The sequence below is a fragment of the Polaromonas sp. CG_9.5 genome, from assembly GCF_035984465.1.
Lineage (GTDB): Bacteria > Pseudomonadota > Gammaproteobacteria > Burkholderiales > Burkholderiaceae_C > Polaromonas.
Genome location: NZ_JAXCHR010000012.1, coordinates 57,010 through 112,576 on the forward strand (window position 1 = coordinate 57,010; position 55,567 = coordinate 112,576).

Annotated in this window: 51 protein-coding genes and 1 tRNA gene (1 of these 52 cut by a window edge); 20 read left to right on the forward strand and 32 right to left on the reverse strand. The window is 61.8% G+C overall.

The features are described from left to right. The 4 genes in view from RCH06_RS11100 to RCH06_RS11115 are tightly spaced (at most 53 nt apart) and all read right to left on the reverse strand, a layout consistent with a single transcriptional unit that may run on beyond the window. Window positions 1-156, reverse strand: partial view of a hypothetical protein gene (locus RCH06_RS11100; RefSeq protein ID WP_327081525.1) — the beginning only. 1,167 nt of this gene lie to the left of the window's left edge; 156 of the gene's 1,323 nt are visible here — the first part of the coding sequence; the start codon lies at window positions 154-156; its stop codon lies off the left edge, out of view. Window positions 157-197: 41 nt separating this feature from the next. After that, window positions 198-950, reverse strand: a complete 753-nt coding sequence (locus tag RCH06_RS11105; RefSeq protein ID WP_327081526.1) for a hypothetical protein — start codon at window positions 948-950, stop codon at window positions 198-200. A gap of 53 nt (window positions 951-1,003) precedes the next feature. Beyond that, window positions 1,004-1,585 (reverse strand): hypothetical protein, encoded by a 582-nt coding sequence (locus RCH06_RS11110; RefSeq protein WP_327081527.1) that lies wholly within the window; start codon window positions 1,583-1,585, stop codon window positions 1,004-1,006. A 45-nt stretch (window positions 1,586-1,630) separates the two neighbouring features. Further along, window positions 1,631-1,906 (reverse strand): DnaJ domain-containing protein, encoded by a 276-nt coding sequence (locus RCH06_RS11115; protein ID WP_327081528.1) that lies wholly within the window; start codon window positions 1,904-1,906, stop codon window positions 1,631-1,633. Between the two features lie 339 nt (window positions 1,907-2,245). Between RCH06_RS11115 and RCH06_RS11120 the strand changes: the two genes are divergently transcribed. Further along, window positions 2,246-2,731, forward strand: coding sequence for a hypothetical protein (locus RCH06_RS11120; RefSeq protein ID WP_327081529.1), 486 nt, complete (start codon window positions 2,246-2,248; stop codon window positions 2,729-2,731). 200 nt (window positions 2,732-2,931) lie between these two features. Here RCH06_RS11120 and RCH06_RS11125 read toward each other — a convergent pair whose 3' ends face one another. The 5 genes from RCH06_RS11125 to RCH06_RS11145 all read right to left on the reverse strand — a co-directional run bounded on the left by RCH06_RS11125 (window position 2,932) and on the right by RCH06_RS11145 (window position 10,628). After that, complete coding sequence (locus RCH06_RS11125; RefSeq protein WP_327081530.1) at window positions 2,932-4,536, reverse strand: sensor histidine kinase; 1,605 nt, start codon at window positions 4,534-4,536, stop codon at window positions 2,932-2,934. After that, window positions 4,533-4,910, reverse strand: a complete 378-nt coding sequence (locus RCH06_RS11130) for a response regulator (protein WP_442799641.1) — start codon at window positions 4,908-4,910, stop codon at window positions 4,533-4,535. Before RCH06_RS11130 ends, RCH06_RS11125 begins: the two co-directional genes overlap by 4 nt. A gap of 38 nt (window positions 4,911-4,948) precedes the next feature. Then, window positions 4,949-8,338: a PAS domain S-box protein gene (locus RCH06_RS11135; RefSeq protein WP_442799642.1), complete on the reverse strand. Its 3,390-nt coding sequence runs from the start codon at window positions 8,336-8,338 to the stop codon at window positions 4,949-4,951. Between the two features lie 66 nt (window positions 8,339-8,404). Further along, the gene (gene lolD / locus RCH06_RS11140) at window positions 8,405-9,100 is read right to left on the reverse strand and encodes a lipoprotein-releasing ABC transporter ATP-binding protein LolD (RefSeq protein WP_327081532.1); all 696 of its coding nucleotides are present in this window, start codon (window positions 9,098-9,100) and stop codon (window positions 8,405-8,407) included. Between the two features lie 274 nt (window positions 9,101-9,374). Continuing rightward, window positions 9,375-10,628: a lipoprotein-releasing ABC transporter permease subunit gene (locus RCH06_RS11145; RefSeq protein WP_327081533.1), complete on the reverse strand. Its 1,254-nt coding sequence runs from the start codon at window positions 10,626-10,628 to the stop codon at window positions 9,375-9,377. A 33-nt stretch (window positions 10,629-10,661) separates the two neighbouring features. On the opposite strand from RCH06_RS11145, the gene RCH06_RS11150 reads away from it, so the two are divergent. The 9 genes from RCH06_RS11150 to RCH06_RS11190 all read left to right on the forward strand — a co-directional run bounded on the left by RCH06_RS11150 (window position 10,662) and on the right by RCH06_RS11190 (window position 19,359). After that, on the forward strand, window positions 10,662-11,654 hold the full coding sequence (locus RCH06_RS11150; RefSeq protein WP_327081534.1) for a hypothetical protein: 993 nt from the start codon (window positions 10,662-10,664) through the stop codon (window positions 11,652-11,654). Window positions 11,655-11,694: 40 nt separating this feature from the next. Continuing rightward, complete coding sequence (recJ, locus tag RCH06_RS11155; protein WP_327081535.1) at window positions 11,695-13,446, forward strand: single-stranded-DNA-specific exonuclease RecJ; 1,752 nt, start codon at window positions 11,695-11,697, stop codon at window positions 13,444-13,446. A 60-nt stretch (window positions 13,447-13,506) separates the two neighbouring features. After that, window positions 13,507-13,638: a hypothetical protein gene (locus RCH06_RS11160; RefSeq protein WP_327081536.1), complete on the forward strand. Its 132-nt coding sequence runs from the start codon at window positions 13,507-13,509 to the stop codon at window positions 13,636-13,638. 976 nt (window positions 13,639-14,614) lie between these two features. Beyond that, the gene (locus RCH06_RS11165; RefSeq protein WP_327081574.1) at window positions 14,615-14,872 is read left to right on the forward strand and encodes a YgaP family membrane protein; all 258 of its coding nucleotides are present in this window, start codon (window positions 14,615-14,617) and stop codon (window positions 14,870-14,872) included. 9 nt (window positions 14,873-14,881) lie between these two features. After that, window positions 14,882-15,745 carry a 3',5'-nucleoside bisphosphate phosphatase gene (locus tag RCH06_RS11170; RefSeq protein ID WP_327081537.1) on the forward strand — a complete coding sequence of 288 codons (864 nt, stop codon included), beginning with the start codon at window positions 14,882-14,884 and terminating at the stop codon, window positions 15,743-15,745. Then, complete coding sequence (locus RCH06_RS11175; RefSeq protein ID WP_327081538.1) at window positions 15,742-16,647, forward strand: DMT family transporter; 906 nt, start codon at window positions 15,742-15,744, stop codon at window positions 16,645-16,647. Before RCH06_RS11170 ends, RCH06_RS11175 begins: the two co-directional genes overlap by 4 nt. A gap of 10 nt (window positions 16,648-16,657) precedes the next feature. Continuing rightward, entirely contained in the window at window positions 16,658-17,293 is a 636-nt protein-coding gene (locus tag RCH06_RS11180) for an L-threonylcarbamoyladenylate synthase (RefSeq protein ID WP_327081539.1), read from the forward strand. Window positions 17,294-17,335: 42 nt separating this feature from the next. After that, window positions 17,336-18,007: a site-2 protease family protein gene (locus RCH06_RS11185; protein WP_327081540.1), complete on the forward strand. Its 672-nt coding sequence runs from the start codon at window positions 17,336-17,338 to the stop codon at window positions 18,005-18,007. A 38-nt stretch (window positions 18,008-18,045) separates the two neighbouring features. Continuing rightward, window positions 18,046-19,359 carry a tryptophan--tRNA ligase gene (locus RCH06_RS11190; RefSeq protein WP_327081541.1) on the forward strand — a complete coding sequence of 438 codons (1,314 nt, stop codon included), beginning with the start codon at window positions 18,046-18,048 and terminating at the stop codon, window positions 19,357-19,359. 83 nt (window positions 19,360-19,442) lie between these two features. Here the strand turns inward: RCH06_RS11190 and RCH06_RS11195 are convergent, their stop codons facing one another. The 3 genes from RCH06_RS11195 to RCH06_RS11205 form a co-directional block, all read right to left on the reverse strand. Beyond that, on the reverse strand, window positions 19,443-19,628 hold the full coding sequence (locus RCH06_RS11195) for a CsbD family protein (RefSeq protein ID WP_327081542.1): 186 nt from the start codon (window positions 19,626-19,628) through the stop codon (window positions 19,443-19,445). Between the two features lie 161 nt (window positions 19,629-19,789). Beyond that, window positions 19,790-20,530, reverse strand: coding sequence for a response regulator transcription factor (locus RCH06_RS11200; protein WP_327081543.1), 741 nt, complete (start codon window positions 20,528-20,530; stop codon window positions 19,790-19,792). Beyond that, on the reverse strand, window positions 20,527-22,572 hold the full coding sequence (locus RCH06_RS11205) for a PAS-domain containing protein (protein ID WP_327081544.1): 2,046 nt from the start codon (window positions 22,570-22,572) through the stop codon (window positions 20,527-20,529). Before RCH06_RS11205 ends, RCH06_RS11200 begins: the two co-directional genes overlap by 4 nt. 183 nt (window positions 22,573-22,755) lie before the next feature. Between RCH06_RS11205 and RCH06_RS11210 the strand changes: the two genes are divergently transcribed. The 6 genes from RCH06_RS11210 to RCH06_RS11235 all read left to right on the forward strand — a co-directional run bounded on the left by RCH06_RS11210 (window position 22,756) and on the right by RCH06_RS11235 (window position 30,602). Beyond that, window positions 22,756-24,396, forward strand: coding sequence for an acyl-CoA synthetase (locus RCH06_RS11210; RefSeq protein ID WP_327081545.1), 1,641 nt, complete (start codon window positions 22,756-22,758; stop codon window positions 24,394-24,396). Window positions 24,397-24,515: 119 nt separating this feature from the next. After that, window positions 24,516-26,201: an electron transfer flavoprotein-ubiquinone oxidoreductase gene (locus RCH06_RS11215; RefSeq protein WP_327081546.1), complete on the forward strand. Its 1,686-nt coding sequence runs from the start codon at window positions 24,516-24,518 to the stop codon at window positions 26,199-26,201. 49 nt (window positions 26,202-26,250) lie between these two features. Beyond that, window positions 26,251-26,727, forward strand: a complete 477-nt coding sequence (locus tag RCH06_RS11220; protein WP_196870294.1) for a MaoC family dehydratase — start codon at window positions 26,251-26,253, stop codon at window positions 26,725-26,727. A 39-nt stretch (window positions 26,728-26,766) separates the two neighbouring features. Beyond that, window positions 26,767-28,548 (forward strand): acyl-CoA dehydrogenase, encoded by a 1,782-nt coding sequence (locus RCH06_RS11225; RefSeq protein WP_327081547.1) that lies wholly within the window; start codon window positions 26,767-26,769, stop codon window positions 28,546-28,548. Window positions 28,549-28,614: 66 nt separating this feature from the next. Beyond that, entirely contained in the window at window positions 28,615-28,932 is a 318-nt protein-coding gene (locus RCH06_RS11230) for a DUF485 domain-containing protein (RefSeq protein ID WP_327081548.1), read from the forward strand. Continuing rightward, entirely contained in the window at window positions 28,929-30,602 is a 1,674-nt protein-coding gene (locus tag RCH06_RS11235) for a cation acetate symporter (protein WP_327081549.1), read from the forward strand. Before RCH06_RS11230 ends, RCH06_RS11235 begins: the two co-directional genes overlap by 4 nt. Window positions 30,603-30,912: 310 nt before the next feature. Here the strand turns inward: RCH06_RS11235 and RCH06_RS11240 are convergent. From RCH06_RS11240 to RCH06_RS11260, 5 genes are all read right to left on the reverse strand, one after another. Further along, window positions 30,913-31,000: transfer RNA gene (locus tag RCH06_RS11240), tRNA-Ser, on the reverse strand. A 38-nt stretch (window positions 31,001-31,038) separates the two neighbouring features. Then, entirely contained in the window at window positions 31,039-32,373 is a 1,335-nt protein-coding gene (gene serS / locus RCH06_RS11245) for a serine--tRNA ligase (protein WP_327081550.1), read from the reverse strand. 52 nt (window positions 32,374-32,425) lie between these two features. After that, a complete protein-coding gene (locus RCH06_RS11250) occupies window positions 32,426-33,376 on the reverse strand; it encodes a threonine/serine dehydratase (RefSeq protein WP_327081551.1) in 951 nt (316 codons plus the stop codon). Window positions 33,377-33,379: 3 nt separating this feature from the next. Continuing rightward, complete coding sequence (gene ispH, locus RCH06_RS11255; RefSeq protein ID WP_327081552.1) at window positions 33,380-34,381, reverse strand: 4-hydroxy-3-methylbut-2-enyl diphosphate reductase; 1,002 nt, start codon at window positions 34,379-34,381, stop codon at window positions 33,380-33,382. Further along, window positions 34,378-34,863 (reverse strand): FKBP-type peptidyl-prolyl cis-trans isomerase, encoded by a 486-nt coding sequence (locus tag RCH06_RS11260; protein ID WP_327081553.1) that lies wholly within the window; start codon window positions 34,861-34,863, stop codon window positions 34,378-34,380. Before RCH06_RS11260 ends, ispH begins: the two co-directional genes overlap by 4 nt. A gap of 189 nt (window positions 34,864-35,052) precedes the next feature. Between RCH06_RS11260 and radC the strand changes: the two genes are divergently transcribed. Together radC and RCH06_RS11270 are read left to right on the forward strand one after the other, a co-directional pair. Next, the gene (gene radC / locus RCH06_RS11265; RefSeq protein WP_327081554.1) at window positions 35,053-35,727 is read left to right on the forward strand and encodes a RadC family protein; all 675 of its coding nucleotides are present in this window, start codon (window positions 35,053-35,055) and stop codon (window positions 35,725-35,727) included. A gap of 38 nt (window positions 35,728-35,765) precedes the next feature. Further along, on the forward strand, window positions 35,766-36,440 hold the full coding sequence (locus tag RCH06_RS11270; RefSeq protein WP_327081555.1) for a Smr/MutS family protein: 675 nt from the start codon (window positions 35,766-35,768) through the stop codon (window positions 36,438-36,440). Between the two features lie 277 nt (window positions 36,441-36,717). Here RCH06_RS11270 and RCH06_RS11275 read toward each other — a convergent pair whose 3' ends face one another. The 13 genes from RCH06_RS11275 to RCH06_RS11335 all read right to left on the reverse strand — a co-directional run bounded on the left by RCH06_RS11275 (window position 36,718) and on the right by RCH06_RS11335 (window position 51,025). Beyond that, on the reverse strand, window positions 36,718-37,149 hold the full coding sequence (locus RCH06_RS11275) for a group II truncated hemoglobin (RefSeq protein ID WP_327081556.1): 432 nt from the start codon (window positions 37,147-37,149) through the stop codon (window positions 36,718-36,720). 18 nt (window positions 37,150-37,167) lie between these two features. Next, window positions 37,168-39,729, reverse strand: coding sequence for an ABC transporter permease (locus tag RCH06_RS11280; RefSeq protein WP_327081557.1), 2,562 nt, complete (start codon window positions 39,727-39,729; stop codon window positions 37,168-37,170). A 209-nt stretch (window positions 39,730-39,938) separates the two neighbouring features. Continuing rightward, window positions 39,939-41,018: a formate dehydrogenase accessory sulfurtransferase FdhD gene (locus RCH06_RS11285; protein WP_327081558.1), complete on the reverse strand. Its 1,080-nt coding sequence runs from the start codon at window positions 41,016-41,018 to the stop codon at window positions 39,939-39,941. A 71-nt stretch (window positions 41,019-41,089) separates the two neighbouring features. Continuing rightward, window positions 41,090-41,479, reverse strand: a complete 390-nt coding sequence (locus tag RCH06_RS11290; RefSeq protein WP_327081559.1) for a hypothetical protein — start codon at window positions 41,477-41,479, stop codon at window positions 41,090-41,092. Window positions 41,480-41,500: 21 nt separating this feature from the next. Beyond that, on the reverse strand, window positions 41,501-42,709 hold the full coding sequence (locus RCH06_RS11295) for a formate dehydrogenase subunit gamma (protein ID WP_327081560.1): 1,209 nt from the start codon (window positions 42,707-42,709) through the stop codon (window positions 41,501-41,503). An 11-nt stretch (window positions 42,710-42,720) separates the two neighbouring features. After that, complete coding sequence (locus RCH06_RS11300) at window positions 42,721-42,951, reverse strand: hypothetical protein (protein WP_327081561.1); 231 nt, start codon at window positions 42,949-42,951, stop codon at window positions 42,721-42,723. Beyond that, window positions 42,948-43,568 (reverse strand): formate dehydrogenase FDH3 subunit beta, encoded by a 621-nt coding sequence (gene fdh3B / locus RCH06_RS11305; RefSeq protein ID WP_327081562.1) that lies wholly within the window; start codon window positions 43,566-43,568, stop codon window positions 42,948-42,950. The genes RCH06_RS11300 and fdh3B overlap by 4 nt, the downstream gene beginning before the upstream one ends. Window positions 43,569-43,580: 12 nt before the next feature. Then, window positions 43,581-46,556: a formate dehydrogenase subunit alpha gene (locus RCH06_RS11310; RefSeq protein WP_327081563.1), complete on the reverse strand. Its 2,976-nt coding sequence runs from the start codon at window positions 46,554-46,556 to the stop codon at window positions 43,581-43,583. Window positions 46,557-46,601: 45 nt separating this feature from the next. Beyond that, the gene (locus RCH06_RS11315) at window positions 46,602-46,850 is read right to left on the reverse strand and encodes a formate dehydrogenase (RefSeq protein ID WP_442799643.1); all 249 of its coding nucleotides are present in this window, start codon (window positions 46,848-46,850) and stop codon (window positions 46,602-46,604) included. 161 nt (window positions 46,851-47,011) lie between these two features. Beyond that, window positions 47,012-47,626, reverse strand: a complete 615-nt coding sequence (locus RCH06_RS11320) for a TorD/DmsD family molecular chaperone (RefSeq protein ID WP_327081564.1) — start codon at window positions 47,624-47,626, stop codon at window positions 47,012-47,014. 43 nt (window positions 47,627-47,669) lie between these two features. Beyond that, window positions 47,670-49,748, reverse strand: a complete 2,079-nt coding sequence (locus tag RCH06_RS11325) for a 4Fe-4S binding protein (RefSeq protein WP_036805517.1) — start codon at window positions 49,746-49,748, stop codon at window positions 47,670-47,672. Then, entirely contained in the window at window positions 49,711-50,442 is a 732-nt protein-coding gene (locus RCH06_RS11330; RefSeq protein ID WP_327081565.1) for a DUF3306 domain-containing protein, read from the reverse strand. The genes RCH06_RS11325 and RCH06_RS11330 overlap by 38 nt, the downstream gene beginning before the upstream one ends. After that, window positions 50,435-51,025 carry a DUF3305 domain-containing protein gene (locus RCH06_RS11335; RefSeq protein WP_327081566.1) on the reverse strand — a complete coding sequence of 197 codons (591 nt, stop codon included), beginning with the start codon at window positions 51,023-51,025 and terminating at the stop codon, window positions 50,435-50,437. The genes RCH06_RS11330 and RCH06_RS11335 overlap by 8 nt, the downstream gene beginning before the upstream one ends. 147 nt (window positions 51,026-51,172) lie before the next feature. On the opposite strand from RCH06_RS11335, the gene RCH06_RS11340 reads away from it, so the two are divergent. Then, window positions 51,173-51,670 carry a C40 family peptidase gene (locus RCH06_RS11340; RefSeq protein ID WP_327081567.1) on the forward strand — a complete coding sequence of 166 codons (498 nt, stop codon included), beginning with the start codon at window positions 51,173-51,175 and terminating at the stop codon, window positions 51,668-51,670. Between the two features lie 317 nt (window positions 51,671-51,987). Here RCH06_RS11340 and RCH06_RS11345 read toward each other — a convergent pair whose 3' ends face one another. Next, window positions 51,988-52,983, reverse strand: coding sequence for a L,D-transpeptidase (locus RCH06_RS11345; protein ID WP_327081568.1), 996 nt, complete (start codon window positions 52,981-52,983; stop codon window positions 51,988-51,990). A 98-nt stretch (window positions 52,984-53,081) separates the two neighbouring features. Then, window positions 53,082-53,954 carry a hypothetical protein gene (locus RCH06_RS11350; protein WP_327081569.1) on the reverse strand — a complete coding sequence of 291 codons (873 nt, stop codon included), beginning with the start codon at window positions 53,952-53,954 and terminating at the stop codon, window positions 53,082-53,084. A 759-nt stretch (window positions 53,955-54,713) separates the two neighbouring features. Between RCH06_RS11350 and RCH06_RS11355 the strand changes: the two genes are divergently transcribed. Beyond that, a complete protein-coding gene (locus RCH06_RS11355; protein WP_327081570.1) occupies window positions 54,714-55,511 on the forward strand; it encodes a transporter substrate-binding domain-containing protein in 798 nt (265 codons plus the stop codon). Window positions 55,512-55,567: the final 56 nt, after the last annotated feature.

A 55,567-nucleotide genomic window follows, 5' to 3' on the forward strand; every position in this document is an offset into this window, starting at 1 on the left:
CACCATGCCCTTGGGCGCATCGGTGTAGATGGCTTCCAGTTTCTGGCGGTCGATGATGCCGTTTTGCAGGCCGAACTGCAGCGCTTTTTCAAAAAACGGACGCGCATCGTAAAGAGAAATTGAAGCCGGCGAAGCAGGCGCGATGGTGGGTTGCATGGGCATCGTGAAATAGGTGGGCTGTCCGGGCTGGGCGCCCTTCAGATGGCCGATTCTTCGTCAGAGTCGCGGGCGACCGGCGTGGCCTTGCCCCGGTCGGTGTCGCCGGTTTCGACCTTGCCATCGTCCTCTTCGGTGTCGTCGCCCTCTTCTTCGTCCAGTCCGGCATCGTGCGCGCGGGCCTTGGCGCGCAGCACCGTGAGCATTTCAATGAACAGGTCCGGAATTTCGTAGCGCAGCAGCCAAGCCAGCTCCATCCAGTCATGGTCAGCGATTTCGTCTTGCTCCAGCGTCGGTTTTTCATAGGCGCGGGCTTGCAGCTCGGCCTTTGACAGCAATTCGCCGGTGTCCTTCATGGCATCAAAACTGCCATGAAAGGCAAACGCTTCGATGCGATCCCACTTCTCGGTGAAATAGTCGGCCAGCGCTTCGCTGCCGCCTTCGAGGTCGCCAATCGCATTCAAAAATTCAAGCGGGTCGGCGTCTTCCCGAAAAATAATTGAATTGACCATGCCGCGCAGGTGCGTGCGGGTCAAGTCCTTGTACTGCTTTTCAATCACCACGGCCCGCGCAAACTGCTCGGGCGTGACCAGCAGGTTGACCACCGACTCTTTGGAGTTGTCGTATTCGCGGATCACCGCCAGGATGTCCTTGGGCGGCAACTGGGCCAGCACGACCATCAGCGCCGCGTCGCCCTCGGCGTCGGCCAGCTCGACCAGCGCGCCTTCAGCGCCCACGATGTCACCGGCGGCAATCAGAAGCTGGGTTTTTTCAATCAAGGCAAGGTGGTTCATAAAGGCTCCGCGTTTCTTTCAAATCTGTCTCTAGAGATAGCGCCCGTTGCGGCTCAGTCCTTGCGGTCAAAGCCCTGGCCCGACATCCACTCGGCGCCCGCCTCGGCGCGGGTGCGGGCATCGCCGCGCAGCTCGTCTTGTTCATGGGTGTTGAACTCGTCCTGGTAGTCATCGGTGTCTTCAGACTCGCCCTCTTCATCCTCGTCTTGGGAAGCATCGCTGGCGCCTTGCCCGCCGAATGCGGCATCGGGCTTGCCCGCCATGTACTGCAGACCGGCGGCCAGCGTCAAAAACCATTCGCCCTGGGGCGATTGCAAAATCACCTGCACCAGCTCGCGCGTCCACGGTGCCAAGTCAATGCCGCCCGACAGGCTGCTCCATTCGGGAAACTCATCGGCGTCATGGCTCAGCAGGTGCTCCATCAGCGCAGGCTCCCTGAAGGCAAAGCCCTGATGAAAAACGACCGCCACCATCTCGGGGCTGAGTTCCATCATTTGCACCAGAAAGCCGATCTGTTTGCGCTTGTCAGCCAGGCGCTGGCGCAACACATCGCGCCCGTCAGAGTCAAACGTCAGGTCGTCCATTTCGGACTGGTAGGCCGAGCGCAGGTTGCGAAAAAAAGGGGAAATGTTCATGCTGCCGGGGTTTTCATGTTTTGCATCTTTGCCGTCACACAGGCATCAAAGCAGTGGGTTTAAATAATTGCGCCAAATCTCTTGCGCCGTCTCGATAGGACTGTCGAGCAGGTTGCGGCGGCGGTTGTCGTCATAAGCCTGACGCCGGTCGGCATCCGACAGCACTTCGTAAGCCGCCTGCACCGCCCGAAAACGTGCCGCCGCATCAGGAGCCGGGTTTTTGTCGGGATGCCAGAAGGACGCTTTCTGGCGAAACGCTTTTTTGACGTCAGCCAGCGTCGCGGCACTGCTGAGCCCCAGGGTGGTGTAGTGGTCTGTCATGCGTGTTGTGGTTTTTGCTGAAACCGCAAGCGAATCGCTAACACGGCGTGCTGAAAAGTCCCGCCGGGCTGCAAAGCGCCGTCCGGGGTGCGCAGTGCGCGGGACGGTGATTATGCTTGACCAACACCTGCCGCACGACCGGCAGGGATTCAGTGGAAACCATGAAACTGCAGCGGCCATGGCTGCACACGGCCATGCAGTTCGCCCCTTTTGTCGCCTGCATTGCAGCGCTGAGGTTGCAACGCGATGTAAACGAAGTCAACGACGGGTAGCCGGCCATCGTTAATAGCCTGGTTGCAATGATTTCATTGCGGCAATTAATTTATCCTAAGGCTTACCATGAACAAGTTACTCGCTACCCTGATCGCCGGCCTGTTTGTTTCGGGCGCATTCGCCCAGGCACCTGCTGCAACTGTCGTTGCGCCCGCCACCCCGGCCGTCGTGAAAGCAGAAGCCAAGGCCGACAAAGCCACCGTCAAGGCCGTTGCATCCGAAGCCAAAGTCGATGCCAAGGCAGACGCCAAGGTCGCCAAATCGGCCATGAAATCCAGCAAAACCAAAGCCAAGGCACACGCCAAGGCCAAAACCAAAGCCCACGCCAAGGCAGCTGCAGCTGCACCTAAAAATAAAGTAGCTGCCGATGCCAAGGCCGACAAGATTGACGCCAAGGCCGATGCCAAAGCCGACAAGGCAATGGTCAACGCCAACGCCAAGACCGACAAAGTCAAGGTTGATGCCAAAGCCGACAAGACGAATGCCGCTGCTGTTACCGCTGCAGTGAAAGCCGACGGCAAGGCCGATATGAAAGCTGCCACCGTCAAGTAATTGATTTTTGCTCTCTTAAAAAGACAGGCCTGGCCTGTCTTTTTTTATGGACGCCTGCTTTTTCAGCACCTGCAGAGTGCAGCCTGACCGGATGAAACCCCTATGAATTTGATAGCTTCTTGCGCTCATCCTGATTGCGCTTGAGGCTTAAAAAGCACGGATCGGCGGCTGTGCAAGCTGGCTGTCCATGCCGCTTAATTTCACTTTTTAGCTTTAGACAGGCGCAGCTCCTGAGCCTGACAGTTCCCCAGCGTGAAGTGTAACGTCGCCCCTTCATTCGGGGCGGATGTGGCCCAAACCCTGCCGCCGTGGCGCGCGATGATTCTATGCACAGTGACCAGGCCAATGCCGGTTCCTGCAAATTCCGTCACACTGTGAAGCCGCTGAAAAGCGCCGAAAAGCTTGTCCGAATAAGCCATATCAAAACCCGCGCCATTGTCCTGCACTACATACACGGCCTCGCCATCCGGACCGGTCTCGCGCCGGAAAGTAATGCAGGCCTGCGGCTGCAGGCCGCTGAACTTCCAGGCATTTCCCAGCAGATTGTCAAGTACCTGGCGCAACAGATGCGGATCACCCTGGACGATCAGCGCGGGCTGGACCTCCACTTGCACCAGCCGGCCGGGCTCGCGTTCGCGGTAACCGTCCAGCACACTGTGGGCGATGGCACTCAGATCGACGCTGTCCCAGCTCAGCCTGCTGCGAGAAACCTGCGCCAGCGACAGCATGGCATCAATCAGCGTACCCATCTGCAGCACCCCTGCACGAATGCGGGCGAGGTGGTGTTGGATGCGCACACTTGCCGCACTGGCAGCGATTTCCTTGCCCAGCAAGCGGCTGAAGCCGTCAATGCTGCTCAACGGCGTGCGCAAGTCGTGGGAGACGGAATAGGAAAAAGCCTCCAGTTCCTGGTTGGCTAACTGCAGCTGCGCCGTGCGCTGCAGCACGCGCTCTTCCAGGCTGGCATTGAGGAGCAGTATTTCTTCCTGGGCCTGCTTGCGTTCGGTGATGTCGCGCAGCACGCTGACAATGAACCAGTTTGCGTCGAAGAGGTGGATCTGCTGATGCACTTCTACATCCAACGAGGAACCATCCTTGCGAAGTATTTGGGTTTGCGTCAACTCGTTTGTACCGTGACCGGCAATGAGGGCATCGTAGGCACTGTCCATCTGCTCAAGTGTGGCTATGCTGAGCGACGCTGGGCCCATCTGGAATAATTCTTCGCGCGTGTAGCCCAGCATGTTGCAGGCTGTCGCATTGACCTCGACAAAGTTCATGGTGTTGCGGTCGGTCAGTAAAATCGCATCGGCGGTGGCGTCCATGGCCGAGCGGAAGCATTGCAACTCGGCTGTACGCGCCTGCAACTGTTCCTCAAGGATGCGGGCATGGTTGCGGAGAAAATTACCAAACTCTTTCAGGCGCAGCAGGTTGCGCACCCTTAACCACAACTCAGCCTGCTCCACGGGTTTCGTCAAGAACTCTTCCGCCCCGGCACGCAGACCCGCCAAGCGCGCGCTGCGGTCGCTGAGCGCTGTCACCATGATGATCGGAATATTCGAGCTTACGGGGTCGGCCTTGAGCTGCGCGGCTACCCGGTAGCCATCCATCCCCGGCATCATGATGTCCAGCAAAATCAGGTCTGGTGCTTGCTGCGCAACCGCGGCCAGCGCCTCTTCACCGCTGGCGGCGCAGACGGTAAGATAGCCTTCGGGCCGCAACAGCGCTACAAGCAGCTTGCGGTTCAGGATTTCATCATCGACGATGAGTATGGTTGCGGGGGGGAGGGTCTCCACGGTGCTGGTCATGACGCCGGACCAATGGAATTTTCACTGGCCGCTTGCGGCTTCGCCTTGAGCAAGAGGGTGTCGATGGCTGCATACAATTCCTGGTAGCGCAGCGGTTTGGCGATATACCCGTCGCAGCCGGCTATCTGGCTCTTTTCCTGATCCGCTTTCATCGCCATCGCGGTCAGCGCAATGATGGGAATGGCGGCGGTGACCGGATTTGTTTTCAGCAGGGCCGTCGCCGCCAAGCCGTCCATGCCGGGCAGCTGGATATCCATGAGGATCAGGTCCGGCTGATCGTGGTCGTTGCGCGCCAGCGTCAAACCGGTTTCGGCATCGACTGCGCACAGCACCGTATGGCCGGCGTTGCGTAGCAGAAGAATGGCCAGTTTCATGTTCGCTGGATTGTCTTCAATAATTAATATTCTGGCCATCAGGTGTCCTCTCTATTTTTCTCTAACCTTGGCAAGAAGGTGCGCTTTACCTCAGTGATAAAGCTGGCCGGATTGAACCCGGCTTTTTCTATAACATGGATAACCTTGCCCGGATTGCTATCGAGCTCAGCACGGTCTTGCGCCGTGATCTCTTTGGCGGTCACCATCAGAATCGGGATACGCGCCGTTTCGGGATTGCGCTGAAGCACTTTAATCACCTCAAAGCCGTTCACTTGCGGCATCATCAAGTCGAGCAAAATCAAGTCCGGCCGTAGTCGCTGCGCCAGGGTGATCGCCTCGCTACCGCCATACGCGCGCACTACCGTGTAGGCCGGTGGCGGCAAAAAGGCGGCAATGACTTCGACTGCTTTGGGGTCATCATCCACGACCAATACCGTGTGGGTAAGTCCATGGCCCGAAAGCAGGCCCAGATTGGCGAGTGAGGCTTTCAGCAGGGCGCGGCTGATTGGCTTTTGCAGCACGGCGGCGGCTCCGCCAATCAGTGCCATCTTGCTGTCGGTCAGCCCGGAGATAATCACCACCGGCACCTGGGCCGAGGTGCCGCTTTCGCGTATCCGCAGAAGAAATTCCCAGCCATCGATGCCCGGCAACTTAATATCCAGCGTGATCAAGCTGAGGGTCTGCTGCGACGCCACCACGAGGGCGGCCTCCGCACTGGCAGCGTGTAAGACGGTAAATCCTTCGGCTTCGAGCATCAGGCGAATCAGGTCAGCGGCCAGGTCGTCATCCTCGACGACCAGCGCAATGCGTTCCAGAGGCGCGGCTGCCGGCATGGTTACTGTGTCGACGATGTCGGGCTGAGTGGGTGTAGTTTGAGCCGCCGTGCGCAGGGGTAACCACGCCGCGAAGCGCGCACCCTCACCCTCTGCACTGGCCACGGCCACAGTCCCCCCATGCAGTTCGGCCAGTTTTTTGACCATCGCCAGGCCGAGGCCGGTACCCTCGAATTTGCGCGCCAGGCTGCTGTCGATTTGACCGAAGGCCTGAAACAACTTCGCCATATTTTCCTGGGAAATTCCGATGCCGCTGTCACTGACGCAGAGCTCGATAAATTCGCTGTACGCATTGTTGACCAAGGGGAAACTGTGCACTGGCCAGGCACCGGGCAGTGTGCCAACGGAATCGCATGAGACCCGCCGTGCGCTCAAGGTCACGCGAGCGCCGGCGGTGCTGAATTTGACGGCATTCGACAGCAGGTTGTAGACAATTTGCTTGGTCTTGCGCATGTCCAAGCCGAGTATGCCCAAGTCTTCATCCATTTCGAGTTCGAGATCGATGCGCTGGGCTAACGCCTTTTCCCTGACGATCGACAAGCTGTTGGACAGCAGGTTGTTCAGGTCGACCGCGTCGAGGTCGAGCGCCATCATGCCTGCTTCGACCTTCGATAAATCCAGAATGTCATTGATCAGGGACAGCAAGTGCTGCCCGCTGGTGAAAATATCGCCAATGTATTCGTGCTGGGTATCGCTCAGCTGGCCCATCAAGCCATCCTTGAGCGCCTCTGAAAATCCGATGATGGCGTTCAGCGGCGTGCGCAATTCATGCGACATGGTGGCCAGGAACTCTGACTTCATGCGGCTGGCATGCTCCAGCTCGATATTTTTTTCTTGCAAGGTGCTATCGAAGCGCTTGCGCTCAGTCACATCGCGCGCTGCCGCGAATACGCCTTGCAGCTTGCGGTCGCGGTCATGGAAGGTGGTCGCGTTGTACGACACGACTGTTTCCTTGCCACCCCTGGCGTGGGCGGTCAACTCGTAGTTGGTGACCTTGCCTTCGCGCAGCACACGCTTGATCGCCGCCTCGGCCCGCTCCGGATCGGTAAAATAGTTTTTGAACGGCGCCCCGATCAATTCATCGCGCGTGCAGCCGGTCAGCGCCTCCATCTGCTGGTTGACGTCGCTGATAATGCCGCGCGGATCGGTCGTCATGATGGCGTCAATATTTGATTCGATCAGTGAGCGCGTGTAAAACTGCTGATCGCGCAAACGCTGGTCGAGCAGCGCCTGCTCCGCTTCGACTTGTTTGCGCGCCGTGTTGTCGGTGCCGATCAACAGGTAGCCGATGATGGCGTCTTGCGCATCGCGCAGCGCCGTGACCGACACCACCGCCGGAAAGCGGCTGCCGTCCTTGCGGATATAGGTCAGCTCGTAGATGTCCTCGATCCCGCGCGAGGCCTTGAACACCAGCGCCTCGAAGCCGGGCGTAATCGGGGTGCCGAGTTCGACGCTCAGCGCCTCGGCGCGCGCAATCACTTCCTGCGGATCGGAAATCTCGGCCGGGGTGATCTTGTTCATCACTTCGGCGGCGGTGTAGCCCAGCATGCGCTCGGCGCCGACGTTGAAAATCTGGATCACGCCCTTCGCGTCGGTGGCGATACTGGAGAAGTTGGCGCTGTTGAAAATCGCGCTCTGCAAGGCCCCCGCTCTCAGCAGCGCCTCTTCGGCCTGCTTGCGCGCCGTGTTATCGGTGCCGATCAACAGGTAGCCGATGATGGCGTCTTGCGCATCGCGCAGTGCCGTGACCGACACCACCGCCCGAAAGCGGCTGCCATCTTTACGGATATAAGTCAGCTCGTAGATGTCCTCGATCCCGCGCGAGGCCTTGAACACCAGCGCCTCGAAGCCGGGCGTAATCGGGGTGCCGAGTTCGACGCTCAGCGCCTCGGCGCGCGCAATCACTTCCTGCGGATCGGAAATCTCGGCCGGGGTGATCTTGTTCATCACTTCGGCGGCGGTGTAGCCCAGCATGCGCTCGGCGCCGACGTTGAAAATCTGGATGACGCCCTTCGCGTCAGTGGCGATACTGGAGAAGTTGGCGCTGTTGAAAATCGCGCTCTGCAAGGCCCCCGCTCTAAGCAGCGCCTCTTCGGCCTGCTTGCGCGCCGTGTTATCGGTGCCGATCAACAGGTAGCCGATGATGGCGTCCTGCGCATCGCGCAGTGCCGTGACCGACACCACCGCCGGGAAGCGGCTGCCGTCCTTGCGGATATAGGTCAGCTCGTAGATGTCCTCGATCCCGCGCGAAGCCTTGAACACCAGCGCTTCGAAGCCGGGCGTAATCTGCGTGTCCAGTTCCAGACTCAGGGTGACGGCCCGGGCAATCAGCTCTTTCGGATCGGAAATATCAGCCGGCGTGACCTGATTGACAACATCGGAAGCCGCATAACCCAGCATGCGCTCGGCACCCACGTTGAAAATCTGGATCACCCCTTTTTCATCGGTGGCAATGCTGGAAAAGTTGGCACTGTTGAAAATGGCGTCTTGCAGAGCGCCTGTCTTGAGCAGTGTTTCCTGCCGCCGGAATTCGGTGAATCCGTCAGGAATCCCCTGTTTCCCGCCAGCGCTATTCCCGTTATCCGTTAGCGGCATAAATTCTTTCGTTTAAACCATCAAAAAATCAATAAGCCGTTTACACAAATGGTAACTGAAGCGATATCACTGCGCCTCTGACAACTTTCCCAGCACCAGCCGTAGCTGCCGCCCACAGCGCGCCGCCAGTGCTTCGTCGTGCGTCACCATTACAAACGCGGTGCCATGCTCTCGGGCGAGTTTAAGCATCAACTGAAACACGCCGTCGGCAGTGGAGCGGTCGAGGTTGCCGGTGGGCTCGTCGGCCAGCACGCAGGCCGGTCGCGTCACCAGGGCCCGGGCGATGGCGACGCGCTGACGTTCGCCGCCTGAAAGTTCGGACGGACGATGGTGGAGTCGGTCTTGCAAGCCCACGCTGGCCAGCATCTTGCTGGCGACTTCAGACGCTTTGGCACGGTCCTGACGCCGGATCCACAGCGGCATGGCGACGTTGTCGAGCGCGCTGAACTCGGGCAGCAAATGGTGAAACTGGTAGACAAAGCCAAGGTGCTGATTGCGTAGCTGGCCTTGGCTGGCGGGGGACAGCGTTGAAAGAATCTGACCCTTCAATTCGACCTGCCCGCTGGTGGGCGCGTCCAGCCCGCCCATCAAATGCAGCAGGGTGCTTTTGCCCGAACCCGAAGTGCCGACAATGGCCAGGGTTTCGCCGCGATGCACTTGCAGGTCAACGCCCTGCAGTACGGTCACGTCGAGCCGGCCTTCTGTGAAGCGTTTGGTCAGGCCGGTGGCGCGCAGCACGACCTCGCCCTGGGGCTGGGTCACGGATTCGGGTAGGCCCTCACCCCTGCCCTCTCCCAAAGGGAGAGGGAGTAAGTCGGAGTCGGTCCTGCGTTCTTGCAAAGTAGCTCCCTCAGAAATCATCGAACTGCTTGAAGTGGGCAGCATAGGAACATCATTTTTCAAAACTTCGGGCGAGGCACACACCTGCCCCCGTTCGTCCAAGTTCCGGCCGCAGGACCGGCTTTGCCGGACTGCAGGCGGGGCGGCCCCCTCGGGGGGCAGCGAACCACACGAAGTGGGGAGCGTGGGGGTTTGATCACTCATAGCGCAGCGCCTCCGCCGGATTCACGCGGCTGGCGCGCCAGCTGGGGTAAATGGTGGCCAGGAAAGCCAGAATCAGCGAGATGACGACGATCGGCATGATGTCGGCGTACTGCGGCTCGCTCGGCATGCGGCTGATCAGGTAGATGTCCTTGGGCAAAAAGCTGGCGTTCAGCAGCCGCTCCAGCGCCGGCACGATCACATCGATATTGAAGGCCACCAGCAGCCCCAGCAACAGGCCGGACAGCGTGCCGATCACGCCGACCATTGCGCCCTGCACCATGAACACGCCCATGATGCTTTTCGGGCTGGCACCCAGCGTGCGCAAAATGGCAATGTCAGCGCGCTTGTCGGTCACCGTCATCACCAGGGTGCTGACCAGATTGAACGCCGCCACTGCCACGATCAGCGTCAGGATGATGAACATCATGCGTTTTTCCAACTCGACGGCGGCAAACCAGGTCTTGTTTTGCCGCGTCCAGTCGCGTATCAGGAGGTCGCCGCTCAAGGTTTTCGACAACTCCAGCGCCACTTGCCGCGCCTGGTGCAAGTCTTTCAGTTTGATGCGGATGCCGGTCGGTCCTTCGAGGCGGAAAATTTTTGCCGCGTCGTCCTGGTGCATCATGACCAGCGCCGAATCGTATTCAAAATGGCCAGAGTCAAAGGTGCCCACTACCGTCATCTGCTTCAGGCGCGGCACCACGCCGGCGGGCGTCACCTGTCCGCTGGGGGCAATCAGCGTCACCGTGTCACCTTCGCGCACGCCCATGGCGCGGGCCAGCTCGCCGCCCAGCACCACGCCGAATTCACCAGGAAACAGCTTTGCCAGCGTCGGCTGCGAACTCACGGCCAGATCAGTTACCTGGCCCTCCAGCGCCGGGTCAATACCGCGCACCAAGGTGCCTTTCATGTCCTCACCGCGCGCCAGCAGGGCTTGGGCAGCTATGAAAGTTGCAGCGCCGACGACTTCTCGGTTGGCCTTGATTTCGGCCAGTGTTTTTTGCGGATCGGCCAGCGCGCCACCGCCGGGGGCAAACACTTCAATGTGCGAGATCACGCCCAGCATGCGGTCGCGCACTTCCTTCTGGAAGCCATTCATCACGCTCAGCACAATGATCAGCGCCGCCACGCCCAGCGCAATGCCGAGCATGGAAACACCTGAAATAAAGGAAATAAAGCCATTGCGCCGGGTGGCGCGGCCAGCGCGGGTGTAGCGCCAGCCCAAAATCAACTCATAGGGGATTTGCATGGGCGTGATTGTGGCATCCCGGACAATAGCGCGATGCGCCTTGAATCGACTCCCCACGTTCTCATCCCCTTTGCCGCTTGCAGCGCAGCCGCCTGGCTGCCCACTCTCGAATCCCTGCCGCCGAACACCTTAAAACGACTCGGCCAGTTGCTGCAGGGCATGCACTTGGTGCAAACCGACCGCCAAAATCCGGAATCGCTTTCGCCGCCGCACGAGCGCGCCTTGGCCCGCGCATTGGGCCTGGCCACGCTTCAAACCCCGGATGGCTTGATGCCCTGGGCCGCCCAGGACGCCGCAACCTACTTGCAGGCAGGCGGCGACAAGGCCTGGGCCTGGATCACGCCTTGCCACTGGGCCGTCAGGCACCTGCACGCCACCCTGACCGACCCGGCCGTGCTGGAATTGCGCGAAGACGAGTCGCGCGCCCTGCTGGCGCTCATGCAACCCTATTTTGAAACCGACGGCATCACGCTGCATTACCTGACGCCCGAGCGCTGGCTGGCCGAGGGCGAGCTGTTTCGCGGCCTGCCGACCGCCTCACTCGACCGGGTGCTGGCGCGCAATGTCGATGCGTGGTTGCCGGACGCCAAAGGGGCCGCGCCGCTTCGCCGGCTGCAAAATGAAATGCAGATGCTGCTTTACACACACCCCTTCAACGACGTACGCGACAGCCAAGGCAAGTTGCCGGTCAACTCTTTCTGGATCAGCGGCACGGGGGATTTACCCTTGCACAACGCGGAAACCGTCACGCCGATCACGCCGAAGGAGCAAATCAGCGCACCACGCAGCCTGGCCGAAGCGGTGTTCAGGGAAGACTGGGCCGCCTACGCGCAAGCCTGGGCCACGCTGGACGCGGGCGAAATCGCGGGTCTGCTGGCCCGGCAAAGCGCCGGCGAAACCGTGCGCCTGACGCTGTGCGGTGAAGACAGCGCGCAGACCTTTGAAACCCACCGCGCCAGCCCGTGGCGCCGAATTTCAAGCTTTTTCAGCCCCTTGCGCACGCTGGACGTGCTCAAGCAGCTATGAAAATCATAGTCATTCATTCAACCGATTCGAGAGACAGACCATGAAAATTCAGGTACGCGACGTGCCTCCGCGCAGCGTCTGGGCGCTGCAGCAGGCGGGCATTCACCCTTTGCTGGCGCAGCTTTATGCCGCGCGCGGCGTCCACGGCCCCGACGAACTCGACGACGGACTGGCCAAACTGCTGCCGCCGTCCGCGCTGCGCGGCACGCAAGAAGCCGCCCGCTTGCTGGCCGATGCGATGGCCAGCGATAAAAAAATCTGCGTCGTCGCCGACTACGACTGCGACGGCGCGACCGCCTGCGCCGTGGCACTGCGCGGCCTGAAACTGCTGGGCGCCAAGCACGTCAGCTACCTGGTTCCCGACCGGATCGTTGACGGCTACGGCCTGACCGCGCCGATTGCCGAGCGGGTAAAAGCCAGCGGTGCCGACGTGCTGGTGACGGTGGACAACGGCATTGCCAGCATCGACGGCGTGGCGCGCGCCAAAGCGCTGGGCCTGCAGGTGCTGGTCACCGACCACCATTTGCCGGCCTTGTTCAACGAGCAGATCGGCCTGCCCGATGCCGACGTGATCGTCAACCCCAACCAGCCCGGCTGCACCTTTGAAAGCAAGGCCATCGCCGGCGTCGGCGTGATGTTCTACGTGCTGCTGGCGCTGCGCGCCGAGTTGCGCGCGCGCGGCGTGTTTGACGCCGCCCACCAGCCCAAGCTCGACACGCTGCTGCCACTGGTGGCGCTGGGCACGGTGGCTGACGTGGTGAAGCTGGATGCCAACAACCGCAGGCTGGTGGCGCAGGGCCTGAAGCGCATCCGCGCCGGCGCGCTGCCCGCCGGCATTGCCAGCCTGTTCAAGGCTGCCAGTCGGCAGGCCGCCGCTGCAACGACTTTTGATTTCGGCTTTGCGCTCGGCCCGCGCATCAATGCGGCCGGTCGGCTGGCCGACATGACGCTGGGCATTGAATGCCTGCTGACAGACGACCCGACACGGGCCGACGAGCTGGCGCAGATGCTCGACGGCATCAACCGCGAACGCCGCAGCATCGAATCCGGCATGCGCGACCAGGCGCAACTGGCCGCCGACGCGATGATTGACGAAGACGAGGAACCGCCCCCGGCGATTGCGATTTTTGACCCGGATTTTCACGAAGGCGTGGTCGGCATCGTCGCCTCGCGCATCAAAGACCGGCTGCACCGGCCGACCTTTGTGTTTGCCGCCAGCCAGGCGCCGGGCAAGGAGCATGAACTCAAAGGCTCGGGCCGCTCGATTCCGGGCTTTCATTTGCGCGACGCGCTGGATCTGGTCGCCAAGCGCCATCCGGGTGTGTTGCTGCGTTTTGGCGGGCACGCGATGGCGGCAGGCTGCACAATTTCCGAGGAACATTTCGAGCAGTTCGAATACGGATTGCAGCAGGTCGCCAGCGAATGGCTGGACGCCGCCACGCTGACGCGCCGCCTGGACACCGACGGCCCGCTGGCACCCGAATACCGGCGCGCCGACGTGGTCGATACGCTGCACAAGGAAGTCTGGGGCCAGGGTTTTGCCGCGCCAACCTTCAGCGAAGAGGTCGAGGTGGTGTCGCAGCGGCTGGTGGGCGACGACAAGCATTTGTCGCTCAAGCTCAAGCACCGGGGCGAGCCGGTGGATGGCATCTGGTTCGGCCATACCGAAGCCCTGCCGGCGCGCGTGACGCTGGCGTTCCGGCTCGACACCAATGAATGGAAAGGCATCCGGCGCGTGCAGTTTCTGATTGAAGCTGCAGAAATCCAGGCGCCCAAGTTGCAGGGTCTATAGGGAATTTGTCCGACGGTTTTTGAGTCGGGCTGCCTACAGCCCCGGATGTCCAGCGCGATAATGATTGATGTTCAGAAGGGGCCCACATCGGCGCCCCACCATCCCCCAGAGGAAATCATGAACACCATCATCTATATCGTCGGCCTGGTCGTCATCATCGGCGTCATCCTGTCTTATTTTGGCCTGCGCTGAAACCCGAAAAAAAATACACGCTGATTGCTATTCATTCAATAGCCTCTTGCGCATACCGGGTATGCGCAAGAGCCGTCCTTAATTCACAAATCAGTGGCGTCGTGTAGTCGCCCGATTCTTCCTGCGGCATGAGCCGTGTTTAACGCTTGGGGTTGCCTCACCAAGCCACGGCAATTTACCAACCCCATTTTTACTATATTGCCACCCCGCAATCAGTGGCTGCAAGCTCTCGTTGGGTTGCCAAATCAGCAATTTCGATCTGGGTTGGCGTCGTTGATGAGCGACTGGTTCGCCTTGGACAGCTGCACCGAGGTGCACGTCGCCGGCCCCGAGCCGGGAGCGTCGATACCACTCATTTTTCCGGCAAATCAATATTTAATTAGCCAACACCTGCGTCACGAATCGCTCTGCCACGCAATTTCAATTGCAGCCTTTTGCGCAGCTCCCGCATGATCTTGCAGCCCACGCAACACAACCCAATCATGAAGTGATTGATGCGTCGCCCAACCTTTTGTTTTCAATAAAAGATAGCTTGCTTAAGGCCTAAGCCCTGAACACATGAATGCGTTATAAAGCCGTTTCAATACTATTTATTTGATAGCTGACTGCGCTTGTGCAGCCTGCGCTAGCGCAATTTTTGACTGTTAATCTGGTGTTGCCACCCTCGTGAGTGCTCACGAGTGACCTGCCCCCGTATTACCCACCTCCTTACCTGCCTCGCGCCTTACCGGAATCCGCTATTGCTCCGGCCCATTGAAGTCATAAGTTTTGCGGCTTTGGTCCCAAGCAAAATAGTCAATTTTTGTTCAAACTTCAGAGGGCCGGATCAATAGGACGACAGGCCCAGTCACGATTGATCCCGCCACGCTCTACCTTGGCGCAGGCGCAATGGCCGACATGCAGCCGGCCATTGCGCCTGTCAACGCGCCGCTTGACGGTCACCAGTACGATTGGCGTGTGGGGCTGGATAGGAGCTGTGCCGCAGGCGACCAGCCTGCTGGGCTGGTGCGGGGCGTATTCGTTGTTTGGCTGGAAAACCTGCCCCCCTGAAAAATTAACGCTTGCACCTTTGGGGGCCGCTGCGATCGCGTCGGGCTTGGCAAATGGGCTGCCTCGGTGGCAGCTTTTTTTCCCTCCAATACCCGGCAAGCGGGAAGCGAAAAGCAGGTCATGCAAAAAATTGGCAGCGGCTGCAAGTCCTGAAAAATGCGCGCTTTCACGCTTGAAAGCATAAAATGTTTTCGTGCATCCTAAAAATATTCTCAACGCCGATCTCCATTGTCATTCCGTCGTCTCCGACGGCACCCTGACGCCCGAAGTCTTGGCAGAGCGTGCCAAAACCAATGGCGTCGAACTGTGGGCGCTGACCGACCACGACGAAATCAGCGGCCAGCACCGCGCGATGGCAGCCGCCAGGGCGCGAGGCATGGCGTATCTCACCGGCACCGAAATTTCCGTCACCTTTGCCGGCGAAACCGTTCACATTGTGGGGTTGGGCTTTGATCCTGACGATGCCGCCCTGGCGCAAGGCCTGCGCGACACACGCGGCGGCCGCGAACAGCGCGCCATGGAAATGTCCGAGTCACTGGCCAAAGCAGGCATTCATGGCGCTTTTGAAGGCGCCCTGAAATTTGTCGGCAACCCCGAACTGATTTCACGCACCCACTTTGCCCGCTTTTTGGTAGAAACCGGCGTGTGCCGCGAAACGCCTGAAGTTTTTCGCAAATACCTGACCGAAGGAAAACCCGGCTATGTGCCGCATCGCTGGGCGACCCTGAAAGACGCCGTCACCTGGATCACGCAGGCAAAGGGCGTGGCCATCATTGCCCATCCGGGCCGCTACAACTTTTCGGCCAACGAAGAATATGCGCTGTTCACCGAATTCAAGGCGCACGGCGGGTGCGGCGTGGAAGTCGTCACCGGCAGCCATACCAAACAGGAGTTCGTGAAATACGCCGAAACTGCCAAAGAGTTCGGACTGGCGGCGTCGCGGGGCAGCGATTTTCACAGCCCCGACGAAAGCCATACCGACCTTGGAAAACTGCCTTTTTTGCCGGGCGAGCTGACGCCGGTGTGGGAATTGCTGGCTGACCGCATTCAGCAATGACGACTGCCCCCCGAACTCCGCCCAACACGCTGGCGGGGATTGCGCTTTTGGTGGCAGCCGTGGCCTGCTTTGCCGTGCTGGACACCACCACTAAAGCCATCTCCCTGAGTGTGCCGGTGCTGATGGCGCTGTGGTTTCGCTATGCATTTCAAGCCATCGCCACGACCGTGACCATGCTGCCGTCCCGGGGCTGGCGTCTTTTTAAAACAGCACATCCGAAGTTCCAGTGCCTGCGAGGCTTGCTGTTGCTGACGACCAGCGTTTTTGCATTTTTCAGCCTGAAGTACATGCCGGTCGGCGAGTTCACGGCCATTGTCATGATCACGCCGCTGGTCATCACGCTGCTGGCTTCGGTCACGCTGGGTGAACGGGTATCGGTTTTACGCTGGATATTGGTGGTTGGCGGCTTTGTCGGCACGCTCATCATCATCCGGCCGGGTGGCGAGAGTTTTAGCTGGGCCACGCTGCTGCCCTTGGGCCTGGTGGTTTCGCATGCGTGGTTCCAGATCCTGACCAGCCGGATGGCGCGCACCGAAGACCCGGTCACGATGCATTTTTATACCGGCTGGGTCGGTACGCTGATCGCGTCGCTGGCCTTGCCGTTTGTCTGGACTTCGCTCGATTCGTGGACGCTCTGGGCCGGCCTGGCGCTGATGGGTTTCATGGGCACCGTCGGTCATTTCATGATGATTCTGGCTTATGCGCGTGCGCCGGTTTCTACCCTGACGCCTTTTTTGTATGCACAGATCGGCTTTGCCATGCTGGGCGGCTGGTGGGTGTTTTCGCATGTCCCGGATCGCCTGTCGCTGATGGGTATGGGCATGATCGCGGTATGTGGCGCGGCAGGCGCATGGCTTGCAGTGCGTGAAAGCCGCGTCATCATTCAAGCGACTGAATCCTGAAAGGTTTTTAATGGCTCAATTATTTGAAGTTCATCCCGACAATCCGCCCGCGCGTCTGCTCAAGCAGGCCGTTGACCTGATCAAGCGCGGCGGCATTGCGGCCGTGCCCACCGACTCCAGCTATGCGCTGGTCTGCCAGCTCGATGACAAGTCTGCCGCCGACAGCCTGCGCCGCATTCGCGGGGTGGACGACAAGCACCACCTCACGCTGCTGTGCCGCGACCTGAGCGAGCTGGCCAACTATGCGCGGGTCGACAACAAGCAGTTCCGCCTGCTCAAAGCCGCAACGCCCGGCCCCTACACTTTCATCCTGGAGGCCAGCAAGGAAGTGCCGCGCCGCCTGAGCCACCCGTCGCGCAAGACCATCGGCCTGCGCGTGCCCGACCACAAGGCGCTGCAAGCCCTGCTGGAACTGCATGGCGGCCCGTTGCTGGCCACCACGCTCATTCCGCGCGGCGAAACCGAATCCATCAGCGACCCCCAGGACATCACCGGCCCGCTGGGGCGCGAGCTTGCCGCCGTGATTGACGCCGGTGCGTGCTACAAGGAAGCCACCACCGTGATCGACCTGACGCCGATGGCCGAGGGCAACGACCCGGTGGTAATCCGGCAAGGCCGGGGCGAGCTGGCGCCGCTGGGGCTGTAAGGCATTCACTGCCGCCACAAACGCGTCTGAGACAATCCCGGCATGGACAACATTGCCAACCTGATTCAAACGATTGCTCTTTATGCGCTGCCCGTGCTGTTCGCCATTACCGTGCATGAAGCCGCTCATGGCTACGTGGCCCGCCATTTTGGCGACAACACGGCGTATCTGCAGGGCCGCCTGACGCTGAACCCGCTCAAGCACATCGACCCGGTCGGTACGATCCTGATGCCGCTGATCCTCTACGTTGCCACTTCGGGCACCTTTTTATTCGGGTATGCCAAGCCGGTTCCGGTCAATTTCGGCGCTTTGCGCAACCCCAAGCGCGACATGATCTGGGTGGCGCTGGCCGGGCCGGCGTCCAATTTTGCACAGGCTATTTTCTGGGCTTTGCTGCTGGTGGTTTTAGCCGGTATGGGCGTGCAAGAGCCGTTCTTCATCAAGATGGCGCAGGCCGGCATTTTGGTCAACCTGGTGATGTGGGCGTTCAATTTGTTCCCGCTGCCACCGCTGGACGGCGGGCGCATTCTGGTAGGCCTGCTGCCCTGGAAGCAGGCGCAAATGGTCTCGCGCTTGGAACCCTGGGGGTTTTTCATCGTCATGGCGCTGGTGCTGGCCGGTGTTGTCGGTACTTTTTGGCTCATGCCACTCATGGGCGTTGGCTACGCCGCGATCAAACTCCTGATCTCTCCACTGGCGTTCCTGCTGCGCTGATTCCGTTTTTTTCTCATTCCCCTTATTTCCGCCTTCGCATGAATAACTCCCCTTCCGCCTCCCCTCAATGCTTCCTGACCGGCATCACCACCACCGGCACACCGCACTTGGGCAACTTTGTCGGCTCGATCCGTCCTTCGGTGGCCGCCAGCCGCCTGCCCGGTGTGCAGAGCTTTTATTTTCTGGCCGACTACCACGCGCTGATCAAATGCGGTGAGCCGGCGCGCATCCAGCGCTCGACGCTGGAAATTGCCGCCAGCTGGCTGGCCGCCGGACTGGATCCGGAACGCGTGACGTTTTACCGCCAGTCCGACATCCCGGAAATTACCGAACTCACCTGGCTGCTGACCTGCGTCACCGGCAAGGGCATGCTGAACCGTGCTCATGCCTACAAGGCCTCAGTCGATAAAAACGAAACCGCCGGCAACGACCCGGATGCCGATGTCACCGCCGGCCTGTTCATGTACCCGGTGCTGATGGGCGCTGACATTTTGATGTTCAAGGCGCACAAAGTGCCGGTCGGGCGTGACCAGATCCAGCACATTGAAATGGCGCGCGACATCGCGCAGCGCTTTAACCATCTGTACGGCGACCACTTGGTGCTGCCCGAAGCGGCCATCGAGGAATCCGTCGCCCTGCTGCCCGGCCTGGACGGCCGCAAGATGAGCAAGAGCTACGACAACACCATTCCGCTGTTCATAGCGCGCGACCAATTACGCAAGCTGATCGCCGGCATCGTCACCGACTCGCGCGCGCCCGGCGAAGCCAAGGACACCGAAGGCTCTGCGCTGTTTCAGATCTACCAGGCGTTTGCGAAAGAAAGCGAAACCGCCGCGTTGCGCCAGGCGTATGCCGACGGCATTGGCTGGGGCGATGCCAAGCAGATGCTGTTCGAGCGTATTGACCAGGAAGTCGCCCCAATGCGCGAGCGCTACCAGACACTCATCGGCCATCCCCAGGAAATAGAACGCCTGCTGCAGGCCGGCGCAGACAAGGCACGCGCCGTGGCCACACCGTTCATGGGCGAACTGCGCCGTGCCGTGGGCCTGCGCAATCTCTCCACAGCCCAGGCGCCAGCCTCCAAAAGCAAAGCCGCAAAATCCGCAGCACCTGCATTCAAGCAGTACCGCGAAAAAGACGGCCAGTTTTACTTCAAGCTGCTTGATGCCGGTGCGCGCCTGCTGCTGCGAAGCCAGGGTTTTGACTCGCCCAAGGAAGCTGCATCCACCATTGCCCTGCTGCAAAAAGAAGGTTCTGGCGCATTGGTCACACTGCAAGACAAGGTACAAATTAGCCCCGGCATCAGTGCCGCTGACGTGGCTGGGTCGCTGGCGTTTTTTACAGCGGCGTAAGCCCTCATTACCAAACACTGAGCCCCAACGCAAAGCGGCCAGTACGAGACCGGCCGCTTTTTTTCAGGTTCCTGGGAACCGGATCAGATTTTGTCGACAGCGTCCTTCAGGACTTCCTTGGCGTCGCCCACGTTTTTCTGGGTTTTGCCTTCTGCCTGGTTAACCAGACCCTTGGCTTGCTGCTCTGGGCTGTCAATCAATTCGCCGGTCTTGGTTTGAACTTTGCCAGCAGCTTCCTTGAGCGCGCCCTTGACTTGATCGGTATTCATAAAAACATCCTTTTGCTTCGGTTGGTGATGTAACAAGCGTAATACGGCCGTTTCATCCCACCTACCAGATCAAACCGCAAGACTTCGTGGGTTCACTCCTACACATTGATTTTCAGCACGCAGCTGACGCTGAGGCCAGCGATCAGGCATCCATCGCTTCGCTACAGCCACGTCACCTCGGCCGCCAGCAAATAGCCCGCGCCATAGACCGTGCGAATGGTGGTCGGATGCTGGGGGTCGGATTCGAGCTTGCGCCGCAGCCGGGACACCCGCACATCGACGCTGCGGTCCAGCGCCGACAGGTCGCGGTCGCCGCACAGTTGCTCGCGGTCCAGGATGCGGTTGGGCCGCTGCAAAAACTGCAGCAGCATGCGCGACTCGCCGGCGCTCAGTGTCCATTCCTCGCCGCCTGGCGACGTCAGCAGGTTGGAGTCGGCCCGGAAACGCCAGCCGCCAAACTCGGCCATGTGCGAACGCGCGGGCGTTTGCGCCGACGCGCCGGGCGCCTTGTCCCGGCGCCGCAGGATGCTGCGCACGCGGGCCACCAGCTCACGCGGCTCGAAGGGCTTGACCACATAGTCATCGGCGCCCAGTTCCAGGCCCATGACCCGGTCGCTGAGGTAGCCGCGCCCTGTCAGCACCATCACGCCGCAGGCATGCCGTGCCTGCAACTCGCGCACCACGTCCATGCCGTCGGCGTCGGGAAGGCCCAGGTCAACGATGCACAGGTCGGGCACCCGCACCAGCAGCAGCCGGCGCAGTTCCGCTGCGGTGTGGCATTCGACGGTCTCGAAACCAAACTCGCGCAGCGTGCTGCCGACCAGCCGGCAGATGTCGGTATCGTCGTCCAGCAGGTAGATGCAGCGCGGCCCCTCCGGCTGGCGAAACATGCCGGCCGTCATACGCCCAGGCCGTCCAGCGCTTGCTGCAATTCGTTGGCGGTGAACGGCTTTTTCAGCAGGCAAACCCCGGTGGGCGCGCCGTCGGGTGCGGCATCGCCATCAGCGTAGCCGCTGATCAGCAGGGCCTTCACATGCGGCGCGCGCTGGCTGGCTGCGCTGCACAGCGCCTGGCCATCCATGCCGCCGGGCATCACCAGATCGGACACCAGAATGCCCACGGTGGGCACGCTGGCCAGCAGTTGCAGGGCATCGGCCGCATGGTCGGCTTCGATGACCGGATAGCCCAGGCCGACCAGCTGCAGCCGGATCACCCGGCGCACGTCGGGGTCGTCCTCGACCAGCAGCACCAGCGGACGCTGCGCGCCGAGCCGGCCGGCCAGCGCCTGCGGGCCCGGCAGCGTTTCGGCTTCAAGCGCTTCGTCGTCGGTGCACGGCAGCACCAGGGTCACCACGCAGCCTTCGCCCAGTGCGCTCTGGATGCTGAGGCCGCCGCCCGACTGCTTGGCAAAGCCATACACCATCGACAGCCCCAGGCCGCTGCCCGAACCGAAACGCTTGGTGGTGAAAAAAGGCTCGGAAGCGCGCGCCTGCGTGGCGGCGTCCATGCCGATGCCGGTGTCGGACACGCTCAGCGCCACATAGCAGCCCGGCACCACATCGAATTCGGCCGCCTGCGCCGGGCCCAGCACCCTGCGCGCGGCCTTGATCGTCAACTGGCCGCCCTCGGGCATGGCGTCGCGCGCGTTCAATGCCAGGTTGAGCAGGGCATTTTCAAGCTGCTGGGCGTCAGTCAGGGCAAAAACCGGCTCGTTCACCGGCGTGGCCGCGACGGCGACATGCGCCGGCAGGGTGCGCTTGAGCAGCAGCAATGTTTCATTCACCATGTCGGCGATGTTCACCGAGCGCAGCGACAGTGGCTGCTTGCGCGCAAAGGCCAGTAGCCGCTTGATCAGCGAGGCGCCCCGGCGCGAGGCCTTCAGCGCCGGCAGAACGTATTCGGCCATGTCCGGCTCGTCGGGATAGCGCGCCTGCAGCGTGACCAGGTTGCCGATCACCACCGTCAGCAGGTTGTTGAAGTCGTGCGCCAGGCCGCCGGTGAGCTGCCCGACGGCTTCCATTTTCTGCGCATGCACCAGCGCCGCCTGGGTGTTCTTGAGGTCGGTGATGTTGACCGACAGCACGAAGCAGCCGGCCACCCGGCCCTGGGCGTCGAGTTCGGGCACCAGTTCGCTGCGCGCATACACCAGCCGTCCGCCGGGGCGGCGCATGGCGTATTCGTAGCTGACGCGTTCGCCCTTGAGCGCGCGGTGCACATGGCGCGAGATATCGGTGTAGACCTCACCCCCCACCACATCGCGGATGGCGCGGCCCACCACGCCCTCGCGGACCGTGCCAAACCAGTCGGCGTAGCCCTTGTTGGCATAGCGGTAGATTTCCTGGTGATCAAAATAGCCGATCAGCGCCGGCACGGTGTCGGTGATCAGGCGCAGGTTTTCCTCGCTGCGGCGCAGCGCCTCGGTGATGCGCTGGTTGGCGTCGTCGGCCACGATCAGGCGCCGGTTGGTCGCCTGCAGTTCATGCGTGCGCTCGGCCACCCGGCGCTCCAGCTCGACGTTTTGCTGCTCGATCTGCTGCTCGTGGCGCCGGCTGGACGTGATGTCGGTGTACAGCGTGACAAAGCCGTTGTGCGGCAAGGGCTCGCCGCGCACCGCCAGGATTTGTCCGTCGGGCCGGTCGCGCTCGGTGTAGTGCGGCGTGAAATGCCGCGCCAGGCGCATGCGCTCGGCCACCAGTTCCTCGACATCGCCCGGCCCGTATTCGCCGCGCTCGGCGTTGTAGCGCATGAAGGACTCGAAGGTCGCGCCGACAAACGCCATGTCTTCGGGGAAATCGAGCAGGCGCAAAAACGCCTGGTTCCAGGCGACGATGCGCAGGTTGCCGTCGATCACCGTCAGCCCCTGGTCAAGCCGGTCCAACCCGGCCTGCAGCAACTCGTGCCGGTAGTGGATTTGCTGGGAATCGGGGGAAACGTGTGATGGCATCAAAGGCGGGCTCCGGCGGATTGGTGCATTCTAGGGCGCTGCCGCGCGGGCCGGAAGGCCGCAATCATTCGATACATTTGCCCCGAAATTGCGCAACAGTCGGCTGCCATCATCCTGCCTGTCAATGACTGAACAGACCTTCAAGCCTGATGCAGTCACCATCACCACCAGGAGACTGCCGACATGCCCACGACCGCCTATGACCACAGACTCGAGCGCAACAGCGCGAACCACACCGCGCTGTCCCCGATCAGTTTCCTGGAGCGCTCGGCGCGTGTCTACCCCGAGCGCGCGTCGCTGGTTCACGGCGACATCCGCTTCACCTGGGCGCAGACCTATGCGCGTTGCCGCCGCCTGGCCAGCGCACTGGCGCGGCGCGGCGTGGGCGTGGGCGACACCGTCGCGGCCATGCTGCCGAACACGCCGCCCATGTTCGAAGCGCATTTCGGCGTTCCCATGCTGGGGGCGGTGCTCAACACCCTGAACACCCGGCTCGATGCCGAAGCGCTGGCCTTCATGCTCGACCACGGCGAAGCCAAGGTGCTGCTGACCGACCGCGAATTTTCGCCCCTCATCGAGCGGGCGCTGGGCCTGATGCGCCAGCCCTGCCCGCTGGTCATCGACGTCGATGACCCGATGCACGAAGGCGGCACACTGCTGGGCGAGATGGACTACGAGGCGTTCCTGCAGACCGGCGACGAAGCCTACGACTGGTCGCTGCCGACCGACGAATGGAATGCGATTGCGCTGAACTACACCAGCGGCACCACCGGCAACCCCAAGGGCGTGGTCACGCACCACCGGGGCGCCTACCTGAACGCCGTGTCCAACGTGGTGACCTGGGAAATGCCGCGCCACTCGGTCTACCTGTGGACGCTGCCGATGTTCCACTGCAACGGCTGGTGCTTTCCCTGGACGCTGGCGCTGCAGGCGGGCGTCAGCGTGTGCCTGCGCAAGGTCGATCCGGCGCTGATTTTCTCGCTGGTCCGCGCGCACCGCGTCACGCACCTGTGCGGCGCGCCGATCGTCTATGGCCTGCTGATCAATGCGCCGCAGGTGCTGCGCGCCGGCATCTCGCACCCGATTGCCGGCCTGATTGCTGGCGCCGCGCCACCGGCCGCCATCATCGAAGGCTGCGAGCGCATCGGCATCGACATCACCCATGTCTATGGCCTGACCGAGGTCTATGGCCCCGCCGCCGTCTGCGCCAGGCAGGCCGGCTGGGACAAATTGCCGATTGGCGAGCGCGCCGCGCTGAATGCGCGCCAGGGCGTGGCTTATCCGATGCAACAGGCGATTGCCGTGCTGAACCCGGAAACCATGCGGCCAGTGCCCGCCGATGGCGAGACCATGGGCGAGATTTTCTTTCGCGGCAACCTGGTGATGAAGGGCTACCTGAAAAACCCGCAGGCCACGGCCGAAGCCTTTGCCGGCGGCTGGTTCCACACCGGCGACCTGGCGGTGGTGCATCCCGACGGCTACATCAAGATCAAGGACCGCAGCAAGGACGTGATCATTTCCGGTGGCGAGAACATCTCCAGCCTGGAAGTCGAGGAAGTGCTGTACCGGCATCCGGCCGTGATGGTCGCCGCCGTGGTCGCCAGGCCCGACGACAAATGGGGCGAGGTGCCTTGCGCCTATGTCGAACTGTGCGACGGGGCCAGCGTGACCGAGGCCGAGATCATGGAACACTGCCGCGCGCAGCTGGCGCGCTTCAAGGTGCCCAAGCAGGTGCGGTTCGGCACGCTGCCCAAGACCTCGACCGGAAAAATCCAGAAGTTCGTGCTCCGCGAGCAGCTGCGTTCGGCGTCCAGCATGGCGTGAACGGCACGCGCCTGGCCTGACGCCCCGAAGCTGCCGGCACCGCGCCGGCGCTTACTCCTGAATTCATAGCTGCTTGCGCACGACTGTCGTGCGCAACAGGCCTTTTTTACTTAAGAATCATGACTCCAGCAGACATCCTGGCCCGGTACGGCCCCCGAGAAGCGATGGACTACGACGTGGTCGTGGTCGGCGGCGGGCCCGGCGGCCTGTCGGCGGCCATTCGCCTGAAGCAGCTCGCGGCTGAGCAAGGCACCGAGCTTTCCGTGGTCGTGCTCGAAAAAGGCTCCGAGCCCGGCGCGCACATCCTCTCGGGCGCGGTGATGGACCCCCGGGCCCTCACCGAGCTGATCCCCGACTGGAAGGCGCTGGGCGCGCCGCTCACGCAGCCGGTCACCGCCGACGAGGTGCTGTTCCTGAGCGAGACCGGCTCGACCCAGACCCCGGCCTGGCTGGTGCCCGACTGCTTTCACAACGAAGGCAACTTCGTCATCAGCCTGGGCAATGTCACGCGCTGGCTGGCAGCGCAAGCCGAAGCCTTGGGCGTGGAGATCTTTCCCGGCTTTGCCGCTGCCGAGGTGCTGTACACCGACGCGGGCGCGGTCCGGGGCGTGGCCACCGGCAACCTGGGCGTGGGCAAGGACGGCGAGCCCACGGAGAGCTTTCAATTGGGCATGGAGCTGTGCGCCAAGTACACGGTGTTTGCCGAAGGCGCACGCGGCCACCTGGGCCGCCAGCTGATCGCCCGCTTCAAGCTCGACGAGGGCAAGGACCCGCAGGCCTACGCGCTGGGCGTGAAGGAGCTGTGGGAAATCGACCCGGCCAAGCACCAGAGCGGCCTGGTGGTGCACACCGCCGGCTGGCCGATGGACAGCGACACCTACGGCGGCGGTTTCCTGTACCACCTCGAAGGCAACCAGGTCACGCTGGGCTTTGTCACCGGGCTGGACTACACCAACCCTTATTTGAGCCCGTTCGAGGAAATGCAGCGCTGGAAGACACACCCGGCCATTCGCAAATACCTGGAAGGCGGCAAGCGCATCGGTTACGGCGCGCGGGCCATCACGGCCGGCGGCGCGCTGAGCCTGCCCAAGACGGTGTTTCCCGGCGGCGCGCTGATCGGCTGCGAGGCGGGTTACCTGAACGCCAGCCGCATCAAGGGCAGCCATGCGGCGATCAAGACCGGCATGCTGGCGGCCGAGGCGGCGTACGCGGCGGTCGTGGCCGGGCGCGAACACGATGAACTCGACGCCTACCCCGCCGCTTATGAAGCCAGCTGGCTGGCCCAGGAGCTCAACCAGGCGCGCAACTTCAAGGCCTGGTTCAAAAAAGGCGTGTACATGGGCTCGTTCATGACGGGCGTGGAGCAGTGGCTGCTGCCGCGCATCGGCATCAAGAGCCCGCCGTGGACGATTCACCGCACCCAGCCCGACTACGCGATGCTCAAGCCGGCGGCCGAGTGCCAGCCGATCGTTTATCCGAAACCCGACAACCAGCTGACCTTTGACCGCTTGACCTCGGTGTTCATCAGCAACACCAACCACGAGGAAAACCAACCCGCGCACCTGACCTTGAAAGACGCCAGCGTGCCGGTCAATGTCAACCTGGCGACCTACGCCGGCCCCGAGAGCCGCTACTGCCCGGCCGGGGTGTACGAGTACGTGAAGAACCCGGACAACTCCGACCGGCTGCAGATCAACGCGCAGAACTGCGTGCACTGCAAGACGTGCGACATCAAGGACCCGACGCAAAACATCGTCTGGGTCACGCCTGAAGGCGGCGGTGGGCCCAACTACAGCGGCATGTAAGGCCGTTTCCAACCCTTCAACCCTTCAATCCACAACACGAGACATCGACATGAACGACCTGAACGGCTACGACATCGAAGACCTGAGCGTGGGCATGATGGCGGTCTTTTCCAAGACCATCACCGAAGCCGACATCGTGCTGTTTGCCGGCGTGTCGGGCGACACCAACGCCATCCACATCAACGAAGAGTACGCGGCGACGACGGCGTTCAAGGGCCGCATCGCCCACGGTTTCCTGTCGGCCAGCGTGATCTCGGCGGCAGTCGCCAACCGCTTGCCCGGCCCCGGCGCCATCTACATGGACCAGCACCTGAAGTTCCTGGCGCCAGTGCGCCCCGGCGACACCGTGCACGCCACCGTCAAGGTGCGCGAGGTCATCGCCGACCGTGGCCGCGTGGTGCTGCACACCACCTGCAGCGTCAGGGGCGTCGTGGTCATCGATGGCGAAGCGCTGGTGAAGGTCGATTCGTCGGTCCGGCGTGCCGCCAAGGCCTCAGCCCTGCTGGCCGCCCCGGCCACCGCCTGACCTCCTCAATCATTCAAGCATCACACCAGAAAGCACCCCATGAGCTACCAAGCCCCCCTGAAAGACATGCTGTTCGCCATGCAGGAACTTGCCGGCCTGCCCAGGGTCAGCGCCCTGCCCGGCTTTGAAGACTATGACCTGGACACCGCCCAAGCCGTGCTCGAAGAGTCGGCGAAATTTTGCGAAAGCGTCGTCGCGCCGCTGAACTGGGAAGGCGACCAGACACCGAGCAGCTGGAAAGACGGTGTCGTCACCACTACGCCCGGCTTCAAGGACGCCTTCAGGCAGTTTGCCGAAGGCGGCTGGCAAGGCGTGATCCATCCGGCAGAATTCGGCGGCCAGGGCTTCCCGAAGCTGATCGCCACGCCCTGCGCCGAAATGCTGCATGCCGCCAACATGTCGTTCGCGCTGTGCCCGATGCTGACCGATGGTGCCATCGAGGCGCTGCTGGTGGCCGGCAGCGACGCGCTCAAGCGCAAGTTTGCCGCCCGCCTCATCAGCGGCGAGTGGACCGGCACCATGAACCTGACCGAGCCGCAGGCAGGCTCGGACCTGGCCGCCGTGCGCAGCCGCGCCGAACCGCAGGCAGACGGCAGCTACAAGGTGTTTGGCACCAAGATCTACATCACCTACGGCGAGCACGACATGACCGGGAACATCGTTCACCTGGTGCTGGCCCGCGTGCCGGGCGCGCCCGAGGGCGTCAAGGGCATCTCGCTGTTCGTGGTTCCCAAGTTCCTGGTCCATGACGACGGCAGCCTGGGCGCGCGCAACGACGTGCATTGCTCAAGCATCGAGCACAAGCTCGGCATCAAGGCCAGCCCGACCGCCGTGCTGCAGTTTGGCGACCACGGCGGCGCTGTCGGCTACCTGATCGGCGAGGAAAACCGCGGCCTCGAATACATGTTCGTCATGATGAATGCCGCCCGCTTTGCCGTCGGCATGCAGGGCATCGCGATGGCCGACCGCGCCTACCAAAAAGCCGTGCGTTTTGCGCATGACCGCGCCCAGAGCCGCGACCTGGCGGGATCAAGCGGCCCGGTCGCCATCATCCACCACCCCGATGTCAAGCGCATGCTCCTGACCATGCGCGCGCATGTCGAAGGCGCGCGCGCCCTGGCCTATGTGGCGGCCGCCGCCAGCGACGCGGCGCACCACGCCAGCGGCGAATCCATCCGGGCGCACCACCAGGCGATGTACGAGTACCTGGTTCCCGTGATCAAGGGCTTTTGCACCGAGATGTCCATCGAGATGGCCAGCCTGGGCGTGCAGGTGCATGGCGGCATGGGCTACATCGAGGAAACCGGCGCCGCCCAGTACCTGCGCGACGCCCGCATCCTGACGATCTACGAAGGCACCACCGCCATCCAGGCGAACGACCTGGTGGGCCGCAAGACATTGCGCGACAAGGGGGTCGTGGCCAGGTCGCTGTGCGACCAGATCGCCAGCACCGAGCAAGACCTTGCCGCGCTCAACAACGACGACTGCACCGCCATGCTGGGTGCCTTGCGCCAGGGCCGGCTGGCGCTTGAAAAGACCATCGACTTCATGGTCGCCAACGGCAGGAGCGAGCCCAAAACGGTGTACGCCGGCGCGGTGAACTACCTCAAGCTGGCTGGCGTGGTGTTGTGCGGCTGGCAGATGGCGCGCGCCCTGATGGTGGCGCAGGACAAGCTAGACAGCGACCCGGCGTTTTTCACCGCCAAAGTGGTCACCGCCCGTTTCTACGCCGAATCGGTGCTGACGCAGGCGCCCGGTCTGGCCCAGGGCATCTGCCTGTCCGGCCCGACCACCAACCGCATGCCGGTTGACCTGTTCTGAACGGCAGGCTGCGCTACCCCAGCTTTGCGCAAGAAATTCAATTGTTTTTTTAATGGAGGATGAAGCATGAGCTCTGAAATGTATGCCCGGATTCGATTGAATCCGAAATTCAAGGAACTGGTCAGCAAGCGCGAGCGCCTGGCCTGGACGTTAACCGGCATTGTGCTGGTGCTGTTTTTTGGCCTGTTCCTGACAGTGGCCTTCAACCCGGCGGTGCTGGCGATCCGCCTGGGCGACAGCTTTGTGACCACCGGCCTGGTAATTGGCCTTTTCGAATTCGTGCTGTTCTGGGCGTTGACGGCGTATTACGTGATCCGCGCCAATTCGGAATTTGACGCGCTGACCGAAGCGCTGCTGCGCGAATCCATGAAAGCAAAAAAATGATCAAAACACTTGTAAAACTGGCCGCCGGCCTGCTGGCCCTGGGCGCCACCGGCGCGGCAATAGCCGCCGGCGCTGTGGACATCACGCAAAAGCAGCCGCTCAACGTACCGGCGATCATCATGTTCGCCGTCTTTGTCGGCATGACGCTGGGCATCACCTACTGGGCGGCCAGCCGCACCAAGACCGCTTCGGACTTCTACACCGCAGGCGGCGGCATCACCGGCTTTCAAAATGGCCTGGCCATGGCCGGCGACTACATGTCGGCCGCCACCCTGCTCGGCCTGACCGCGCTGGTGTTCACCAACGGCTACGACGGCTATCTGTTCATGATCGCCTTCTTTGTCGGCTGGCCGGTCATCCTGTTCCTGATGGCCGAACGCCTGCGCAACCTGGGCAAGTTCACCTTTGCCGACATCACCTCCTACCGGCTGGACCAGGGCAAGGTCCGCACGATGGCGGCCATCGGCTCGCTGACGGTGGTGTGCTTCTACCTGATCGTGCAGATGGTCGGTGCCGGCCAGCTGATCAAGCTGCTGTTCGGCCTGGACTACCACATCGCCGTGATCGTGGTCGGCGCCCTGATGGTGGTGTACGTGACTTTCGGCGGCATGGTGGCTACCACCTGGGTGCAGATCATCAAGGCGTGTTTGCTGCTGTTTGGCGGCACGGTCATCACGGTGCTGGCGTTTTCGCAGTTCGGCTTCAGCTTCAACACCCTGGCCGCCAAGAGCATCGAGATCCACAAGCTGAAAGACATGCTGTTCGCCCCCGGCAAGCTGCTGCAGGACCCGGTCAATGCCATTTCGCTGGCGCTGGGCCTGATGTTCGGCCTGGCCGGCCTGCCGCACATCCTGATGCGCTTTTTCACCGTCAACAATGCCAAGGAAGCGCGCAAGTCGGTGCTGTACGCGGCCGGGTTTGTCGGGTTTTTCTTCAACGTGATTTTGCTGATGGGCCTGTGCTCCATCGTCATCGTCGGCACCAACCCCGACTTCTTCGAAGGCGGCACGGTGGGCGGCAAGATCATCGGCGGCGGCAACATGGTGGCCATGCACCTGGCCAAGGCCGTGGGCGGCGACCTGCTGCTCGGCTTCCTGGCGGCGGTGGCTTTTGCGACGATTCTGGCGGTGGTGTCGGGTCTGGCATTGGCCGGCGCATCCGCCATCTCGCACGACCTGTATGCCCGCGTGATCAAAAAAGGCAATGTGTCCGAAGCGCAGGAAATCAAGGTGTCCAAAATGGCTTCCTTCGGCATCGGCCTGATCGCCGTGGTGCTGGGCATTGCCTTTGAAAAGCAGAACGTGGCCTTCATGGCAGCGCTGGCCTTTGGCATTGCAGCGGCGGGCAACTTTCCGGTGCTGTTCCTGTCGATGTACTGGAAGGACCTGACGACGCGCGGCGCGCTGGCGGCAGGTTATGGCGGCTTGACGGCTGCGGTGGTGCTGGTGGTGCTGTCCAAATCCGTCTGGGTGACGGTGTTCGGCTATAGCGCACCCATCTTCCCGTACGACCAGCCGGCCTTGTTTGCCATGCCTTTGGCTTTCCTGCTGGGTTATGTGTTTTCCATCACCGACAAGAGCCCACGCGCCGCCAAGGAGCGCTTGGCTTATGCGGACCAGTGGGTCCGCGCCCAGACCGGCTTTGGCGCCGATGGCGCCGTCAGCCACTGACAGGCCCCTGAGCTAATGAAAAAGCCCCGAGTTTCGGGGCTTTTTTTATGGACTTATTGCATTTTCATTTCAGGGCGACAGTTTTTGTGGCCCCGGCATCGTGTTTGGGGCTGCGTCATCGCGACGGCCGCAGGCTGTGGCGATGCATCGTTGATTCAGCGGGGGCATGGATTGCCGCGCTACGCTCGCAATGACGATGCGCTGAACCCTCTGCAATAGCCGACAACCCAAAAAAAGCCCCGTAACTTATCAAGCTACGGGGCTTTTTCTAAAATTTCAGGACTTCCTGGGATGTCTTGAAACTTATCCTTGGAGGAGAGGGAGGGATTCGAACCCTCGGAACCTTACGGTTCGCCTGATTTCGAATCAGGTACATTCGACCACTCTGCCACCTCTCCAGTGTCGATTGCAGATTCTAGCAGGCTGCAAAGCCGGTTCAGGCCGCTTGCGTTAAAAGAGTTGTCAGGCCGCCCATGTAGGGCTGCAACACCGCCGGAATCTCGACACTGCCGTCGGCGCGCTGGTAATTTTCCAGTACGGCCACCAGCGTACGCCCTACGGCCAGACCTGAGCCGTTCAGGGTGTGAACAAACTCGTTCTTCCCTTGGCCATTCTTGAACCTGGCCTGCAGACGCCGGGCCTGAAACGCTTCGCAGTTGGAGATAGAGCTGATTTCGCGGTAAGTGTTCTGCGCCGGCAGCCACACTTCCAGGTCGTAGGTCTTGCTGGCGCCAAAACCCATGTCGCCGGTACACAGCAGCATGACGCGGTACGGCAGGCCAAGTTTTTGCAAAATCACTTCGGCGTGGCCTGTCATTTCTTCCAGCGCCTCATAGCTTTTGTCAGGATGCACGATTTGCACCATTTCGACCTTGTCGAACTGGTGCTGGCGAATCATGCCGCGCGTGTCGCGGCCGTAGCTGCCGGCTTCCGAGCGAAAGCACGGCGTGTGGGCCGTAAATTTCAGCGGCAGTTGCGCTTCCGGCACGATTTCATCGCGCACGAAGTTGGTCAGCGGCACTTCGGACGTGGGAATCAGGTACAGCGCGGCGTTTTCGGCCTGGCCTTCCTGTCCGCCTTTCTTGGCAGCAAACAGGTCTTCCTCGAACTTGGGCAACTGGCCGGTGCCGCGCAATGAGTCGGCGTTGACGATGTAGGGCACGTAGCATTCGGTGTAGCCATGCTCTGCGGTTTGCACATCGAGCATGAATTGCGACAGCGCGCGATGCAGTTTGGCCAGCGGGCCTTTCATGACGGTAAAACGCGAGCCGGTCAGCTTGGCGCCCATCTCGAAGTCCAGCCCCAGCGGCTGGCCGACATCGACATGGTCTTTCGGCTCAAAGGTCAAGGCGGCAGGCGAGCCGCCCAAGCCTTCGACCAGGCTCCATTTGCGTACTTCGACATTGCCAGCCTCGCCGATGCCCTGCGGCACGCTGTCGTGCGGCAGGTTGGGAACGGCCAGCAGCAACGCCTGCATTTCGACCTGAATCTGGTCGAGCCGGACAGCAGAAACCTCCAGCTCGGCCTTGGACTCGCTGACCAGTGCCATCACGGCGCTGGCGTCTTCGCCCTTGGATTTGAGCTGGCCGATTTGCTTGGACAGCGTGGTGCGCTGGCTTTGCAACGCTTCGGTCTTGATCTGGACGGCCTTGCGCTCGGCTTCGAGGGCCTGAAACGCCTCGACATTCAGGAAAGTTTGCGGATTTTTGCGCGTCTCCAGGCGGGCAATGGCAGAGGGCAGGTCTTTACGGAGGAGGTTGATGTCAAGCATGGGGTCGATTCTATTTTGTGCCGCCAGGGCCGGAATGAGGCGGCGGCAGGGTTCAGTTCAGGCTGGCGGGATCAAGGTTGGCACCGCAAATGACCAGGCAGACGGTTTCATTGGCACGCGGTACATAACGGCCGCTTTGCAGCGCCGCCAGCGGCAAAGCCGCTGCCGGCTCGACGGCCAGCTTGAGTTCTTGCCAGAGCCAGCGTTGCGCAGTCCGGATGGATTCGTCGGTCAGCAGCAAGGCATCGCGCACATGCGCTTGGGTCGCTTCCCAAGCCAGCGCGCCGATGCGCCGGGCACCCAGCGAATCAGCCGCAATGCCGCTGACAGCCACATCGACCGGCTGGCCGGCTTCACGCGCCCGGAACAGCGCAGGCGACAGTTCGGGCTCCAGCGCCACGACGCGGCTGCGCTGGCCAAACCAGCTGGCGACGCCGCCAATCAAGCCGCCGCCGCCCACGCTGACCAGCACCGCGTCCGGCAAGCCGCCCTGCGCTTCGATTTCCAGCGCCATCGTGCCGGCACCGATCAGCACTTCGGGCTGGTCGTAGGCATGCGTCAACAACGCGCCGGTTTCCTGCTGACGCGCCACACAAGCCTGCAGCGCATCGGCATACGCCGCGCCGCCGACCACCACGCGCGCGCCCAAACCCGCCAGCCGGGCGCGCTTGGCTGGACTGGAGATTTCGGGCACGAAGACTTCGCAAGGCACGCCCAGTTCACGCGCTGCCGCCGCCGTCGCAATGCCGGCGTTGCCGCCCGACGCCACGATCACGCCGCTGGCTGGAATCGGGTTGGACAGCAGGCGGTTGAGCATGCCGCGCGCCTTGAAGCTGCCGCCGGTCTGCAAATGCTCCAGCTTGAGCCAGACTTCGGCGCAGTCGATGCTTAGTGCCTTGCCGGGCAGCTTCCAGAGTGGGGTTTGACGAATAAAGTGGCTGTAGCGCAGGCTGAACGTGCGCTGGCAGCTCTCTATTTGATAGCGACCTACAGGACTTTCCATCAATCAGTTCAACTGGTGCAACTGGCTGTCTTCGACTTCCAGTTGCTGGCCGTGCGCATCGAGCTTCAGGCCTTTGGGCAAAGGAAACTTGATGGTTTCCTCGACGCCGTCCATCTTGCGAATCGACACGGCACCCAGCGCCTTGATGCGGTCAATCACCTGTTTGACCAATATCTCGGGGGCCGACGCGCCTGCCGTCAGGCCAACCCGGCTCTTGCCCTCAAACCATTCCTCGCGCAGCTCGCTGGCGTCATCGACCATATAGGCCTCGGTGCCGAGCTTGGCGGCCAGTTCACGCAGGCGGTTGCTGTTGGAGCTGGTCGGGCTGCCAACCACAATCACGATGTCAACCTGCGGGCTGAGCAGCTTGACGGCGTCCTGGCGGTTTTGCGTGGCATAGCAGATGTCCTGCTGTTTGGGCTTGCGCACCTGCGGAAACCGGGCCACGATGGCCGCGCTGATTTCAGCCGCATCGTCGACGCTCAGCGTGGTTTGCGTGACGACCGCCAGCCGCTCGGTTTGCAGCGGCGTAATGCGCGCCACGTCGGCCACGTCTTCAACCAGATGAATGCCGCTGTCGAGCTGGCCCATGGTGCCTTCGACCTCGGGGTGGCCCTTGTGGCCGATCATGATGAACTCGTAGCCTTCCTTGTTCAGCTTGGCGACCTCGACATGCACCTTGGTCACCAAGGGGCAGGTGGCGTCGAAGATCTGGAAACCCCGCGCCCTCGCCTCTTCCTGCACGGCCCGGCTGACGCCATGGGCGCTGAACACCAGCGTGGCGCCAGGTGGCACATCGGACAGCTCTTCAATGAAAATCGCGCCCTTGACCTTCAGGTCGTTCACGACGTAGGTGTTGTGCACGATCTCATGGCGAACGTAGATCGGGGCGCCGAACTTGGTCAGCGCCCGCTCGACGATTTCAATGGCGCGGTCCACGCCGGCGCAAAAGCCGCGCGGCTCGGCCAGCAGGATTTCTTCCAATTGCGGTTTTATCGTGTTCATAGGATGCCAATCACCTGCACTTCAAACTCCACCGGCTGGCCAGCCAGTGGATGGTTGAAGTCAAACTGCACGGCGTCGCCGCCCTCTTTGACCTGCTGCACCGCGCCCGCGTACTGGCCCATGCCGTCGGGCGTCGGAAACTGCACCACATCGCCTGCGCTGTAACGCTCGTCGGGGTCGCCCAGTTCATTGAGCAGCTTGCGCGCCACCCACTGCAGCAGTTCCGGGTTGCGCTCGCCAAAGGCCTCGCCGGCCGCCAGCTGGAACGTGGCGCGCGTGCCTTCGGCCAGGCCCAGCAGACGCGCCTCGATGGCGGGCGACAACTCGCCGTTGCCCAGGCTGAGCGTGGCGGGCTTGCCGTCAAAGGTGTTGATGATGCTCGCGCCGCCCGGTGCCGCCATGCGGTAATGCAGCGTCAGGAAAGAGCCGGGCTGAACCACGGGCGGTGCAGCCGTCAAAGTGGGGGATTGCAGGGTAGACATAAGGCCTTCGGGCCAGCCAGGGTGGGCCGGCAACATTTGCTGAACTGCCGCTATTGTAGAAAGCCAGGCGTGCCCGGGTCGCCCTGCGCGGCTTGTCATGCTTTTCCAGGGGTCACGGCGCCGTTGGCGCAATGCCCTGCTGCATACTCGATTTACTTTTTTTTCAAAATTTCACGCAGCCCCTCCCCCATGCTCCTCAAAGACCTGCCTGCAGACACCCGTCCGCGTGAAAAACTGCTGGCCCGTGGCCCCGGCGCGCTCAGCGATGCCGAACTGCTGGCGCTGCTGCTGCGCACCGGCCTGCCCGGCAAAAATGCGCTGCAGATGGGCCAGGAACTGCTGGACAACTTTGGCGGTGTGGCGGGTCTGCTGCACACCGGCCATGAATCGCTCAAATCCATCAAGGGGCTGGGGCCGGCCAAACGCGCTGAAATCGTCGCCGTGCTGGAACTGGCGCGCCGCGCACTGGCCGCCGAATTGAAGGAAAAGACGCTGTTTGACACGCCGCAAGCGGTGCGCGACTACCTGCAGCTGCAGCTGGGCAGCCGGCCGCACGAGATTTTCGCGGTGCTGTTTCTGGACAGCCAGCACCGGCTGATTGCGCTGGAAGAGATGTTTCGCGGCACGCTGACGCAAACCAGCGTCTACCCGCGCGAGGTGGTGATCCGCGCGCTGGCGCTCAATGCTGCCAGCGTGGTGCTGGCGCACAACCACCCGAGCGGCGCGGCCCAGCCATCGCGCGCCGACGAGATGCTCACGCAAACCCTCAAGACCGCCCTGGCGCTGGTTGATGTGCGGGTGCTTGACCATTTTGTGGTGACGGCTTCGCAGGCAGTTTCCATGGCCGAGCTGGGACTGCTTTAGCATCGTGGCATTTTGTCCCTCCTGCGATCCTCTCCACCATGCATTCGCCCTCCTCCCCGCAGCCCAAGGGTTTGCTGATCCGGGACTTTAAAGACCTCAAGCTGGTGCGGCGTGAGCTGGAGGCGCGCGCCCGGCAAGAAGCAGAACGACTGGCCGCGCTGGCCGCCATCGCCGCACGCATCAAGGCTGAAAAAGAGTTGTTTTCGCGCGCGGTCGGGCGCGTGATGGCGTTGGCACCGCAGCACCGGCCCGGCCAGAAAGCCAGTGTGCTGCGCGCCAAACCGCCACCCATTGCCGAGCAGCAGCGACTGGACGAAGCCTCGGTGATGCGCGAGGCCCTGTCAGACGAGTTTGATGTGGAAACCCTGCTGCACACCGACGAAACCCTGAGCTTTCGCCGCCCCGGCATGGGCCCGGACGTGGTGCGCAAGCTGCGCCAGGGCAGCTGGAGCATTCAGCGCCAGCTCGACCTGCACGGTTTTCGGCGTGAAGACGCACGCGATGCGCTGGGCGCTTTCATCCGCGAAGCCAACAAGGCCGGCGTGCGCTGCGTGCGCGTGGTGCATGGCAAGGGGCTGGGTTCGCCGGGCAAGACGCCGGTGCTCAAGGGCCGGGTGCAAAGCTGGCTGATCCAGAAGCAGGAAGTGCTGGCCTTCGTGCAGGCCCGCCCCGCCGAGGGCGGTGCCGGAGCGTTGGTGGTGCTGCTGGCGTAGCATTTTTCCGGCTTGACGCCGCCGCGCGTTACTCTTTATTTAATAGCTGGCAGCGCCCGTGCAGCCTGCGCAAAGCACCTGTTTCTTCAAAAATCTACGGCAGATAACCCGTACAAAGCAGACCCAGCCCGCAAATGCCGTCGCATTGACACCACTTGCATGGTTTTTGGGGCCGTTTTTAATTAAATTTTCGATCAAATAGCATCCTTGCGCAGCACCGGCGGGCGCAAGCAGCTATTGTTTTTATAGTGCGCAGGCATCTGAAATGCGACCGCGCTTATTCGCCCCGGTTGCGCATCCAGTCGGCGGTCTGGAAAAACGAAGCATTCAGGCGCGTGCGCAAGTCCTCATCCACGCCAGTCTCCCTCATGGCCTGATCCATGCAGGCCAGCCACTGGTCGCGCTCTGCAATGCCGATGCTGCCGCCGCCGGTGTTTTGCGGCATGTGGCGCATTTTCAGGCGCGGATGGCCGAAGCGGTCGGTGTAATGCTGCGGCCCGCCCAGCCAGCCGCACAAAAACCAGAACAGCCGCTCGCGCGCGTTGTCGAGCGTATTGCCGTGGGCGGCGCGCAAGACGGCGTAGCCTGGCTCCAGCTCCATCAGGTCATAAAAGCGTTCAACCAGCGCCTTGACGCGTGCTTCGCCGCCTATCCAGGCGAACGGGGTTTCAAAAGGCGGCGCTTTGGCGGGTTGTTCTTCTGCGGGCATGCTGTGAATTCAGAAGTCTTATTGTGATTTACGCAGCGTTTCAACCACTGGCGTGTTGAGCACGGCACGCAGCCCCCACCAGCCCGCCGACAGCGCCAGCACCGCACCGGCCAGGCTGCCAAACAAGGGCACCGTCCAGGAACCGGTCCAGTTGAAGTCAAACACATAGCGCGCCAGACCCCATCCCACCGCCAGCGCCACCACCGACGCCAGAAAACCGGCCAGCAAGCCGACGCCCGCCAATTCCGCGCGCTGCACCTGCCGCAGCAGCGACGCACGCGCACCGACGGCGCGCATGATGGCGAACTCTCTAGCGCGTTCCTCGCGGGTGGCGGTGATGGCGGCAAACAGCACCACCAACCCCGCCGCCAGCGTAAAGCCAAACAAAAATTCAACCGCGCGAATCACCTGGTCGAGCACCCGCTGCACTTGCGCCAGCGTGGCGCTCATGTCGACATTGGTGATGTTGGGAAACGCCTTGACCAGCGCATTGTCAAAGCTGAGCGCACGGGCTTGCCCCGCCACCGGGGCGGCCGCTTCGGGCGCGCGATAGGCGCTGATGAAGGTGACCGGCACTTCGGCAGGCAACTGGGCCACCGGGTACATGACAAAGAAATTGACATGCATCGAGCCCCAGTCGACCTTGCGCAGGCTGGTGATTTTGGCCTCGCTGGTCTGGCCCGCAATGTCAAAGCGCAGGCTGTCGCCGAGTTTCAACCCCAGCGTTTTGGCCAGCCCTTCTTCAACGCTGAGGGCGTTCGCTTCATTGGCGGTCCAGCGGCCCGCAATAATTTCGTTGTGACCGGGCTTTTCGGCGCTGTTGGACAGGTTGAACTCGCGGTCGACCAGCCGCTTGGCGCGGTCATCCTCGAAATTGTCAGGGGTGATGTCCTTGCCGTTGATGGCCACCAGCCGGCCCCGAATCATCGGATACCAGTCGAACTTTTTCACGCCGCCGTCGCGCAGCGCCTGCTGGAACGCGTTACCCTGGTCGGGCTGCACGTTGATGACGAAACGGTTGGGCGCATCGGCCGGCGTAGCCTGACGCCAGCTACTGATCAGGTCGGTGCGCAGCAGCACCAGCAGCATCAGCGCCAGCAGGCCAACGGCCAGCGCGCTGGTTTGCACCACGGCATAGGCCGGGCGTGCCGACAGTTGGCGCGTCGCCAGCACCAGCCAGCGCGGTGCCGTGGTTTCGCTGACACTGGCGCGCAGCAGCCTGACAGCGGCATAACTGGCAGCGGCAAACACCACCACCGCGCCGGCAAATCCACCGACGGCAATCAAGCCCAGCTTCAAGTCACTGCTGGCGGCCAGCAGCAAGGCCACAAACCCCAGAATGCCCACGCCCAACACCAGCATCGAGACCGGCTTGAGGTTGCCAACATCACGGCGAATCACCCGCAGAGGCGGCACCGACGCCAGTTGCAGCACCGGGGGCAGGCCAAACGCCAGCAGCAGCGTCAGCCCCATGCCCATGCCAAACGCCACCGGCCAGAGCGTCGCTGCCGGCAGCGTGCTGGAAACCAGCCCCGCCAGCAGCAGCACAAACGCGTAATGCACGGCAAACCCCAGCGCCACCCCCAGCGCGCTGGCGATCAGCCCGGCCAACACAAACTCAAAGGTGTAAGCCAGCGCAATCGTGCGCTGCGGCTGACCCAGCACGCGCAGCATGGCGCAATCGTCCAGGTGCTTGGCGGCAAAACTGCGCGCCACGATGGCCACGGCGACGGCACTCAGCAGCGCCGCCAGCAGGGCCACGAGGTTGAGAAATTTTTCAGCGCGGTCCAGCGTCTGCCGCATCTCGGGGCTGCCGCTTTCCAGCGATTCCAGCCGCGCGCCACGCAAGCGGGTGGCCGCATCGGGCTTTTTCAGCTCGGCTTCAGCCCACTGCACATAGGCCTTGACGGCTTTGCCATCACCGGCCACGGCAAAACGGTAATTGGTGCGGCTGGCCGGCTGGATCAGGCCGGTGGCCGCCACGTCAAGCTGGTTGATCATCACGCGCGGCGAAAAGCTGATGAAGCCCGCGCCCCGGTCCGGCTCCTGCACGATGACGCGGCTGATGGTGAAACTGGCGTCGCCCATCAGCAAGGGCTGGCCAGGTTTGAGGCCCAGCGAGTCCAGCAACGAAGCATCGGCCCACGCCGTGCCGGGCGCGGGAATGTCGCGGGTGGTTTGCCCTGCGGAATCAAGCGTGTTGGCCACCGTCATGCTGCCGCGCAACGGGTAGCCGTCGGGCACGCCCTTGAAGGCGACCAGCTTGCTGGCGCCGCCGTCTTCGTCGCGCGCGCGGGCCATCGTCGGAAAGGTGACGGTGGACACGGTTTTCAGGCCCAACGCCTGCGCTTTTTCGACAAAAGCGGCCGGAATCTGGCCGTCGCTGCGCACCACCGCGTCGCCGCCCAGCAACTGAAGCGCATCGCGCTGCAGCCCGCCATTGAGCCGGTCAGCAAAAAAACCAACCGCCGTGAGCGATGCCACCGCCAGCGTCACAGCCACCATCAACAGCCGCAATTCGCCAGCCCGCAAATCGCGCAGCAGGGTTTTCCAGCCGAGCGTGAGAAAAAGTGTGTTCATGGCAAGACCTTAGCGCAGAAGTACAAGCCGGTGCGCGGCGAAGCGTTGATTCGGGCTGGCTGACGGGTTATTGGGGTGGGCGCAAACGGGGTACGCGGCGGCGACTGGTCGTGAATTTCGCTTGTTTTTAAGCAAAAAGTGCCTGTGGTGCTTGCTGTGCGTGCGCAAGCAGCTATTGAAAAAATAGCAAGTAAAGGCCTGTGCTGGCCTTATTCCGGATTTTTTTCAGCGGCAGGAGCGGCGTTCAAGGCAGAAGGCATCACAACCAGACCCGGCTCCAGTTGCAGGCGCTCGGCGTGGGTGTAGCAAAGAAACCGTTTGTTGGTGGCCCGGCCAATCGCGCACAGGCCGACCAACTGCGCCACCTGGTGGCCCATTTGCGTGATGCCGCTGCGCGAGACCACGACGGGCACACCCATCTGCGCCGACTTGATGACCATTTCGCTGGTCAGACGGCCGGTGGTGTAGAAAACCAGGTTCTGGGTGCTTGAAGCCGGGGCGCCCTCACCCCGGCCCTCTCCCGGAGGGAGAGGGAGCAAGGCGGGGCCGGCATCCGGCGAAGCTTCAGGGGCGGCGTGGAGCGTTGACTCTCCCACCAAGCCAGGGCCGCAGGACCGGCTTTGCCGGACTGCAGGCGCAGCAGCCCCCTCGGGGGGCAGCGCAGCACACGCAGTGGCAAGCGTGGGGGCCCTATTCATCCACATCCAGCCGGCGATGGTGTCGATGGCGTTATGGCGCCCGACATCTTCCACAAACAGCAGCATGTCGGCTTCGCCGGAAGCGGTTGAAAACAGCGCACACGCATGCACCGAGCCGGCCGACTTGTAGGTGGTTTCCTTGAGCCGGATGGTGTTGACCAGCCCGTAAAGCTGGCTTTGCGTGATGGCCGCGTCTGCCGGCAGCGCAATCTGGTCGACCTCGTCCATCAGTCCGCCAAACACGCTGCCCTGCCCGCAGCCAGTGGTGACTACACGGTGCGCGGTTTTTTCCTCGATGTCGGCGATGCCGTGGCGCGTCTTGACGGCGGCGGCACCCACTTCCCAATCGACCGTGATCGACTCGATATCGGCCACGTCACGCACAAGGCGCTGGTTGCGCAGGTAGCCCAGCACCAGCAGCTCGGGGTTTGCGCCCAGCGTCATCAATGTGACCAGTTCGCGCTTGTCGACATACACCGTCAGCGCGCGTTCGGCGGGAATCGAGACTTTTTGCCGTTCGCCAAATTCGTTGACGGCGTCGATTTCGCTGGTCAGCGGCGCGCGGGCTTGCGTCAGATAGGGAAGTGTCATGGAAAAAAGATTACCGTAAAAAAGGCCGGTACCTTGCAGCCCGGCCTTTCAGGGAAAAAAGAAACGAAAAATCAGGGCTTTTTGGCCGGATTGAGAACGGCATCGGGCACCGTGCTGCTCGGCGGGCTGGCCGCCGTGGTGGCTGGCGAATGCGCACCTGACGCCTCAATAGGCTTGGGTGCCTCAGCGGGTATATAGGCAAAAGTGCCCGGATCTGCACAGGGCGGCGTGGCCGTCGCCGGCTTGGTTTCCTTGCCAGCCGCCTGGGTGGAAGTCATATAGCGTGCGGCCACCCGGTCTTGCGCCTGACACAGCTGATAGGAATCGACTTTGCCAGCCCATGCGGCCTTGGCGGCGGCTTCGTCGGACTTGGTTTTGGCCTCTGGCGTGGGCGAAGGGAGCTTGGCCGCTGCTAGCGAACAGGCAGCCAGCAGCAGGCTGGTGATCAGGTATTTTTTCATGGCAATCCTTGGCTCTTGTCTTTATGCCTGAACCGCCGGGCTGGCAGGTGGCACGGGTTGGCTGCGCTGCGCAGGAATACGGCCCGCCTTGACCTCGTCATACCAGTATTTGTGGTGGTCTTTGGCCCAGGCTTCGTCCACATAACCGGTTCTCATGGCTTTGTAGGCATCCTGCATGCCGATGGTGCCCAAATAAATATGCCCCATGAACATGGCCATCATGAACACCGTGGCCACGGCATGCACCATGTGCGCAATTTGCATGGTTCCCCGCTCATACACCAAGCCGGGCACTATTTTGTCGAGCACGAAACCGGAGGACACCACAATCAAACCCAGGAAAAACACGCCGGCCCAGAAAACAACTTTCTCGCCTGCATTGAAGCGGTTGGAAGCAGGCTCATCACCTGAAAACAGGCCGCCACCTTTTCGCAACCAGTTCAAGTCGCCCTTTTGCGGCCAGTTGTCGCGTAAAAATGTAAAAAATACAATCACCAACGACACGGCAAAAAGGGGGCCGGCAAAGTTGTGCATGTTTTTGAGCACATAGGTCAGCCAGCCATACAGCGTGCCCCCCGTGACCGGCAGCATGAAGAACTTGCCAAAGGCCATGACCAGACCCGAGATAGCCAGAATGGAAAAAGCCACCGCGTTGGACCAGTGCGCTGCGCGTTCAAAGGGCGTGAAACGCTCGATCTTTTTTCCGCTGTCAGGCGTGTGGTTCTTGATCGAACCCTTGCTGAAATAAAACAGCGCAATGGCCAGCACCACGATGACCAGCAGCGCGCCGCCATAAGGAATCAGCCAGTTGTTGCGTACCTGTCGCCACGCTTCGCCCGCATTGGTCAGGCGCGAACCGGGGTATTGCACAAACGGCTGGATCAGGTTGCCGGCTTCGGGTGCCTGGCTTTTGGGCAGGCTGCTGTAGCCGGTGACACCCGCACCGACTTGCCGCCACATGGGGGCGTTGTTGCCGGGCTGAACCTTGGCGCGCTCGCCATTGGTCTGGCTGGCATAACCGGGAAGCTCGCTGGCGTCAGGCTTGACTTCAAAAATGTTCTGGCCCTGGATGCCGCCCATGGCAGCCGGCGCGCCGGGTGCGGGCTGGACGACGGCAGGCGCTTCTGCCGTTATGGCAGGTGCGGAAGTGACAGCTGCCGGGGCCTGCGCAGCCGCTGATCCCGCCAAGCCAATTGCTACTAAAAACAGAGCTAATTGCGCATGTTTCATAAGGGCTCCGATCAGTTTATCTTGGAGTACTCGTTCTGGGTGTTTTGCATGCGGGCTTTCAGCCCCTGCTCCCAGCTGCGCTTGTCACCGGCATTCCAGCCCGGCGCGACAAACGGGTTTTTCGCGCCATCGAACGCGGCCACATGGCCTTTGTTACCGCCCAAAGTCTGCGGTTTTTCACCGCAAGCGGACAAACCCGCCAAGGCGACCAACACCGGAATCAACAAAATAAGCCGTTTCATGGTTTCGCTCCTGCTGGTGGCTGGCCCGCCTGTTTGGAACCATAAGCCGTGCCCCAGCCCCAGACTTCGGCACCTTTGCCGCGCTGCACGACACGGTTGCGGAAAATATCCGCCACCACATCGCCATCTCCGGCCAGCAGCGCCTTGGTCGAGCACATCTCGGCGCAGGCGGGCAACTTGCCTTCTGCCAGACGGTTACGGCCGTATTTTTCAAACTCTGCCTGGCTGCCGTTGACTTCGGGGCCGCCAGCGCAAAAAGTGCATTTGTCCATCTTGCCGCGCACACCGAAGGTGCCGGTAGAAGGAAACTGCGGCGCGCCAAACGGGCAGGCATACGAGCAGTAACCGCAGCCGATACAGATGTCCTTGTCATGCAGCACCACGCCTTCATCGGTGCGGTAAAAGCAGTTGACGGGGCACACGGCCATGCAAGGTGCGTCGCTGCAATGCATGCAGGCGACAGAAATGGATTTTTCACCAGGGACACCGTCATTGAGCGTGACCACTCGGCGGCGATTTACGCCCCACGGAACTTCGTTTTCATTTTTGCAGGCGGTAACGCAGCCGTTGCATTCGATGCAGCGCTCCGCGTCACAGACAAATTTCATACGTGCCATTTTTATTCTTCCTTATGCGCGTTCGACATTGCAAACGGTTGTTTTGGTTTCCTGCATCATCGTCACACTGTCGTAGCCATAGGTCGTTCCGGTGTTGATGGCCTCTCCGCGCACCACCGGCGCAGCGCCTGTGGGGTAGTAGGCCAGCATGTCGGCGCCCTGCCAGCGTCCCGAGAAATGGAAGGGCATGAACACAGTGTCAGGACCGACGCGCTCAGTAACCAGCGCCTGCACATTGAGGCGTGCACCGGTTGGCGTGCTGACCCAGGCGCGTTCACCATTGCGGATGCCTTTTTCGGCCGCCACCTTGGGGTTGATCTCGATGAACATTTCCTGCTGTAACTCGGCCAGCCAGGGGTTGGAACGGGTTTCCTCGCCGCCGCCTTCGTATTCGACCAGCCGACCCGACGTCATGATCAGCGGAAATTTCTCATGCACCTTGTCGGCGATGTTCTTGTCCTGCAGGGTTTTGTACAGTGTCGGCAGGCGCCAGAAGGTCTTCTTGTCATCATGCGTCGGGTACTTGGCCGCCAAGTCAGGCCGGGTGCCATAAAGCGGTTCCCGGTGCTGCGGAATCGCATCAGGGAAGTTCCACACCACGGCCCGGGCCTTGGCATTGCCAAAGGGATAGCAGCCATGGTTTTTCATGACCACGCGGATGATGCCACCCGACGAGTCGGTCTTCCAGTTCTTGCCTTCTGCCGCCGCTTTTTCAGGCTCGCTCAGTTCAGCCCACCATCCGAGCTTTTTCATCAGCAAATGGTCAAATTCGGGGTAGCCGGTAGTGATGTCGGCGCCCAGCGAATGCGAGCCGTCTTCGGCCAGCAGCGTCTTGCCTTCGCGCTCGACGCCGAAGTTGGCGCGGAAGTTGCCGCCGCCGTCCATGACATGCTTGGAAGTGTCGTACAGATTGGGTGAGCCGGGATGTTTCATCTCTGGCGTGCCCCAGCACGGCCACGGCAGACCGAAATAATCACCCGTGGTGTCATAACCCGATTGCTTGTCCTTGCCGCCCTTGGACTTGAGCGTCTTGACGTCAAACAGGTGCATGCTGCGCATGTGCGCCTTCAGGCGTTCGGGGCTCTGACCGGTGTAGCCGATGGTCCAGCAGGACCTATTGATCTCACGCAGGATGTCCTCGGGCACGGGTTCATCCATGCCCTTGACTTGCTGCATCTTGAAGTTTTTCGACAACTCCTTGCCAAAGCCCAAGCGGTCGGCGAACTGCTGCATGATCATGTGGTCGCTGCGGCTTTCCCACAACGGCTCGATGACCTTCTCGCGCCACTGCACCGAGCGGTTCGAGGCGGTGCAGGAGCCGCTGGTTTCAAACTGTGTGGCGGCCGGGAGCAGGTAGACGGCGCGGTTCGGGTTCAGGTCTTCGGCCTTGCCCGGCATGGCGGCCATCGCGGCGGTGGCCGACGGGTACGGATCCACCACCACCAGCAGGTCGAGCTTGTCCATCGCCCGCTTCATCTCCAAGCCGCGAGTCTGCGAGTTCGGCGCGTGGCCCCAGTAGAAGACGCCGCGCAGGTTGGAATCCTGGTCGATGAATTCGTTTTTCTCCAGCACACCGTCAATCCAGCGGGACACGGTGATGCCCGGCTTTCCCATCATGGCGGGTGAAGCGTACTTGGCCTTGATCCAGTCGAAGTCCACACCCCACACCTTGGCGAAATGCTTCCACGAACCTTCAGCCAGACCGTAGTAACCGGGCAGCGAGTCGGGATTGGGTCCGACATCGGTGGCGCCCTGAACATTGTCATGGCCCCGGAAAATATTCGTACCGCCACCGGACTTGCCGACGTTGCCAAGCGCCAGTTGCAGGATGCACGATGCGCGAACGATGGCATTGCCGGTGGTGTGCTGTGTCTGCCCCATGCACCAGACGACCGTACTGGGCCGGTTCATGGCCATCATCTGGGCGGCCTTGAAAACCTGAGCTTCGGGGACACCGCAAGCCTCTTCCACCTTGTCGGGGGTCCACTTGGCCAGCACTTCTTCCCTGATCTTGTCCATTCCATAGACGCGATCATTGATGTACTTCGTGTCTTCCCAGCCGTTTTTAAAGATGTGATGAAGCATGCCGAACACGAAAGGAATGTCCGAACCGGAGCGAATGCGGATGTACTCGTCAGCTTTGGCCGCCGTTCGCGTGAAGCGCGGGTCGACCACGATCATCTTGCAGCCGGTTTCCTTGGCATGCAGCATGTGCAGCATGCTGACCGGATGGGCTTCGGCGGCATTCGAGCCAATGTACAACGCGCACTTGCTGTTTTGCATGTCGTTGTATGAATTGGTCATGGCTCCGTAGCCCCAGGTGTTGGCAACGCCGGCCACCGTGGTCGAGTGGCAGATGCGGGCTTGATGGTCGCAGTTATTGCTTCCCCAGAAACTCATCCACTTGCGCAGCAAATACGACTGCTCATTGTTGTGCTTGGAAGATCCAATCACATACAAGGAGTCCGGGCCACTTTCCTTGCGCAGCGCCAGCATGCGTGCAGTGATTTCATTGAGGGCCGTGTCCCAGCTGATGCGTTCGTACTTGCCGTTGACCAGCTTCATTGGGTAGCGCAGGCGGTATTCCCCATGACCGTGCTCGCGCAGCGCGGCACCCTTGGCGCAGTGCGCACCCAGATTGATGGGCGAATCGAATACAGCTTCCTGCCGCACCCAGACACCGTTTTCAACGACGGCATCCACTGCGCAACCGACTGAGCAATGCGAGCAGATAGTGCGCTTGACTTCAATTTTGGAATTGCCGCCCGGTTCGCCGGGAGCCGCTGCGCTGGCTTTTTTAACCAGCGAAAGCTGGGTCGCCGCCAGCCCTACGCCAACGCCGAGGCCCGACCGCCGCAAGAACGAACGTCGGTCCATGGTGGGCAGAGCGTGGGACAGGCCGCGCGTCAGGCTTTGCACAAAGCGCGGTGAACCCGCACGGTGCGGTGTCAAGCCAGAAAGGCCGGGTGATTTTTTCGTGAGCAGCATGAAGCTCTCCATGAGAATTGAAGAACGAATATTCGGAAAGTGGAATCAGACGCGCGCGGTCTTGTAATAACGCTCGACATGCTCCGAGGCGCTGTAGCCGCCGCCTTTTTCAGGCGCCGGCTTGGGTGCCGCAATGGCGACTTCAGCAATCTGCACTCGCGGCAGCGCCATCACGGCAGCAGCGGCTGCGCCGGTGGCTGCTGCACCAAAAAAGAAACCCCTGCGTGAGGGTTTGGGATGGCTTTCCTGCATGCTTTGCTCCATGAAATTTTGGTGGTATGTGACTATTTTCATAACTCTACTTTAGACGTGGGCGCACCACAATGGTTCACGTAAACACAACCCTGAAACTAAGGGAAAACCACGAAAAATTTGACGTTTTTTTAACGACGCGCCGGTTGGTGGAAACATTCATCATGTGGAAATGGCACTCAATGCACTGCAAGTAAAAGGCTTCAGTCCAGCATGTCAAAACCCTGCGTTTCAACGTTGATAAAGGCTTGCGTAAAGCCGCAAAGCGTACGGTAGAAACGCGCCTTAGGATGCAGCATGACCGCCTCGCACATCATGAAAAACCAGGGCTGCACATGGCGCGTAAAAAACGCCCGCTGGCGCGTCAGATTGGCCACTTCGACATCGTCGCCAGCGATCAGGTAACGCATGACTTCGCACAGGTACGCAGCATGGTCTTCGGTCTCGGACATGTCGCCGTCGCGCGCCAGGCCAAGGTCCGCCAGGTCGGTGCGCAGCGCTGCCAGCGGTTTTTCATTCAAGAAGCCGCTGAGGTAGTGGGAGCCGAAAAGATAGACCTCGGGCTTGCCCACGCCGCCGAACAGGGCGTCGTATTCACGGCGGGTGTCGGCCAGCGACTGTTCACGTGCAACGGCAATCAGTTCGCCCCAGGGGCTTTCAAGCAGCGCGCCGGCGGCCGGGGCTTCAGTCACGGCCACGCGCAGCCTGTCGTACAGGTCAGAAGTGGGCGCCGCATAGAGCAATGCGGCGAGCAGTCCGTAGACCTCGGCACGCGCGGTTTCTTCGTCGAGGGAGGCAGCGGTGAGTTGGGCTTGCATGGATCGTTGCCTGTGGGCTGGAGTTGGCTGGTGTGAACTGAAGTTAACGAATGTCGGAAATCTTGACTTCGTTGTCGGCCGAGTAAATGTCGATCACGCGGCAGTCGCTGCACATCTTTAAGCGGTTTGCCGCCGCACCCTGGAACATGGCATGGCCGGCCAGTTTGCCCAGCATGGACTCAATCGCCTTGAGCGTGCCGAACGGCTTGCTGCAGCGGATGCAGGCATAGGGCTGCATCTCGTTGATGACCACGGATTCCTTGCGCTGCGCAGTGAGCCTGAGCTGGGGCACCAGCGCTAGCGCATTTTCCGGGCAGGTCGTGACGCACAGGCCGCACTGCACGCAGTTCTTTTCAATGAACCGGAGCTGCGGGCGTTCGGCGTTGTCCTGCAGGGCGCTGGCCGGGCAAGCGCTGACACAGCTCAGGCACAGGGTGCAGGCGTCTTTGTTGATGGCCAGCGCGCCCAGCGGCGATGCGGCCGGCAGCGCAATCACTTCAACCTTGAGCAGCTTGACCGCTGTGACCATCGTGGCCGGCGCCTGCGCCATCAAATGGTCCAGCGCCAGCTCCAGCGTGGCGCGCTTGTCGGCCTGCACGGCAAAACCGGCAGGCTGGGCAACGCCCTGCGCGGGCATGGCCTGCAACTGGACATCAAGCGCCGCCAGATCGCGCGCATCTTTGGCCTCCAGCAAGCGGAAATGCTCGCCCGAAAAACCGAGTCCGGTGAGGATGGCCTGCGCCACGTCCATCTGCGCGCGCACGGCTTCACGGTACTGCGGCGCTTCCTCGCCCGTCATCAGCACCCACACCTGCGACGCGCCATATGCCACGCTGGAAAGCCACAGCTCCAGGCCGGTTGAGGCGGTGTGAAACAGCCCCAGCGGCATCACGCGCGCCGGCACGCCGCGAATCGCCGGGTCGAGCCGGGCCCTGCGGCCCAAATCGCCGAGCAGACGCGTGCCGGCCTCCTGGCTGTGCAACAGCAGCGCGGCGTGCTTGCCGCCAGCTTTGGCGTAAGTGGTCAGCAGCGTCTTGATTTTTGTGCCCTGCTCGGCAGGGCGCGGGTAGGCATAGGAAATGGCGCCGGTCGGGCAGACGGTGGTGCAGGCGCCGCAGCCGACGCACAGGTTGGGGTTCACCTTGATCTGCTGGCGATTTTTTTCGCTGCTGATGGCCGAGGCCGAACACACGTCGATGCAGGCGCTGCAGCCCACGGTGTTGTTGCGGCTGTGGGCGCACAGCTTTTGCTTGTAATTGAAGAACTTGGGCTTTTCAAATTCGCCCACCAGCGAACGCAGTTGCAGCAGCGTGCGGCTGTCCTGGCCATCCCAGCGGAAATAGCCTTGCGGCAGTGCATGCTGGGTAAAGGCCGGTGTGGCGCGCAGGTCGAGCACCAGGTCGAATTTTTCGCTCAGTGCCTCAGGCTCGCGGCTGAAATCGATGGCGCCGGCGACGCCGCAAACCTTCACGCAGGCCCGGTGCGACTGGCACAGGTTCATGTCAATCTGGTAGTCAAAGCCGATGGCGCCTTCCGGGCAGGCCGACAGGCAGGCGTTGCAGCGGGTGCACAGGTCCAGGTCAATCGGGTTGCTGCGTGTCCAGTTCAGCTCGAAGGCGCCCAGCCAGCCGGTCAGTTGCCCGATCTGCCCGGCCAGCACTGGATAGCGCCGCTCTTGCAGGCCGCCTTTGCTGCCTGCGCCCAGGCTGAACAGCGTGACGTCGAGCGCATCCGAGACCAGTTCGGCGGCGCGCTCGGCCGCATCGAGTGGGCCGATGATGAGCAGGCGGCCGGCGCTCTTGTAGGTCACCGTCGGCACCGGTTCGGCATCAGGCAGATGGGCAAGCGCCAGCAAGGCGGCAATCTTGGCGCTGGCCTGCCCGGCGTCCTTGCTCCAACCACCGGTTTCCCGGATGTTGACAAACTTGATGACGGATGTGGCGCCTTCTGTCTGCTGCGCGAGTTCGGCGAACAGCCGGGTTTCCTGGGTGCAGGCGACGATGACGTCGTCACCGGACTGGACAGCCTTCTGGAAGGCGCCTGCTTCGCGCCGGCACAGCGTCGAATGCAGCGTCAGGTTTTCATCAAGTGCCGAGCCCAGCGCCAGGGGCTGAAGGGGCATGGTCTGGTTGCAGTCGCAGATGAGAGTGGGCATGGTCGTCGGGTTGGCTGGCGCCGTGGTCCTCGAAAGGCTCGGGCTGGCTGGGGAGTTCAGCGATTGGGGTTGTCGGACCGTGGATATCTGCGGAATCTGGGGAATTTGCGGACTGTGCCACGATTTCAGGCGTAGGGTTATTCAGCTCATCCGGAGGTGACGAATCTACAGGAAATTGCACTTCAGCGGTTTCTTGGCCGTTATCATTATTTTCATCATCTTCGTTAAAAATTTTCAATAGCTTGGCGCCAACCATCTGTCGCAGCATGGAGTCCGGAATCGGGTCGGGGATGGAGTAGTCGCCAATATAGATGTCGAGACCGTCCATCACGTTGTAGTGCGGGTCGGTGAAAAGTTTTTTCATGGCGGCATTGCGCACGTCGGCACCGACATTTCGGGCCATGAAGGGCTGGAAGTCGGAATCCTGGGTGAGTGCCTTCACATCGTCCAGCGACAGCAGCTTTTCGGACGCTTCTGCGGGCGGCGTCGCAGCCGCGGAGGCCTGGTCCGTACCAGTTACAAGCGCTGTAGGGAAAGCAACAGGGGCGATCGCTGGCGCGGCTTTCACCGGTGCGGCAGGCTCGGCCAGCGGCTTGCCCTGCAGCGCGTCGGTCTTGCGCTGCGACCAGCGGCCCAGGAATCCAGAGGGCGCTTCAGCCACGGCCACCTCCACCGCCAAACTTCTTTTCAGTGCTCACGCGGGCCGGGCTGCCAAAGCGGTCGACCAGCGGCTTGAAGCTTTGCGGGCGCTGGCGGCGCTTGGCCTCCAGCACATGGTGTTCATCGACAAAATGCTGCATCCACTGCACCACGTCGGGCGGGGCCGGCACTTGTTCCACAGTTTCCTGGGCATCGAGCCAGCGGCCTGCATCGTGGTAGCTCAAGGTGACGATCTGCGGCACGGCAACCGGCTCTTCGGCCAGCGCCGCTTCTTCTTCCATGCGCCAGACGACCCAGAAACACGGCTGGGGCGTGGTGACATTGAGGTAGTAGCCTTCGGCATCGCCCCGGTGCAACTCCACCCGGAAGCCGGGATGCAGCCAGCGCTCCTCGCGCTCGTCCTTCAGCAGTAGGCGCGGTTGTTTGCCAAAGCTGACCTCATGCGGCACCACATCGGCCAGCATCCAGCGCCACGGCTGCCAGACGTTGTCGATGCGCTCGCGTCGCATGACCACGGCCACATCCATGCAGGGTCGGCGAAGGGCGTCATCAGTCTCGGGGGACTGCATCAGAAAATCAAGCATTCGGCGAGTGTACGGCGGCCTTCATGCTAATGGCCATCAAGGTCTTTTTACCGGCATCCGTCTGCGGTAGCATGTCAGGCCGGCTTGCACGCCTCGAGGCGTTGCAGGCAACCCAACTCGGTTGACTGTGTTTTTGGCGGAGATCAAATGAACCCTCAGACGTATTCCCGCAGGCGCTGCGGCCAGTGGCTGGGCTGCATGACGCTGCTGGCGTTTGCCGGCTGTGCGACCCGGCCCGCCCATGTGGCGCGCTCCCCGAATGCTTCGCGCACCGGGGGCGAAATCGCGGTGTTTGCGCTGTCGCTGCTGGACATGCCTTATGTTTCAGGCGGGCGCGGCGCGGCCACAGGGTTCGACTGCTCCGGACTGGTTTCCCATGTCTACCTTCAGGCCGCCGGTATTGCGCTGCGCGGAAGTGCTGCGTCCATGGCCAAGGCCGCCCGCCCCATCAACCCGGCCGACCTGATGCCAGGCGATCTGGTGTTTTTCAATACGCTGGGTTATTCGTTCTCGCATGTCGGCATTTATGTGGGCGACGGGCGCTTCGTGCATGCCAGCAACCCGCGCACCGGCGTCAGAACCGACCGGCTGGACAGCAAATACTATGCAGCGCGGTTTGAAGGTGCGAAAACGGTATTGGGCTGAACCTGCGCGCTCAGTGGCGTGTCGTCTTTGCAGCGCGGCTGCAGCAACCCGCCACCCGGTTCATTAGCTGCCATCGCGTGCGTCGCGACGCCTAATTTCTGAAAAACGCTGGGTCTGAATACCTCCCCAATCCCTCTGCCCTACGCTATAAAATAAATAGCTGCCTGCGCATACAGGACGTGCGCCACAGCCAGTTTTTATGCATAAACAGTGAATTAGGCGTGATTCTGGCGGGCACGGCCTGCTGGCGCGCGAAGGCAACCGCGCTGTTGACCCGCGCCCGCGCCGCCAGCACAAGCCATTTGCCCCAACCGGTGTCAGGGCGTTGCAGGTTTGGCCGCTGATTTGGCCGCTGGCTTGGGTTTTGATTTGGCGGCGGGTTTGCGTGTCACCGGCAAGGGCGACCAGTCTGGCCGCGCCTCGCGTTGGGTGTCCACCACGACCAGATAGCGCCCCGGCGACGACACGGGCGTGCGGTCTTTGCGCAGCACCCACAGCTTGTCACCCTCCGCCAGCGCACGGTCGTAGTCTTCATCAATCAAGCCGTGGCGGTCGATGAAGTCATTGAGCGTTGCCGGAATGCGCACACAGCCTTCGGACTGCGCCGTGCCCAGGCGCGGTTCCGCCAGCACCGGGTCGGTCGAATGCATTTGCAGCCGCAGCTTGCCCATTGACCCGTCGCCCCAGCCGCGTGGCGACTCGATCCAGCCAAAGTCATAAACCCGCCGGCCTTTGACGCCGTAGCCCCGAAAGCCCAGCTTGTTTTTCGTGCCCTCGGCGCGAAAGTCCGGGTTCGCCAGCGAATGATCGAACACACCGAGCGGCGTCAAAAAATGCTCGTAGCGGCCCGGCAGGCCGGTCGATACCGGCGAGGCCCCGACAAATTGCCAGCCACGCTCCGACCCCCAATACAGCAGCGCCGCCTGCACGTTCGGGCTGCGGTCGACCAGCACGATGAATTGCGGCGCGGCCAGCGTCACTTGCGCAGCAGCCAGCGCGTCCTGCAGGCGCGCGGCATACGCCAGCTGCTCGTCTTCGGGGATCAGCAGGCGCGAAGCCACCTGCTGTGCAAACTCGGCGGCCAGCGGCGCCGGGCTGGCAGGTGCTGCACCCTCGGGCAGCAAGGTTTCAGCCGACACCCCGGCGCTCAGGCTCCAGCCCAGAAAAGCGCCCAGAGCCAGCACCGCAGACCGCCTTGAAAGACCGCCGGACGGCCTCGCTGCGGAGGGCATTATGGTGCGCAAAGCCAGTTCAACTGCGCCTGCAATCTGTTTGTTTTTGCGTCGCAGCGTGTCAAGGAGTCGAGTGTTCATGGGCTCGATTGTGCGTGTGCCACCTGTGCAAATCGGTAGGGCAATACCCCGTAAACCGGAAAAATCCAACGCCCGCTGATCCTTTTTCCAAATCGGCTTCATACCACCCTTGGCCCCGCCCAGCAGCCGCTCATCAGGCCTTTGGGCTTGTTCTGCGCACTGACCTGCGCGCTCGATTCCCAGGCGTCCTGCTGGACGTTCAGGCCGGCGTACACGCCATAGCCAGCGCCTGCGCGAATTTCATCGCCCGCAGACAAACTCTCGCCAGCCTTGATGGAGCCATTGGCCTGAATGGATTCGCCGGACTTGATGCCCCAGCCGGCTTCCAGATGCATGCCGCCACTGACGGCCCCGCCGGCCAGCATGCCCTGCCCGGCGCGGATGCTGTCAGCGCAGACGATGGCACCGCCCGCATTCAGCCCCTTGCCACATTCGAGCAGCCCGTGAACGATCAGGTCTTGCCCGACAAACGCATTGCCCTGCAAGGACAACTTGCCGTGGCAGATCACGTCCCAGGCAGCGCGCATGTCGCCCCCGCAAACCAGCGCTTGCTGGACCTCGATGCCCCAATCGGCGCGGATGCCGCCGCCCGCCCGGAGCGTGCCGCCGCTGTGGATGCTGCCAGCCACCCGGATGTCTTCGCCTGCCACGATGGCGCGACCGGCGCGCAAGCCGCCACCGGCCCGGATGGAGCGCCCGGCCTGAATCACGGTGTCGACATCGATGCCGCCTTTAACCTCCACGCTGCCCGCAAAGACAATCGCCTCGGCCCCGAGTGAGTCAACGCGCAACACTTCGTTGGTCGGGCCAAACTGCGTCAACAGCCAGCAGGCATCATCGACACGCCCGGCACTGACCAGCGTGTCCAGCGCGGCCTGGTAGCCGCTGCCGTCTTCCACATTGCGCACAAACCAGCGAAAGCCATCGGCGCACGGGCTCTTGGCACGGAGAAAATTTTTGGTGAATTCCATGGTGGTCAATCCCGCTCAGTCATGAAGCACACGGCGCATGCGTGCTGAACGGGATCAGGCTTGGCGCGAGCGTTTAAGGCAGTGGCGGCGCATGGCGCGCGGGCCGTCGAATGAAAAGCACTTCGGCAGACAGGCAAGCGTTTGCCGTCGTTATCTGGATACATGACGCATCTCCATCGGGTGCGGCCGGCTCTGACATCAGCAGACGGCCGCTATCGCGCTGAGCGGGTGCCCGGCGATGGATGGTTTGCGCAAAAAAGAGAAAAGGTTATCGCCGGGCGGAGGAATGTGCGACCGGCTTGTACGGCCAGATCTCGCACGCAACGGCGCGCCTCACCACAGGCAAGCGGTGCATGGAGCCTGCTCCAGGGTGAGGAAAAATGGGGTGCATGGGTGGGAAACAGTGCGGGGGGATGGTGCTAATTTTAGCAGTGGGGGTTTTCGCGTCAAAAGCCATCCGCTTTTTAACACTGCTTTGGTGCAACTTCGCTTGAAGACGACAACCACCTTGAAACCAGCAAAGCTGATGAACACCGTACTCGCAGTTTCACTTCATCAAGCTGCCTATTACACGACACGCAAGCAGTTCACGGCCAATGCCACACAAAGCGGGTAAACGCATGCGGCAACTGATGGCGACTGACGCCAATGCCGCTACGATCACATGCCCACTCAATTTGCTGGCAGTTTTTACCTAAACGCGCAGCCTGAGCAAGGGAAAGCCAATCCCCTACCTGATCAACTCTGGAGTATCTTGAAATGATGACAAGAAAAGTGCTTTTCCTGGCGGCTGCGGCTGTTGCGGCCAGTCTGTCGCTCACGGAGTTTGCGCACGCCGGGCCACGCCTCGACAAAATCATGGAAAGCAAGGTCATCCGCGTGGGCACGCCGGGCGACTATCGACCGTTCGCCATCAAGAGCGATGCAGGCTTTGCCGGCCATGACATCGACGTCATTGAACTGATGGCCAAGGAAATGGGCGTCAAAGTCGAATATGTACAGACCTCATGGCCCAACCTGATGAAAGATCTTCAGGCGGACAAGTTTGATGTGGCAGTCGGCGGCATTACCCGCAATATCGGGCGAATCCGCTACGTCGAGATGCTGCCAGGCTACGCGCCCTTCGGCAAGGTTGCGCTGGTGCGGGCGGCTGACAAAGCAAAATACATGAGCCCTGAAGACCTGAACAAACCGGGGGTTCGCGTCATCAAGAATCCGGGCGGCACCAACGAGGCCTATGTGCTGGACAAGCTGAAGTCGGCCCAGGTCAGCACGCATGACAAGAATGCGGAAATTCCCGGATTGATTGCCGAAGGAAAAGGCGACGTGATGATCACCGAAACCTATGAAGCACTGCACTACAGCAAGGCAGATCCACGCCTCTATGCCGCTTACATCGATATGCCGCTGACGCCCAAAAACAAACTTGGCTTCATGATGCCAGCCGATGATGCGGATTACTCCCGTGTCATGGCGTTCACCTGGGATGTGCTGGACACGCGCGGCCAGCTGAAACAGGGTAACCGTCCGACGAACACCATTCTTGCGCCGGGTTGATGAGCCGGGCAGTATCCGGGGAGTTGCCCACCACGATGGTGTGCACTTAACCCGGA

Excerpts from the sequence above, each read along its gene's own strand:
- fdh3B (WP_327081562.1), bottom strand. The coding sequence starts at position 43,568 with ATGGCACGTATGAAATTTGTCTGTGACGCGGAGCGCTGCATCGAATGC.
- RCH06_RS11290 (WP_327081559.1), bottom strand. The coding sequence starts at position 41,479 with ATGAAAAAATACCTGATCACCAGCCTGCTGCTGGCTGCCTGTTCGCTA.
- RCH06_RS11105 (WP_327081526.1), bottom strand. The coding sequence starts at position 950 with ATGAACCACCTTGCCTTGATTGAAAAAACCCAGCTTCTGATTGCCGCC.
- RCH06_RS11210 (WP_327081545.1), top strand. The coding sequence starts at position 22,756 with ATGCCCACGACCGCCTATGACCACAGACTCGAGCGCAACAGCGCGAAC.
- RCH06_RS11160 (WP_327081536.1), top strand. The coding sequence starts at position 13,507 with ATGATTGATGTTCAGAAGGGGCCCACATCGGCGCCCCACCATCCCCCA.
- RCH06_RS11145 (WP_327081533.1), bottom strand. The coding sequence starts at position 10,628 with ATGCAAATCCCCTATGAGTTGATTTTGGGCTGGCGCTACACCCGCGCT.
- RCH06_RS11235 (WP_327081549.1), top strand. The coding sequence starts at position 28,929 with ATGATCAAAACACTTGTAAAACTGGCCGCCGGCCTGCTGGCCCTGGGC.
- RCH06_RS11130 (WP_442799641.1), bottom strand. The coding sequence starts at position 4,910 with ATGAAACTGGCCATTCTTCTGCTACGCAACGCCGGCCATACGGTGCTG.
- RCH06_RS11220 (WP_196870294.1), top strand. The coding sequence starts at position 26,251 with ATGAACGACCTGAACGGCTACGACATCGAAGACCTGAGCGTGGGCATG.
- RCH06_RS11300 (WP_327081561.1), bottom strand. The coding sequence starts at position 42,951 with ATGAAACGGCTTATTTTGTTGATTCCGGTGTTGGTCGCCTTGGCGGGT.
- RCH06_RS11125 (WP_327081530.1), bottom strand. The coding sequence starts at position 4,536 with ATGACCAGCACCGTGGAGACCCTCCCCCCCGCAACCATACTCATCGTC.
- RCH06_RS11325 (WP_036805517.1), bottom strand. The coding sequence starts at position 49,748 with ATGCCCCTTCAGCCCCTGGCGCTGGGCTCGGCACTTGATGAAAACCTG.
- RCH06_RS11275 (WP_327081556.1), bottom strand. The coding sequence starts at position 37,149 with ATGCCCGCAGAAGAACAACCCGCCAAAGCGCCGCCTTTTGAAACCCCG.
- recJ (WP_327081535.1), top strand. The coding sequence starts at position 11,695 with ATGAAAATTCAGGTACGCGACGTGCCTCCGCGCAGCGTCTGGGCGCTG.
- RCH06_RS11150 (WP_327081534.1), top strand. The coding sequence starts at position 10,662 with ATGCGCCTTGAATCGACTCCCCACGTTCTCATCCCCTTTGCCGCTTGC.
- RCH06_RS11200 (WP_327081543.1), bottom strand. The coding sequence starts at position 20,530 with ATGACGGCCGGCATGTTTCGCCAGCCGGAGGGGCCGCGCTGCATCTAC.
- RCH06_RS11195 (WP_327081542.1), bottom strand. The coding sequence starts at position 19,628 with ATGAATACCGATCAAGTCAAGGGCGCGCTCAAGGAAGCTGCTGGCAAA.
- RCH06_RS11320 (WP_327081564.1), bottom strand. The coding sequence starts at position 47,626 with ATGCAAGCCCAACTCACCGCTGCCTCCCTCGACGAAGAAACCGCGCGT.
- serS (WP_327081550.1), bottom strand. The coding sequence starts at position 32,373 with ATGCTTGACATCAACCTCCTCCGTAAAGACCTGCCCTCTGCCATTGCC.
- RCH06_RS11340 (WP_327081567.1), top strand. The coding sequence starts at position 51,173 with ATGAACCCTCAGACGTATTCCCGCAGGCGCTGCGGCCAGTGGCTGGGC.
- RCH06_RS11215 (WP_327081546.1), top strand. The coding sequence starts at position 24,516 with ATGACTCCAGCAGACATCCTGGCCCGGTACGGCCCCCGAGAAGCGATG.
- RCH06_RS11110 (WP_327081527.1), bottom strand. The coding sequence starts at position 1,585 with ATGAACATTTCCCCTTTTTTTCGCAACCTGCGCTCGGCCTACCAGTCC.
- RCH06_RS11295 (WP_327081560.1), bottom strand. The coding sequence starts at position 42,709 with ATGAAACATGCGCAATTAGCTCTGTTTTTAGTAGCAATTGGCTTGGCG.
- RCH06_RS11270 (WP_327081555.1), top strand. The coding sequence starts at position 35,766 with ATGCATTCGCCCTCCTCCCCGCAGCCCAAGGGTTTGCTGATCCGGGAC.
- RCH06_RS11120 (WP_327081529.1), top strand. The coding sequence starts at position 2,246 with ATGAACAAGTTACTCGCTACCCTGATCGCCGGCCTGTTTGTTTCGGGC.
- RCH06_RS11260 (WP_327081553.1), bottom strand. The coding sequence starts at position 34,863 with ATGTCTACCCTGCAATCCCCCACTTTGACGGCTGCACCGCCCGTGGTT.
- RCH06_RS11175 (WP_327081538.1), top strand. The coding sequence starts at position 15,742 with ATGACGACTGCCCCCCGAACTCCGCCCAACACGCTGGCGGGGATTGCG.
- RCH06_RS11310 (WP_327081563.1), bottom strand. The coding sequence starts at position 46,556 with ATGCTGCTCACGAAAAAATCACCCGGCCTTTCTGGCTTGACACCGCAC.
- ispH (WP_327081552.1), bottom strand. The coding sequence starts at position 34,381 with ATGAACACGATAAAACCGCAATTGGAAGAAATCCTGCTGGCCGAGCCG.
- RCH06_RS11285 (WP_327081558.1), bottom strand. The coding sequence starts at position 41,018 with ATGACACTTCCCTATCTGACGCAAGCCCGCGCGCCGCTGACCAGCGAA.
- RCH06_RS11350 (WP_327081569.1), bottom strand. The coding sequence starts at position 53,954 with ATGGAATTCACCAAAAATTTTCTCCGTGCCAAGAGCCCGTGCGCCGAT.
- radC (WP_327081554.1), top strand. The coding sequence starts at position 35,053 with ATGCTCCTCAAAGACCTGCCTGCAGACACCCGTCCGCGTGAAAAACTG.
- RCH06_RS11335 (WP_327081566.1), bottom strand. The coding sequence starts at position 51,025 with ATGCTTGATTTTCTGATGCAGTCCCCCGAGACTGATGACGCCCTTCGC.
- RCH06_RS11315 (WP_442799643.1), bottom strand. The coding sequence starts at position 46,850 with ATGAAAATAGTCACATACCACCAAAATTTCATGGAGCAAAGCATGCAG.
- RCH06_RS11115 (WP_327081528.1), bottom strand. The coding sequence starts at position 1,906 with ATGACAGACCACTACACCACCCTGGGGCTCAGCAGTGCCGCGACGCTG.
- RCH06_RS11355 (WP_327081570.1), top strand. The coding sequence starts at position 54,714 with ATGATGACAAGAAAAGTGCTTTTCCTGGCGGCTGCGGCTGTTGCGGCC.
- RCH06_RS11345 (WP_327081568.1), bottom strand. The coding sequence starts at position 52,983 with ATGAACACTCGACTCCTTGACACGCTGCGACGCAAAAACAAACAGATT.
- RCH06_RS11250 (WP_327081551.1), bottom strand. The coding sequence starts at position 33,376 with ATGGAAAGTCCTGTAGGTCGCTATCAAATAGAGAGCTGCCAGCGCACG.
- RCH06_RS11225 (WP_327081547.1), top strand. The coding sequence starts at position 26,767 with ATGAGCTACCAAGCCCCCCTGAAAGACATGCTGTTCGCCATGCAGGAA.
- RCH06_RS11190 (WP_327081541.1), top strand. The coding sequence starts at position 18,046 with ATGAATAACTCCCCTTCCGCCTCCCCTCAATGCTTCCTGACCGGCATC.
- RCH06_RS11135 (WP_442799642.1), bottom strand. The coding sequence starts at position 8,338 with ATGCCGCTAACGGATAACGGGAATAGCGCTGGCGGGAAACAGGGGATT.
- RCH06_RS11205 (WP_327081544.1), bottom strand. The coding sequence starts at position 22,572 with ATGCCATCACACGTTTCCCCCGATTCCCAGCAAATCCACTACCGGCAC.
- RCH06_RS11230 (WP_327081548.1), top strand. The coding sequence starts at position 28,615 with ATGAGCTCTGAAATGTATGCCCGGATTCGATTGAATCCGAAATTCAAG.
- RCH06_RS11280 (WP_327081557.1), bottom strand. The coding sequence starts at position 39,729 with ATGAACACACTTTTTCTCACGCTCGGCTGGAAAACCCTGCTGCGCGAT.
- RCH06_RS11180 (WP_327081539.1), top strand. The coding sequence starts at position 16,658 with ATGGCTCAATTATTTGAAGTTCATCCCGACAATCCGCCCGCGCGTCTG.
- RCH06_RS11185 (WP_327081540.1), top strand. The coding sequence starts at position 17,336 with ATGGACAACATTGCCAACCTGATTCAAACGATTGCTCTTTATGCGCTG.